The following is a 55,013-nucleotide window of genomic DNA, read 5'->3' as shown; positions in this document are numbered from 1 at the left end:
GCGCCGTCCAGGTGCCGCCGAACGGTTTGCCGGTGGTGTTCTTGGCGGATCATCCGACTACCGGCGGTTATCCGGTGGCGGCCGTGGTGAGACAGGCGTCACTCCCGGCCCTCGCGCAGGCCCGACCCGGAACCCTTCTCCGCTTTCACTCGTCCACGAGGGTGTGGAACAGGTAAAGGTCGACGGTGGCATGGGTGTCATCGACACGAATTCGGTCCCCACCCAACCAGAGCTTCCGCAGTCGCTGCGGATCGCGCTGGCCACCGGTCAGATGCGGCGCCCGCTCGGCGATACGCTCCGCCCGCTTCTCGATCTCTTCGCCGACGGCGAATACCAGGTCGCCGGACCCGAACGGCTGGCCGAGGACCGCTACCTGACCCCGAGCGCCGACTGGCCGCCCGCCGACGTGTCCCGCGTCGGCTACTACCGGACGGCGATCAAGAGCGGGCACCGGCCGGTCGCCATCGTGCTGGAGACCACCGACGCGGCGGTGATCCTCGACGGGCACCACAAGATCGCGGCCTACCGCGAAGAAGCGATCCTGCCGCACCTGCTGATCATCAGCCCGCTCGGCTGATGGACGCCCCGCGGTTCCGCGATCCGCAGACCCGGATCGAGGACTTCGCGGACGAGCCGATCCTCGTCGTCTGCCCGCGCTGCGCCGGCCGTGCCTCGGCCACACCCGATCGGCTGACCTGCGCGGGCTGCGCCCTGGTGCGTGTTCCTCCCGACCCCGACTACCGCGCGTGGAATCGTCCGGTCGACCCGTTCTTCCGCGAGCCCTTATGGCTGCGCGCCGACTGCTGCGGCGGGCACACCCTCTGGGCGTTCCACGCTCGGCACCTCGACCTGATCGAACGGTTCGTCGCGGCGAAGCTGCGCGCGACGCTCAGCTGATCGCGTACTCGCTCTCGTACGCGGCGGCCAGCTCGGCGTGGATCGCGCTGGAGTCGGTGAGCGCGACGCCGTCGAGCGTGTGCACCCTGGTCAGCTTGCGGACCGACGACGCGAGGAACAGCCCTTCGCCCTCGGTGAGATCGGAGACCTTGAGCGGCTCGACCTTGACCGACCAGCCCGCCCGTTCGGCGCCGCGGAACAGCGCCGCCTGCGTCGTCCCCGGCAGGATTCCGATGGTCGCCGGCGGCGTGTAAAGCGTCTTGTCCTTCGCGAGGACGACCGTCGAAGTCGGACCTTCGAAGACCGTGCCGTCGGCGGCGGTGAAAATCACATCGCTCGCGCCACGGCGGCCCGCCTCGCGCAACGCGGCCATGTTGACGCCGTAGGAAATCGACTTCGCGCCCAGCAGCAGCCACGGCGCGCGCTCGGCGAGGTCGGGCTCGAAACCGCGTTCGAGGGTGATCGCCGCGACGCCTTCGACACGGGCCCGCTGGACCTTCTCGTCGATCTCCACACCGAGCGCGAACCCGAACGGCTTCGCCTCCGGATCGCCGTCGATTCCCCTGGTGTACACCAGTTTCAGCGCGATCTCGGCCGGGCCGGACCAGTTGTCGATGACGACCTGCGCGGCGCGCTCCCAGGCGGCGAGGTCCGGCTCCGGCAGGTCGAGCATGGCCGCGGAACGGGCCAGCCGCTCGAGATGCGGGCGGAGCTCGCGGGGCCGTCCGTCGACGACGAGGATCGTCTCGAACACGCCGTCGCCGCGAAGCAGTCCCAGATCGTCCACCCGCAGGTGAGCGGCTTCGGGGTCGGCCAGGGTCCCGTCGAGGAAGGCAAGCACGCGCATGGGGACACGGTACTCACTAGCATGGGTTTCATGCCCTACCGCTCCCCCCTGCTCGACCTTCCCGGACCGATCGCGGCACCCGACGGGCATCCGGAAGAAGGTGTCCCGTGGCATTGGGGAGACCCCTTCGCCGAGCAACGGACGGCCGCGCGCGGCGCGGTCGTGATCGACCGTTCGCATCGCGAAATCCTGGCCGTGACCGGGGAAGAACGGTTGTCCTGGCTGCATTTGGTGATCTCGCAGCACGTCACCGGGCTCGCCGAAGGCACCGGCACCGAAGCGCTCGTGCTCGACAGCCAAGGTCGCGTCGACACGCATATGGTGCTCGCGCACGCGGACGGCACGGTGTGGCTGGACAGCGACAGGGGCGCGGTGGCCACCAGCGCGCTGCCGTCCGGTGGCAAGCAGACTTTGCGCGAGTACCTCGAAGCGATGAAGTTCTGGTCCAAAGTGGACATCCGCGATGTCTCGGACGAGCTGGCGCTGCTGACCGTCCTCGGTCCCGACGCGGACCGCGTGCTGGACTCCGTGGGCGTCTCCGTGGGCTCGGACCCGTACTCGGTCGTGGCGATCCCCGGCGGTTTCGCGCGGCGGATGCCGTGGCCGGGACGCCACAGCGTCGACCTCGCCGTCCCGCGCGCCGAACTCGCCGACTGGTGGCGGCGCCTGACCGACGCGGGCTCGCGACCGGCGGGCAGCTGGACGTTCGACGCGCTGCGGGTCGAGTCGCTGCGGCCGCGGCTGGGCCTCGACACCGACGAGCGCACGATCCCGCACGAAGTGAACTGGGTCGACTCCGCCGCGCACGTGGCGAAGGGCTGCTACCGCGGACAGGAGACCGTCGCGAAGGTCCACAACGTCGGGCGGCCGCCGCGGTACATGGCGCTGCTGCACCTGGACGGTTCGCCGGAGATCACGCCGGAAACCGGCGATCCGGTGGTGCTGGGCGAGCGGACGGTCGGCCGCGTCGGCAGCGTGGTGCAGCACCACGAGCTGGGACCGATCGCGCTGGCGCTGGTCAAACGCTCGACGCAGCCGGGTGCGGAGCTGCTGGTGGGCGCCGAGGACCGCGTGGTGCAGGCGGCCATCGATCCGGACTCGGTGCCTGGTGAGGCGTCGGCGCCCGGGCGGGAAGCGGCTCAGCGGCTGCGGGGGTAGGCGGGGTCCTCTGCGGCTCGGCTCGGCTCGGCTCCGCGCCGTTCCGTGAAGGCCTCCTTGCCTACCTTGAGGGTAGGGAAGGAGGCCTTCACTACCTGCAGGTGGGTCACTTTCGCCTCACTCGTCACAGCGACCTCACTGGCCACGGCGACGACTGCGCGTGAAGGCCCTTCCCTCGACTGAGCGCTGGAAACTCGCCCTTCACTCACGACCCAAGTACATGAAGGCCCCTTCCTTGCGCCTAACGCCATGAAGGGCCTTCAAGTACTTCCATCCCGCCCACCACAGCCATCCACAAGTTGTCCACAACGTTGCCCACCTGTGGACAACTTCGCCGACCAGCACTTTTCCGCCTCCACCCACGGTAGACTGGACCAGGGGCCGCCCCCGGGACGGGTGGGGGGCGCGCTTTGGAAGGAACCGAAAGAGCGGCAGCGGCGGAGGGTGCCGTCGGGGGCGGAGATCCTTGTGGTATCGCTCCCTGCGGAGCATCTTCGCTGGAGCGCGATAAGCTACGCGGGTGATCGAAGTCCGGCCCGGTGGTCGCCGTCGTATCGACCGCGTGCTCGGCCCTGGGTATCTCAGCGACCTCGGCGAGCTGACCCTTTCCGTGCTGCGCGAGCGCCGTGACGAGGCCGCGCAGGAGGAGACCGACCTGTCGTACCTGCGGCGCCTGCTGCACGCGCGGATCGACATCGTGCGGGCCGAGCAGGAGCGCAGGAGTTCGGGCGGCGAGAGCAGCGTCGTCGAGCGGCTGGTCGCGATCCTGGCGGACAACGCGATCGGCCCGGCGACGGGTTCGGGCAGGCACCAGCGGCTGGAGCCGTCGCGCGCGGGTGAGCACCGCCGGTTCGCCGAGGCGCTCATCGGCGACACGGACCTTTCCGACGTCAGCACTCTGTCGGACGAGGAGCTGGTCAACGCCCTCAACCGATACGCCGACGAAGAGGTTTCGGTCTCCTCGTACCGTCGCGAGGTCCAGGGCGTCATGGACACCATCAACGCCGAGATCGCGACCCGCTATCGCAAGGGCACGGCATCGGTCGACGACCTGCTCGACACCGAACGCGGCGGATCCGAGTGACGAACCCGGTCCTGGTCGAGGTCGTTCGATCCGGTTTCGTGGAGAGCGTGCACCGCGGCGCGCTCGTGATCACCGCCCCGGACGGCTCGGTGCGGTTCTCCGCGGGCGACATCGAGCGGCCGGTCTACCCGCGTTCGTCCAACAAGCCCCTGCAAGCCGTCGGGATGCTCCGCGCCGGACTCACGATCGGCGACGAAGAGCTCGCGCTGGGTTGCGGATCGCACAACGGCGAGCCCGGCCATGTCGAGGGCGCCCTCGACATGCTTTCCCGCGCGGGACTGACCGAGGACGCGCTGGCCTGCCCGCCCGCTTTCCCGCTGCACGAGCCCAGCATGCTGGCCGTGGCCTCGGCCGGGAAACGCCGCGCCGCCATGAACTGCTCCGGCAAACACGCCGCGATGCTCATGACCTGCGCGCAGCTCGGCTGGCCGGCCAAGGACTACGAGGCCGAGATCCATCCGCTGCAGAAGATCATCCAGGCCACCGTCGCGGACCTCACCAGCGAGACGATCGAGACGGTCGGCGTCGACGGCTGCGGGGCGCCGTTGTTCGCGTTCTCCCTCACCGGCCTCGCCCGCTCCTTCGGCAGGCTGGTCACGGCCATCGGCGGGCCGGAACGCCGGGTCGCCGACGCCGTCCGCGCGCATCCGTGGCAGGTCGCGGGCACCGGCCGTGAGGACACCGTGCTGATGCGGGCCATCGAGGGCCTGCTTTCGAAGGGCGGTGCCGAGGGAGTGCACGCGTTCGCCCTCCCGGACGGCACCGCGCTGGCACTGAAGAGCGACGACGGCGCGGCCCGTGCCCGGATCCCGCTGCTGCTCGCGACGCTGCGCCACCTCGGCATCGACCCTGGCGACGAGGCCGGCGACCTCGCGCGCGACGCGGTCCTGGGCGGCGGGAAACCGGTCGGCGAGCTGAGGGTCGCCGAAGGTCTCTACGGTTAGTTCGCGCGTTCCCGCGCGGCCAGGTCGCCCCAGAAGTCCCGCAGGTCGGCGAACAGTTCCGCCAGCTCGTCGACATTGCCGGTGCGGAGCGCGTCGAGGATGTCGTGCACCTCTTCGGCGGTCGTGTCGGCCTGGAGGATCGGGTCGGCGAAGAGCTGCACGAGACCGCCGTAGTCGAGCTCGACCGCGGAGCCGGGGTGGAAGCTGTCGAGCCAGCGTCGCGTCTCGAGCAGCACCCGGCCGGGTCCCGAGTCACCGAAGGTCGCTTCGAGCAGGTCCCCGACCTCGCGGGCGCGATGCCGCGCGTCGGCGATGGAAACCCGCCACGACGCCTCGCGTTCGGGGTCGTCACGGCCCTTGCCGAGTTTGACCCGGCGCATCCCGGGGTCGAACAGCACGAACCACGGAAGCGGGACGGTCCACGTCGTCGACAGCGTGTGCGAAGCCGAGGCGGACAGATCGCCGATGGCGGACTTCGCCCGCGAGCGGATCGTGTCGAGTGAAGCGCCGCCGGCGTCGAGCACCGCGTTCTTCAACGCGGGGTGCGCGTCGCCGAGGAAGGTCACCAGCGCCGCGGCCGAGCGTGCGCGGATCTCCATCGGGCAGATCAGCGGCCCTGGGCCGGCGTCGCCGTGCTCACCCTCCGGCACGTCCTCGGGATCCAGGACGAGTACATCGGTGACGAGACTGGGCGCGGCCCTGCCGTCCCCGAGTTCGGCGGGCAGCAACCGCCCCACATGCTGTGACTTGAGCCACAATTCCTGCTCGCGCGTCCCCGCGGCCGAACGATCGAGCCGGGCCGCTTCGACGGCCTCGAGCAGGCGTTCGTCCGGTGGATCCCCCAGCGCGAGCAGGGGCTCATAGACGCGGAGATAAGCCGCGAACGGACGGGGCACACGAGCATCGTGGCACGCCGACCTGCGACTATCGCCACCGACCGGCCGGTAACCGGCGTTCGGTGAACACTGTCGCCACCGGCACACCGTGCCACGTCGCATCCAACCCCCCGGACACGGTACGGTGTCAGCAGGAAAGAATTGTCGAGACGATGCGGGGCCGCCGATTCCCCCGGCCGCCCCGCCCCTGTGCGAGGGGGTCGAGCCATGGGGCGCGGCCGGGCTAAGGCCAAGCAGACGAAGGTGGCGCGCGAGCTCAAGTACAGCTCGCACGAAACCGACTTCGATGCTTTGCAGCGCGAGCTGTCCAGTAGTTCCTCGGAAGACAGGCACGAGGACGACAAGCGGTATGACGACGACCCGTACGACGGGTACGACGAATACCGCCGCTGAGCAACGCGTGACACGCGAGGGTGGATCCGGGCTTGCCCCGGGGACCGCCCTCGCGTGTCGCGTGCTGCCCAAAATATGAGGAGGTGCCATGTCTGACGTAGCGCGAGTAGGTGTCGTCGGGGCCGGGCTCATGGGCTCGGGCATCGCCGAGGTGCACGCGCGGGCCGGGCTGGACGTGATCGTCACCGAGGTCAACCAGCCGGCGCTGGACTCCGGGCGGGCGCGGATCGAGAAGTCGCTGCAACGCGGCGTCAAGAACGGGAAGCTCTCGCGGGAAGACGCCGACGCGGCGCTCGGACGGCTCCGCTTCACCACCGAGATCGGCGAGTTCGCCGACCGCGACCTCGTCATCGAGGCCATCCTGGAACAGGAGCAGGCCAAGGTCGAGGTGTTCCGGTCGTTGGACAAGATCGTCGAGCGTGAGGACGCGGTGTTCGCGTCCAACACCTCGTCGATCCCGATCATGAAGCTCGGGATGGCCACCGGCCGCCCGCAGCAGGTGGTCGGCATCCACTTCTTCAACCCGGTCCCGGTGCTGCCGCTCGTCGAGCTGGTGCCCTCGCTGCTGACCAGTGACGACACCGCCCGCCGTGCCGAGGAGCACGCGACCACGGCGTTGAACAAGACGGTGATCCGGTCGCAGGACCGCGCCGGGTTCATCGTGAACTCGCTGCTCGTGCCGTACCTGCTTTCGGCGATCCGGATGATCGAGTCGGGTTTCGCGTCCGCGGAGGACATCGACCGCGGTATGGAGCTCGGCACCGCGCACCCGATGGGCCCGCTGCGGCTTTCGGACCTGATCGGCCTGGACACCATCAAGGCGATCGCGGACTCGATGTACGCCGAGTTCAAGGAGCCGCTGTACTCCTCGCCGCCGCTGCTGCTGCGCATGGTCGACGCCGGCCTGCTCGGCAAGAAGACCGGCCGCGGGTTCTACAGCTACTCCTGACCTGGTTCCTCCGCGTTCAGTCCTCTGAATGCGGTTCTTGCACGCGCAACTACCGCATTCAGAGGACTGAACGCGAGGGTCCTAGACTCGGGGGCGTGGGACAGGGACAGCTGCGCGCGGGTCTGGTCGGTGCCGGTCCATGGGCGAAGACGGTGCACGCGCCAGGTCTCGCCGATCACCCCGGGATGACGTTGCGCGCGGTCTGGGCCAGGCGTCCCGAGGCCGCGAAGGAGCTGGCCGAGGCGCATGGCGCCCAAGCCGTCGACAGTTTCGACGAGTTGCTCGACCAGGTGGACGCGGTCGCGTTCGCGGTGCCGCCCGCCGTCCAGGCGGAGCTGGCGGTCAAGGCGGCCGAAGCGGGCAAGCATCTGATCCTGGAGAAGCCGATCGCCGCCGACCTCGACGGCGCGCGGCGGCTCGCGGACGCGGTGGAGGCCGCCGGTGTCGCGGCCCTCGTGGTCCTCATCCTGCGGTTTTCGCCGATGACGCGCGAGTGGCTCGACGGTATCAAGGAAGCGGGCGGCTGGCGTGGCGGCGGGGCGCGATGGCTTTCGGGCGCGCTGCTCGGCGGTCAGTACCAGTCGTCGGCGTGGCGGCACGACTCCGGCGCGCTCGCCGACATCGGCCCGCACGCCCTCGATCTGCTGGACGCGGCTCTCGGAGAGATCACCGAGGTGCTCGCCGCGAACCGGACCGATGACGATCTGTGGCAGTTGCTGTTAGCCCACGAGGGTGGCGCGACCAGTACGGCGACCCTGTCGCTGCGGCTGCCGATCCAGCCGACGGTCGTCGAAGTGGCCGTCTACGGCGAGCACGGCTACCGCACCTTGGGCCGCAAGCCGGGCTCGGCGGGCGAGTCGTATACCGCGCTCCTGGACGATTTCGCCGCGATGGCCGCGAGCGGGACGGCCTCGCACCCGTGTGACGTGCGTCGCGGACTGCACCTGCAGAAGCTGCTCGAGCACGCGCGGGAGCTCGCCGGACACGGCAAGTAGTACACAGGTCACCCACAAGGCTTTTCCTTACGCGATAAGGCCTTCTTCCGAAGAGTTCGCGGTCATCCACAGGTTTGTCCACAGGTTCCTTTGTGGACGGTCACCAGCATGGGAAAACCTTTTCCGCCACTGGGAAAGATCACCTCTTAGTGCGTTCGCTCCGCCGTGCCGAGTCGATCTTGTGATGCGAAGGTGATCTTGGGCGCTCCGGAAAGGAAGGCCATGGGTGAGCTGCTCCGCGCTTTCGGCGGGATGATCCCGTTGACGATCATCGCGATTCCGTACGCATTGCTCGGGTGGCCGCTCCTCGCGGCTCATCGACGGCGAAGACGTGCCGACCCCTTCTCCGCGTCGGCGACGGCCGCTGTCGACATGACGCTCGCCCTGGCCTGTTTCCTGGTGTTGTGCCTGGTCACGATGCCGGTGTCCGGCGCGCAGGGCAGCAGGCTGAACTTCGAACCCGGCACCGACCTGCGGCTGGCCCTGTCCGACAGCGCCAATCTCTGGCAGGCGCTGGGCAATGTCCTCATGCTGAGCCCACTCGGCGCCCTGCTCCCGGTGCGGTCCCGCCGCCTGCGGTCGCTGGGCCGGATCGCGCTGGGCGCGCTGGCCGTCTCGGTGCTGGTGGAAGGCACGCAATATCTGATCCAGGCGGGCAGGGTGACCTCGGCCGACGACATCCTGCTGAACACACTGGGCGCCGTGGCGGGCGCCGCGCTGAGCAAACGTCTGTGGCACCGCCTGGACGTCCGGCCGCCGGTGCGGATCCCGGTCCAGGTCCGGCGGGTGTGCGACGCCCCCGTCCGGCTACGGGTGCCGAGATCGGTATGGGACGAGCGGTATTCGAGCATCGCGCATCCGCAGCGGAGGTAAATCGGTTGACCGTCGTGCGAGAGTGATCGCGAAAGCCTGCGTACCAAGAAAGAGGGATGCCTCATGCCTGACGCCTTCGGTGGCGTCGGCACGAGCTAGCCGGCGCATACGCCAGCTCCACCACGCACGCGGATCCTCCCGTGCGTCTCCTTCTTCTGCCCGAAAGGCTTTCCACCAGTGCTTTCCGAGACGATTCGTGCTTTGCAGTCCTACATCCGCCTCACCGCGGCGAAGTTCCGGGAGACCGAGCGGATCGGGCCGTTCCTGGCCACGTACTACCTCGAGGCCGACAGCCCCTTCCTCAACTACGCGATCCCCGATGACGACGCCGTTCCTACGGAGGACGACGTCGCCGCCCTCACCGAGGCGTTCCGCAAGCGCGGGCTCATGCCGCGTCTGGAGTTCCTCACCGAAGCGGTTCCGGCCGCCGAGGCCGTGCTCGTCGAGTGCGGTTACACGCTGGAGCGGCGGGTTCCGCTGATGATCTGCTCCCCGGGGCAGGTCGTCGCGCAACCGGAACCGGCCGGGATCAGCCTGATCACCCCGAAGACCGACGGCGAACTCCGGCAGATGATCCGGGCCCAGAACGTGGCGTTCGAGGAGGACGATCCCGATCGGCACCTCGACCCCTCACCGGATCAGCTGAGCGGCGAGACCCTCTCGGTGATGGCCGTGGCCGAGACCGGCGAGGTCGTCGGGGGCGGGGTCGCGACCCCGATCCTCGACGGCGCGACCGAGATCGCCGGGATCGGGGTGATCGAGGAGTACCGGAGCCGCGGGATCGCCGCGGCGATGACGGAGTACCTGACACATGAAGCCCACGCTCGCGGTGGCCGGTCGGTGTTCTTGACGCCGGGCGCCGGGCAGGCGGAACGCGTCTACGGCCGGGTCGGCTTCAAGACCGCCGCCGAATGTGTGCACCTGTCAATCGTCTGAGTAGCCGCCGCGGCGTGATTTCTTGACCTCGCCGCGGCGCTTCTTCGACGCCAGGCGGCGTTCCTTCGAACCTCGCGAAGGTTTGGTGGGACGCCGCTTGGCTGCCGGGGGCGCCGACGCGTCCAGCAGCAGCGTCACCAGCCGCGCCCGCGCGGCTTCCCGGTTCATCAGCTGGGAGCGGTGTTCGGACGCGGTGATCGTGACGACCCCGTCGACCAGCCGCGACGAAAGCCGGTCCAGCATCCGCGCCCGGAGATGCTCCGGGACGGACGCCGAACCGGCCACGTCGAAGGACAGTTCGACCCGCGAGTCCGTGGTGTTCACGCCCTGCCCACCCGGACCCGACGACCGGGAGAACCGTTCGCTCAATTCGGCACCCGGGATCACGAACCGGGTGCCGACCACCACGTCATCAGCCACGGACCCAGTGTTCCACCAGGGCCAAGAGAATATTCAGAAGCGCGGGTGGTCACCGGAGAGCACGGCACGCGGGCCGTCCGGGTCTTCCGCGGGCTGCACCTCGCCGAGGATCCACGCCGGCACGTGCCGCGCGGTCAGCATCGCCAGCGCCCGGTCGACGTCGTCGGCGCCGACGATCGCGACCATGCCGACGCCCATGTTGAACGTCTTCTCCAGCTCGGCACGCTCGACCTTGCCGCGGTGGCCGATCAGCGCGAACACCGGCGCCGGGGTCCAGGTGCCGCGTTCGAGCCGCGCGACCAGGCCGCGCGGCATGACGCGGGCGAGGTTCTGCTCCAGGCCGCCGCCGGTGATGTGCGCGAACGTGCGGACGTCGGCCTCGGACGCCAGCGCGAGGCAGTCCTTCGCGTAGATCCTGGTCGGCTCCAGCATCTCCTCGCCCAGCGAGCGGCCGAACTCCTCGACGTGCCCGTCGAGCGGCATGCGCGCGATGTCCAGCAGCACATGCCGGGCGAGCGAGTAGCCGTTGGAGTGCAGGCCGGACGAGCCGAGCGCCAGGACGACGTCACCGGGGCGGACCCGCTCCGGGCCGAGCACGTTCGACGCCTCGACGACGCCGATGCCGGTGCCCGAAAGGTCGTAGTCGTGCTCGCCCATCAGGCCGGGGTGCTCCGCGGTCTCGCCGCCGAGCAGCGCGCAACCCGCCTGGACACAGCCCTCGGCGATGCCGCCGACCAGTGCCGCGATCTTCTCCGGGACAACCTTGCCGACGGCGATGTAGTCCTGCATGAACAGCGGCTCGGCGCCCGTGACGACCAGATCGTCGACGACCATCGCGACCAGGTCGATGCCGACCGTGTCGTGCTTGTCGAGTGCCTGCGCGACGGCGATCTTGGTGCCGACCCCGTCGGTCGACGAGGCCAGCACCGGCTCTTTCCACTTGTCCAGCTTCAGGGAGAACAACCCGGCGAAACCGCCGACCCCACCCATCACCTCGGGCCTCGTGGCCCTCTCGGCGTGCGGTTTGAGCAGCTCGACGGCTTTGTCACCGGCGTCGATGCTGACGCCGGCGGCGGCGTACGTGGCGCTCGTGGACTCGCTCACGGAAGCGGACTCCAACTCTGGAAGAGAGGTCTAGGGACGCCGGATGGCGTCCTCAGCACCGTACCCGGCAGGGCTGACGGGCTTCGCCGCGCCATTGACCGAGTCCAGGCTCTCCAGCAGGTGCTTCCCGATCAGCGCGTCTTCGGGCAGCGCGATCGGGTACTCGCCGGAGAAGCACGCGGTGCACAACCGCGACTTCGGCTGCTCCGAAGCCGCGACCAGCCCGTCCAGGGAGATGTAGCCCAAGGTGTCCGCGCCGATGGAGCGGCGGATGCCGTCGAGGTCGACGCCGTTGGCCACCAGTTCGGCACGGGAGGCGAAGTCGATCCCGTAGAAACACGGCCAGCGGACGGGCGGCGACGCGATCCGGACGTGCACCTCGAGCGCGCCCGCCTCCCGCAGCATGCGGACCAGGGCGCGCTGGGTGTTGCCGCGGACGATGGAGTCGTCGACGACGACGAGCCGTTTGCCGCGGATGACGTCGCGCAGCGGGTTCAGCTTGAGGCGGATGCCCAGCTGGCGGATGGTCTGCGACGGCTGGATGAAGGTACGGCCGACGTAGGCGTTCTTCACCAGGCCTGTGCCGTAGGGAATGCCGGAGCCCTGCGCGTAGCCGATGGCGGCCGGGGTGCCGGATTCGGGCACCGGCATGACGAGGTCGGCGTCGGCCGGGTGCTCGGCGGCGAGTTTGCGGCCGATCTCGACGCGGGTGGCGTGCACGCTGCGGCCGGCGATCGAGGTGTCGGGGCGGGCGAGGTACACGTACTCGAAGACGCAGCCCTTGGGCTCCGGGTTCGCGAACCGCGAGGACCGCAGGCCTTCGGCGTCGATCGCGATGAGCTCACCGGGCTCGACCTCGCGGACGAACGACGCGCCGCAGATGTCCAGCGCGGCCGTCTCGCTCGCGACGACCCAGCCGCGTTCGAGCCTGCCGAGCACCAGGGGGTGCACACCGTGCGGGTCGCGCGCGGCGTACAAGGTGGACTCGTCGGCGAAGACCAGGCAGAAGGCGCCCTTGAGGGTGGGCAGCAGTTCCAGCGCGGCGGCTTCGATGCCCTTGTCGGCGGCGTTGGCCGCGAGCAGCCCGCACACCAGGTCGGAGTCGCTGGACGAACCGGTCAGGCCCGCGTGCGGTTTGAGCCCGGCTTCGACCGTGCGATCCCGCAGCTCGGCGGTGTTGACGAGGTTTCCGTTGTGCGCGAAGGACAACCCGCTGCCGGTGGCGGTGGTACGGAAGATCGGCTGCGCGTTCTCCCAGATGGTCGCGCCGGTGGTCGAGTAGCGGCAGTGGCCGACGGCGATATGTCCTTGCAGTGACTGCAGGACCTGCTCGTCGAACACCTGGCTGACCAGGCCGAGATCCTTGAAGACGACGATCTGCGAACCGTCGGAGACCGAGATGCCGGCCGCTTCCTGGCCGCGGTGCTGAAGTGCGTAGAGCCCGTAGTAGGTCAGCTTCGCGACCTCTTCTCCGGGCGCCCAGACACCGAAGACGCCGCATTCCTCGCGGGGTTCCGGATCGGGCTGGTCGGTCACGGGCTGTCCGGCGACGGACGGGTCGGAAACCACCGAGGTGCTCCCAGGGAGAAAGAGGGCAGGCCGCCACCAGTGTAAACGGTGAGCAGGAGATCAACGCGCCGCACGAAGTGGCACTGGACACGCTTCGCGCGATGACCGTGAGTGAACCCGCAGCGGCGATCGACGTCGGCAGGGGCGGGCCGGCCTTCCAAGCCGCGATGGCGGACAGGGCGCCCCTGCTACCTCGATAGGGGGTCTTCGACCGGAGCGGGTTCCTTATGACCGTGAGTGACGGGCGGGTGTCAAGGCCCGGCACTCACGACCCCCGACCAGCCGGCCGCTCCCCCTCGACAGAGGCGGTCGACTGTGCTTAGGAGTGGTCGCGAGTGGCGATTCGGGTTCTCACCCGAATCGCCACTCACGACCACCGGGAGCGAAACGGATCAGCTTGCGGCGAGCCACTTGGACGTGCCGCCACGGCCGGGAACCCAGCAGCCCTTGGCCGCGGTCTCCGGGACGTACAGCGAGCCGGGGGTCCGCTCGTCCGGAAGCGCGAGCAGTGCCGTCAGCACCGTCGCCGCGTCGCCGGCGAACCGCCACAGCCAGACCTCGGGCTCGAGGATGTCCTCCTCGGTCCCGGGCATGCGGGTGGCGACGACGTCGTCCTCGGCGTTGAGCCGGACCACGTCGACCACGTTGTCGTGGACTCGCACGCCGACCACGGCGAGGACCTCGCCGTTCGCGTCGCACGGGTGCACGAACTGGTACCCGCGGTGGATCAGTTCCTGCAGGCCGCTTTCGATATCGGTGATCTCCGCGGTGATGGTGTCACCCGAGGACGTCATCGAATTCGCCGTCCTTGGCACCCGCGAGGAACGCGGCCATCTCGGCCTGGGTGTAGATCAGGGCCGGCCCGGCCGGAAAGCGCGAGTTGCGCATCGCGATCTCGCCGGAAGCGAGCGGCGCCACCTCGACACAGTTGCCGATCGCGTTGCTGTAGCTGGCTTTGCGCCATTGGGCGCCGGTCAGACGATCGGCCGGGATGCCGTTGTCGAACTGTTCAGCCATGGTCCCCACCTTCCCCGACAGAAGACTTCGGGCAATGCATCTGCATGTGCATTTGCCTGTGATCCCAAAGTTAGCACGTGTGGCTGCAGCGGTAAATGCACGTGCAGAAGTTTTTGCAGAATTCGCGGAGGGTGGTGTCTTAGGTCCTCAGCCGTCCCACTAAAGAGTTACGAGCGCAGCCCCTGTTGGGTGAACAACTACCACTTGTGGCCACTTTTTCGAGGACACGCAAGGAAACCTCGGCCGTTCCCGGATACGGCAGGCAGCCCCACAACGGTGAGCGGCTCAGATTTCGGCGCGGCGCTTCATCAGCATCTGGCGGCTGCGGTCCGGCGTCTCCGCGTCGACCGCGAGCATGTCCAGCGCCCGGCTGTACCGCTCGATCTCGTCGCGCTTGTCGATGTAGTGCGCGCCGGTCAGGTACTCGGTGTAGGCGATGTTCGGCAATTCCTCTTCCGCGAACCTGAGCAGCGAGAACGCGCTGTCCGCGGAGTAGCCGCTCCGGTCGTACGGGAGGACCTGCACCGAGATGTTCGGCTGCTGGATCATCTCCAGCAGGTGGTCGATCTGGCCCTTCAGCACCTCGCGGTCGCCGATCGGCCGGTAGAGCACCGACTCGTCGAGCACCAGCCACAACCGCGGCGCGTCCGGCCGCGACAGCATCTTCTGCCGCCGCATCCGCAGCGCGACCCGGCGGTCGACCTGCTCGTTGACCATGTCCTTGCGGCCGTGGCTCATGATCGCCCGCGCGTAGTCCTCGGTCTGCAGCAGACCCGTGACATACAGCGGCTCCCACACCTGGATCCGGGCCGCGGCCTCTTCGAGCCCGACGAGGTCGTTGAACCAGCTCGGCATCAGGTCGCCGTAGCGGCGCCACCAACCCGGCTCGTTCGACTCCTTGACCATGTCGAGGAACTGCTGCCGCTCGCCGGGATCGGTCATCCCGTACATGGTCAGCAGATCGGCGACGTCGCGTTCCTTGAAGCCGACGCGGCCGAGCTCGAGCCTGCTGATCTTCGACTCGGATCCCCGGATGCTGTAGCCGGCCTCCTGGCGTGTGATGCCCGCGTCCTCACGCATCCGGCGGAGCTGAGAGCCGAGGATCATCCGTCGCGCGGTGGGACCCAGGGACTGCTCACCGCCAGGCGGGGTGACCGCGTTCATCGACCGGGGACCTTTCGCACGACGACACTCACAGGGGAACAAGCCGATTACTGAAAGTACACGTTTGGGCCTCGACACGACAGGGATGGCTCGGTTTACCGGTCGCGTACGTGGTTCTACTCTACGTAGAGCCCGAGACTTCCGACACAGTTTTGTGAGGTTCAAGATGCCCGACGCCCCGACCCGGACGGAACGAGTGCCCGTGGGTGTCGACCCGACCCGGGCCAGCATCGCCCGGGTGTACGACGCCTTCCTGCTCGGCAAGGACAACTACGAGATCGACCGGGAGGTGCTGCGCAAGGTCCAGCAGGCCGCCCCCGAAGCGCAGGACCTGGCGACCGAGAACCGCGGCTTCCTGATCCGCGCGTGCCGGTTCCTCGCCAGCCAGACGGGCATCACCCAGTTCCTCGACCTCGGATCCGGCCTGCCCACGGCCGAGAACACGCACCAGGTCGTGCAGCGGATCAACCCGGAGATCAAGGTCGTCTACGTCGACAACGACCCGGTCGTACTCGCCCACGGGCGCGCGCTGCTCGAAGAGAACGAGAACACGCACTTCGTCTCGGACGACATCTTCGAGGCGGAGCGGATCATCGAGAACCCGGACATCCGGCGGCACATCGACTTCACGCAGCCGATCGCGTTGCTGCAGCTCGGGACCCTGCACCACTACAACGGGCCGCACGACGAGCCCGCCAAGATCATGAAGAAGTACATCGACGCGCTGCCGTCGGGTTCGTACGTGGCGATCTCGCACTTCTCCGACCCGGAGGACGAGCTGTCCGAGGTCGCCCGCAAGATGGAGGAGTTCTTCATCCACAGCCCGATGGGCTCGGGCACCTTCCGCACCAAGGCCGAGATCGAGGAGCTGTTCCACGACCTCGAGATGGTCGAGCCCGGCGTCCGGCTGTGCGCCGACTGGTGGCCGGACGGCCCCCGGATCAAGGAGCTGAACGTGGCCCAGCGGACGATCTCGGGTGGCATCGGCCGCAAGGCTTAAAGACCGCCCTTCCGTCGTGCAATGAAAGGTCCTTTCCTTGCAAATTTCGCAAGGAAAGGACCTTTCATTGCACGACGGGGCGGGTTCAGAGGCGGACCAGCGGCAGCCAGCGGGCCAGGTCGGCCCTGCTCCCGGAGGCGGTGACCCGCCCCGACTCGACGGCCTCGGCCCAGCCGAGCAGCCCGGCCGCCAGTTCCAGCCACGTGCGCGGATCCGTTTCGACGACGTTCGGCGGCGTCCCGCGGGTATGGCGCAATCCTTCGACACACTGCACAGCCGCGAACGGCGGCACCCGCACTTCGACACTCTTCCCCGGAGCGTCCCCGGCCAGCGTCCGCAGGCTCAGCCGCACCGCCGCGGCCAGCTCGGGACGGGCCGGTTCCGGACCGGATCCGCTCAACCAGGGGGAAATCGCCGCGATCGCGGCTCGTAACTCAGCGGGGTCGACCGAACGCGAAGAGGCCATGGGAGAACAGTAGAGTGAGCGCGAACAAACCTTCAGGCACCCGGAACGTGGGGATGGCGATGGCGCAGCGGGACGAGGCGGATCGGTTGGCGTCCAGCCCGGCGGGCAAGCGGAAACGGGCCAAGCCGAAGATCACCGAAGAGATGCGCGCCAACGCCAGGGCCAACCCCAACAGCTGGCTTTATGTCATCGACGAGGCCTTCGACCCCGACGGCCCGGTGCCGTCCTGGGCGGTCGTCGGCGCGTACCCGGTGAACGGCGGGGGCGAGATCGTCGAGGACTTCCACCCCAACGATCGCTACCGTCCCTCGCCCAAGGCGCTCGGTTTCCCCGAACCGCGCAACGAACTCGAGCAGCTGCTCCAGCTGGTGCGCACGAACCACCGTCCGGCCGCCGACCTGCCGCGGGTCATCCTCGACTCGACGCTGTTCGTCTACGCCCTTTCGCCGGTGCAGCGCACGGTGATCGGCTTCCACAACACCGACGGCAAGGTGCTGGTTCCCGCGTACACGGCGAAGTCGCTGGTGCCGCGCGAATGGCCGCACGCGAGGGCGGTACTGGGCCGGGACATGGTCCCGCTGCTCGCCGGGCACCCCGTGACGATCAATCCCCACGACCGGCTCACCGCGATCATCCCCTCGGAGCACCTCGACAAAGCCCTTTCGGACGAGCGTCGTTAGGGCCGATTAACCCACTCGGCCCAATTTATTCAGGCCGAACGCCACTCTTTCGAGTGATGTTCGAGTCGCTGATTCCCTTTCCGCGGGGGATCGTGACGACGTGATGAGTCGCAGAGTGTGTTCAAAAGGCTGGGGGGCCGTCCTCGCGGCGGGGGTTTTGCTGCTCGCGCAGACCCCCGCCGTCGCACGGGAAAGCGGGCCTCGTTACGACGGGGCCGAGGAGCACTACGCCGGTTCACAGATCGCGCTGCACGAAGGCGTCAACGTGTCGGTGGGGCCGCTGTACGGCGGCGAAGCGCAGACGCTCGGCCACGACGTCAGTGGTCATCAGGGCGAGGTCGACTGGCCCGCCGCCGCCCGGACCGGCGCGAAGTTCGTCTACGTGAAGGCGACCGAGGGCACCGGCTTCGTCAATCCCCGGTTCGCCCAGCAGTACAACGGTTCCTACGGCGTCGGCCTGATCCGCGGCGCGTATCACTTCGCTCGCCCCGACATCTCGGACGGCGCCGCGCAGGCGCACTACTTCGTCGACCACGGCGGCGGCTGGTCCAAGGACGGCAAGACCCTGCCGGGCGCGCTGGACGTCGAGTACAACCCGTACGGCGAAACCTGTTACGGCAAAACGCCGGCGCAGATGGTCGCGTGGATGGCGTCGTTCGCCGAGACCTACCTGTGGCGGACCGGGCGGCATCCGGCGATCTACACGTCGACGAGCTGGTGGAAGCGCTGCACCGGGAACAGCGCCGTGTTCTGGCAGAACCCGCTGTGGATCGCGCGCTACAACACGGAGATCGGCGAGCTGCCCGCGAGCTGGAAGACCCACACCATCTGGCAGTTCTCGAACAAGGGCAGCCTGCCCGGCGACCAGAACTGGTTCAACGGCACGGTCGATCGCGTGCGCGCGCTTTCGCTCGGCTGAACACTCACCCGAGTGGGCGTTACAAGATCACATAACCAGGACTACTTGGAAATGAAAATCACCCACGTGTAGTACCAATTTCACGGAAGTTAGTGACAAACCCGGCACTCGTCGTCAACAATCGTGCCCGGACGGCTACCACCTGCAAGGTCGCCGTCCTCAGCGAGGGTTATCCGTGAAGGGATTGTCGTAATGCGCACTTCCCGAAGAATCGCCATCGCCGTCGGCTCCGCGCTGCTCCTGCTCAGCAGCACGGTCCAGGCGTCGGCCGCCCCGTCCCCCGAGATCATGTCGATCGAACAGGATCTCCAGCAGAACGACCACACGATCGGATCGCAGATCCGGCGGGTGGAAGGCGACACCTCCACCCCGGACTCCAAGGCCAAGGCCGCCCAGCCGCAGCCCGAGGCCGGCGTGCTCGCGACGGTCGCGGGGATGGACGTGGCCAGCTATCAGGGCAACGTCGACTGGAACTACTGGTGGAACCAGGGCAAGCGCTTCGTGTGGACGAAGGCCACCGAAGGCACGAGCTACAAGAACCCGTACTTCGCCCAGCAGTACAACGGTTCCTACAACAAGGGCTTCATCCGCGGCGCGTACCACTTCGCCCTGCCGAACGTCTCGAGCGGCGCGGCGCAGGCCGACTTCTTCGTCAACAACGGCGGCGGCTGGTCCAAGGACGGCAAGACCCTGCCGGGCGCGCTGGACATGGAGTACAACCCGTACGGCGCCACCTGCTACGGCCTGAGCCAGTCCGCGATGGGGGCGTGGATCCGGGCGTTCCACGACCGCTACAAGGCACGCACCGGCCGCTGGCCCGTCATCTACACCTCGACGAGCTGGTGGAGCACCTGTGTCGGCACGTCGCAGAACTTCGGTGGCACGGTCCCGCTGTGGATCGCGCGGTACGCGTCCACCGTGGGTGCGCTGCCCTACGGCTGGGGCTACTACACCGTGTGGCAGTACACCTCCAGCCCGCTCGACCAGAACACCTTCAACGGCGCTTATGACCGCTTGCAGGCACTGGCCAACGGCTGAGCTGCGCATTCCGTGAACAAGCGGCTCCCGGCCTCGGCCGGGAGCCGCTTTCGCGCGCCGCTTTCAACGCACGGTACCTTCCGAGCAGAATGCCCTGAAATCCCTGGCACGGGCGGATCCGGAACCAGCGCTGACCGCCGGTCGTCTGATCAGAAGCCTCAGGCCCCAGTACGGAAGGCGAGACCGATGACCTACCCACCCCAGCCAGGCCAGCCCTATGGCCAGGACCCCCAGGGACAGCAGCCGCACCAGGGTGGCTGGGACCAGACCCAGCAGTACGGTCAGCCGCAGCAGTACGGACAGCAGCAGGGCTGGGACCAGACGCAGCAGTACCAGCAGCAGCCGCAGCAGGGCTGGGACCAGACCCAGCAGTACCAGCAGCAGCCCCAGCAGGGCTGGGACCCGAACAACCAGGGCTACCAGCAGGGCTTCGGCGGCCCGCCCGCGCCGCCGTCGAAGAGCAAGACCGGTCTGATCATCGGGATCGTGATCGGGCTGGTCGTGCTGATCGCGTTCGGTGTCACCGGGTTCGTCGCGCCGGGCTTCCTGCTCAGCAAGGACGAGGGGAACAACACGGCCGCGCCGCCGCCCGCGCCGTCGTCCGAGCAGGCGCCGACCTCCGCGCCGAAGAGCAGCCCGAAGTCGAGCTCGCCCAAGAGCAGCCCGAAGAGCACCGAAAGCGGTGGCACGGGCTCCGAAGGCAACCCGAAGGGCATCCAGAACCTGAAGGACTTCCTGGCCAAGGTGAGCGCCGGGGACAAGGCCGGCGCGCTGGCGCTGGTGTGCGCGGACATGAAGGCGACCATGGGCGACTCGATCGACATCATGGCCCCGGCGCCGTCGCAGCTGGAGGTCACCTCGACCGCGGGCATCGGCGACGGGTTCATCACCGGTGACATCGAGGGCACGGTCAAGGGCAAGAAGGTGAGCGGCTCGGGGATCTCCTCGGACGACAACCCGGACAAGTCCTTCTGCGTCCGCAACTTCTTCGTATTCTGAGCGGATGAAGCGGTTTCTCCGCTCCCCCCTGCTCTGGACCTTCGTCGTCTCGCTCGTACTGCTGCTCGCGGTCGGCGGCTGGTTGCTGACGGATCCGGCGACCAGCCGCAGCGAGGCGCTGAAGACCGGCGGCATCGCCGGGGGCGCCATCGTCGCGCTGTACGCGTTGTGGCTCAACGACAGGCGGCGCCGGGTCGAGGAGCGACGGCAGGAGGTCGAGCGGCAGCGGCAGGAACTCGAGCTGCGGCGGGCCGACCAGGACCGGGACCGGATCTCGGACGAACGGTTCGCGAAGGCCGTGGAACTGCTCGGCCACGAGGCCGACCAGGTGCGGGTCGGGGCGCTGCACGCGCTGGCGGGGCTGGCTCGCGGCCGTGAGATCTACAAGCAGACCGTGCTGGACATCCTGTGCTCGTACCTGCGGCGGCCGTTCGAACATCCGCGGTACAAGGACACGGCGAAACGGGACGGGAACACCGCGCCGGAAGCGGGCACCGCGGAGCAGGAGCAGGAACTCCAGGTCCGGCAGACCGCGCAACGGCTGATCGGGGAACTGCTCCCGGCCGCGGATTCCGAGGGGAACGCGTACGACCTCGACCTGACCGGCGCGGTACTGGAGTACTTCGATCTCTCGGAGCGGAAGATCGGCAAGCTGCTGCTCCGCTACGCGGGTTTGTACAGCAGCACCAACCTGTCCGGCTGTGTTTTCCGCGGACCGGTCTACCTGACCGGCGCGGGCACCGAAAAGGAGAAGCGCATCGGCTTCTTCCGGTGCAGTGACGCCAAGTTCGAACAGCGGGCGTGGTTCAGCGGGGTCCGGTTCTCCGAGGACGTCGAGTTCCGCGACACCGTGTTCGCGGGCGAGACCTCCTTCAAGGACAGCGTTTTCGCGAAGGACGCCGTCTTCGCCGACGCGGAGTTCAAGGGGACGCTCGATCTGCGTCGCGCCCGGTTCGAGGGCTTCGGGGACCTGAGTTTCCGTAAGCCGCCCGGCACGGTGTCGCTGTACAACACGTCGGTGGAGCCGGCGAGGGATCACGAACTCCCCGCGGGCTGGGCCGTCGAGACCCTGCCGGACGGCCGCGCCCGGCTCACGGTGAAGGACTGATGAGGCGCCTGCTCTCCTCGCCGCTGCTCTGGACGTTGCTGTCCTCGGTCGTGGTGCTCGTCGGGGTCACCGCCTGGCTGCTCACGGATCGCGCGACCAGCCGCGGCGACGCGCTCAAGACCGGCGCGCTGGCGGGCGGGGCGATCGCCGCGCTCTACGGGCTCTGGCTCAACGACCGGCGACGGCGTACCGAAGAGGACCGGCACGAGATCGAGCGCAGCCGGATCTCCGACGAACGCTTCGCCAAGTCGATCGAGCTGCTGGGCAACGAAGCCGATCAGGTCCGGATCGGGGCGATGCATTCGCTCGCCGGGCTCGCCAGGACGCGTCCGGAGTACCGGCAGACGGTGCTCGACGTGTTGTGCGCCTACCTGCGGCGGCCGTTCGAGCATCCGAGTTTCGATCCGGGGCTCGACTGGGACGACAAGGAAAAGCGGGCGGCGGCGGAACGGGAACGGCTGGTCCGGCGTGCGGCCGAGCGGTTGATCCGCGACATCCTTCCCCACGCCGGGACCACCGGGGCGACGCTTTCGCTCAACCTGAGCGACGCCCGGCTCGACAAGCTGGGGCTGCTCGGCAGGCGGGTCGGCTGGTTCGGCGCGGATCGGTGCGAGGTGCTGTCCTATCTCGACCTCACCGACGCTCAGCTTTCCGGGAAGTTCCTGCTCGAGAACGCGACCATCCACGGCGCGTTCGAGCTCACGAGGGCGAGGTTCGAACGGAAGGTGTCGCTGGACAACACGGTCGTCGCGAGACCTGTCGACTTCAGTGTGGCGACCTTCGAAGAACCGCCTTCGCTGGAGGGCGCGAAGTTCCCGGCCGGCTCGGTTCTTCCCGAAGAAGGCTGAAGGGCGCCTTCCCCGCATCACATGCGGTGAAGGCGCCCTTCGCTGCGTCCTATGCGGGGAAAGTCCCCTTCAGCTCAGTCGAACAGGGCCGGGAGCGTCTTCTCCCAGGTCTCCCGGAGCTCGTCCAGCGTGAACTCCGTGATGTCCTGGAGTTCGAGCGAGCCCGACTCCGGGTCCACCACACCGGTCTTGCGCCACGGCAGGCCACGCGCGGTCAGCATCTCGGTGAACCGCAGTTCCTCGGTGCGCGGCACGGCGACCAGCACCCGGCCCGCGGACTCGGAGAACAGCTGCACGAACGGGTCCTGCTCCGCGTCGAGGAAGACGCGGGCACCGCACTGTCCGATGAGGACGGTCTCGACGAGCGTCTGGATCAGGCCGCCGTCGGAGATGTCGTGCGCGGCGGAGATCATGCCGTCACGCGAACCGGCGATGAGGATGTCGGCGAGCAGCTTCTCGCGCGCCAGATCCACGCGGGGCGGGCGGCCGCCGAGGTGGCCGTGCAGTTCGCGCGCCCAGGCGGAACCGTCCAGCTCGTCGTGCGTCTCGCCCAGCAGCAGCAGGGTTTCCCCGGCCTCGGCGCCGATCCCGGTGGGGATGCGGCGGGTGACGTCGTCGATCACGCCGAGCACGCCGACCACCGGGGTCGGCAGGATGGCCGTGTCACCGGTCTGGTTGAAGAAGCTGACGTTGCCGCCGGTGACCGGGATGCCGAGTTCGACACAGCCGTCGGCGAGACCGTGCACGGCCTGCTCGAACTGCCACATCACACCCGGGTCGGTCGGCGCGCCGAAGTTCAGGCAGTCCGACACCGCGACCGGCTTCGCGCCGCTGGTGGCGACGTTGCGGTACGCCTCGGCCAGCGCGAGCTTCGCGCCCTCGTACGGGTCGAGGTAGACGAACTTGCTGTTGCAGTCGGTCGAGACGGCGACCCCGCGGCCGGTGGACTCGTCGATCCGGATGACGCCGGAGTCCGACGGCTGCGCGAGCACGGTGTTGCCGCGCACGTAGCGGTCGTACTGGGAGGTCACCCATTCCTTCGACGCCTGGTTCGGCGACGAGATCAGCTTGAGGATGTCGGCGCGCAGTTCGTCCGAAGTGGACGGACGCGGCAGCTTGGCCGAGGTGTCGGCCTGCAGGGCGTCCTGTGTGGACGGACGCTGGATGGGACGGTCGTACACCGGGCCCTGGTGCGCCACGGTGTGCGCCGGGACGTCGACGACGACCTCGTCGTTCCAGGTGATGACCAGGTGCTCGCCGTCGGTGACCTCGCCGATGTCGGTGGCGATGACGTCCCACTTCTCGCAGACCTTCATGAAGGCCTCGACGTTCTCCGGCGAGACGACCGCGCACATCCGCTCCTGCGACTCGCTGGAGAGCACCTCCGCCGGGGTCATCCCGGTGGCGCGCAACGGAACCCGATCGAGGTAGATGTGCATACCGCCGTCACCGGCGGCGGCCAGCTCCGACGTCGCGCAGGAAAGCCCGGCACCGCCGAGGTCCTGGATGCCGACGACGAGCTTCTGGGCGAACAGTTCGAGGCAGCACTCGATGAGCACCTTCTCGGTGAAGGGGTCGCCGACCTGGACGCTGGGGAGCTTCTTGCGGCCACCCGAGCTTTCGTCACCCGAGAAGGTGTCGCTCGCGAGAACGGACACGCCGCCGATACCGTCGAGGCCGGTGCGCGCGCCGAACAGGATGATCTTGTTGCCCTTGCCCGAGGCGAACGCCAGGTGCAGGTCCTCGACGCGCATCGCGCCGACGCACAGGGCGTTGACCAGCGGGTTACCGGAGTAGCTCGGGTCGAACACCAGCTCGCCGCCGATGTTCGGCAGGCCGAGGCAGTTGCCGTAACCGCCGACGCCGGCGACCACGCCGGGCAGCACGCGCCGGGTGTCGGGGGCGTCCGCCGGGCCGAAGCGCAGCGCGTCCGCCACCGCGAGCGGGCGCGCGCCCATCGCCATGATGTCGCGCACGATGCCGCCGACGCCGGTCGCGGCACCCTGGTACGGCTCCACGTAGGACGGGTGGTTGTGGCTCTCGACCTTGAAGGTGACCGCCCAGCCCTCGCCGATGTCGACGACGCCCGCGTTCTCGCCGATGCCGGCGAGCATCTTCTCCTTCATTTCGGGAGTGGCGGTCTCGCCGAAGTAGCGCAGGTGCTTCTTCGAGGACTTGTACGAGCAGTGCTCGCTCCACATCACCGAATACATCGCCAGTTCGGCGTCGGTCGGACGGCGGCCGAGGATCTCCCGGATCCGGGCGTACTCGTCGTCGGCGAGGCCGAGCTCGACGTACGGCTGGGTCAGTTCGGGGGTCGCCTCGGCGCGTTGAGTGGTGTCAACGGTGCTGGTCACGGTGTCCGCATCAGGGTTCGCCACGGCCTTAAGAGTAGGCGAGCGCATGGGGCCGCTCGCGGTCGCCCACGGATAAATCGGTCGCGCCCGCGACGGTGATCCGCTTACCGTCGGCAATCGTGCTTTCCGCCACATATCCGCTTCCGCGACTGCGCCTGCCCGCCAAGCCGACCGCCTGGCGGTACCTGGTCAGGATGATGCTCGCGCGCCCGGGACTGCTCGCCGTCTCGGCGATCAGCGGTGCGCTGTGGTCGCTGCCGATCGCGCTGCTGCCGGTCGCGATCGGCCGGGGCATCGACGCGATCGGCCGCGGCGACGGCGATTCCGTCTGGCTGTGGGGGCTCGCGGCCGCCGGGTTCGGGATCGCGCAGACGATCGCGGGCACGGTGCAGCACTTCGCGTCCTACGGTTGCTGGATCCACGGCGCCGGGGTGACGCAGCGCCTCGCCACCGAACACGCGGCGAAGCTGGGCGCGAATCTGCGGGATACGACCACCACGGGTGACGTGGTCGCGATCACCACCAGCGACATCAACCCGATCGGTGATTCGTTCGAGGTGCTCGGACGGGCCTTCGGTTCGCTGATCGCGTTCATCGTGTGCGCGACGGCGCTGCTGTCGACGTCCCCGCTGCTCGGCGTGGTCGCGCTGATCGGTGTCCCGCTGGCGGTGGTCGGCATCGGACCGCTGCTGAAGCCGCTGGAGAAGCGTCAGACGAAGCAGCGCGAGGAGAAGACCGACGTCAACGCGCTCGCCGCGGACATCGTCTCCGGCCTGCGGATCCTTCGCGGTGTCGGCGGCGAGAAGCAGTTCCTCGACCGATTCCGCCGCTCCAGCCAGCGGGTCCGGGCGGCCGGTGTCCAGGTCGGGCGAAGCGAGGCGTGGCTCGCGGCGGCCGAGGTCGCGCTGCCGGGCCTGGTCACGGTGGTCATCACCTGGCTGGGCGCGCAGCTGGCGATCAACGGCACCATCGGCGTCGGCGAGCTGATCACGTTCTACGGCGTCTCGGTGTTCCTGGTGATCCCGGTGACGACGGCGACCGAGTTCGCGGGCGTGCTGAGCGCCGCGCTGGTTTCGGCGCGGAAGGTGTGCAAACTGCTGACCACCGAGCGCACGCTCGCCGAGCCGGAGCACCCGGTGCCGCTGCCCGAAGGCCCGCTGGACCTGTACGACGAGACGTCCGGGATCAAGGCCGAGGCCGGGAAGCTGACCGTCATCGACGTCGGGGCCGACGCCGAAGCGGTGGCATCGCGGATGGCGCGGTTCACCGATCCGAGTGAACCTGCCCTCGTCGGCGGGGTTCCGGTGGACCAGGTCTCCCTCGACGAGCTGCGGCGGCGGGTCGTGTTCGCGCACAACCAGGACATCTGGTTCTCCGGCGTGCTGCGCGAGCAGGTCACCCCCGCCGAGCCCGGCGACGTCGAGATCACCGAAGCGCTGTACGCGGCGGACGCCGAGGACATCGTGGACGCGCTGCCCAACGGCGTCGACGAGGTGATCGGCGAACGCGGACGTGAGGTCTCCGGTGGCCAGCGGCAGCGGCTGAACCTGGCCCGCGCGCTGGCGACCGACGCCGACGTCCTGCTGCTCGACGAGCCGACCTCGGCCGTCGACGCGCATACCGAAGCCCGCATAACCGAACGCGTCGCGAAGCTGCGGCGCGGCAAGACCACCGTCGTGTTCAGCCAGAGTCCACTGTGGACACATGTGGCCGATGTGGTCGTGAGTACGAAAGTGGTCGCCTGAAGACGGAGTCGCACCGCGCCGGTGTCGGCCGGAGGCCTCACGAATCCGTTGCCGGGCCGCGGGCCCTGTCCACATCGGGGGGTAAGGAAATGACAGCATGAAGAAGCTGCCGCTGGCAGACAAGAAGGACGTTCGACGGTGGATCAAGGAGACCGCGCGGGCCAACAAGCGCGAGTTCTCCGTGATGCTCGGCCTGTTCTGCGTCGCGACCGCGATCGGGCTGGCCGGACCGAGGCTGCTGGGTGCGCTGGTGGACGAGGTCGTCGAGGGTACGACGACCACCACGATCACCTGGCTCGCGGTCGCGTTCGTGGTGGTGCTGGGCGCACAGGCCTGGTTCAAGGGTCTGGCCCGGCTCCGCGCGCGGGTGTTCGGTGAGCGGATCCTGGCGCGCAACCGCGAGGAGTTCGTCGGGAACGCGCTGAACCTGCCGCTGGGGACGGTCGAGGCCGCGGGCACCGGTGACCTGCTCAGCCGGGCGACCACCGACGTCAGCCGCATCGACCACGCGGTGCGGTTCGGCGCGCCGGAGATCCTGATCGCCGCCGTCACGGTGGTGTTCACGGTGGTGGCGATGGTGATCACGTCGCCGTTCCTGGCGCTGGGCCTGCTGGTCGCGCTGCCGCTGCTGGTGCCGGTGAACCTCTGGTACCAGCGGCGGATCCCCGACGTGATGCGGCGGATGCTCGACAAGTGGTCCGAGCTGCAGTCCACCACGCATGAGACGGCGGAGGGCGCGCGGACGGCGGAGGCGCTGAGCCTGACCGGCCGCCGGATCCGGACCGGGCACGACGGCCTCGACGCGTCGATGCTGGGCGAGCGCAAGATCCGGGCGCTGCAGATGCGGTGGATCCCGTCGCTGGAGATCAGCTACGTGCTGCCGGTGCCGGTGATGCTCGGGCTGGGCCTGCTCGCCTACTCGAACGGCTGGGAAGGGCTCGGCACGATCACCGCGATGCTCCTGTACTCGCAGGTCATGACCGGCCCGCTGAACGAGGCGCTGTTCTGGCTCGCGGACATGCAGGTCGCCGGGGCCTCGCTGCGGCGGCTGCTGGGCGTGCGGCCCGCTCCGTCTCCGGCGACGGCCTCGGAGACTCCGCGCGGCCAGGACATCGAGGTCCGCGACGTGCGCTTCGGCTACAACGCGGACCGCGAAGTGCTGCACGGGATCGACCTGCGGGTGCCCGCCGGTGAACGGCTGGCGATCGTCGGCCCGTCCGGTGCCGGCAAGTCGACCCTGGGACGGCTGCTGGCCGGGATGTCGGCGCCGACGTCGGGCTCGGTGCGGATCGGCGGCGCCGAAGTGTCGACGCTGCCGGACGACGTCCTGCGTGGCGAGGTCCTGCTGCTGACGCAGGAGCAGCACGTCTTCGCGGGGACGCTGCGGGACAACCTCACGCTGCCCGCCGGGGACTGGACCGACGACCGGCTGCTGGCCGCGCTGGCCTCGGTCGGCGCCGCGGAGTGGGTGGCGAGCCTGCCGGACGGGCTGGACACGAAGGTCGGGGCCGGGGCGGTCGCCGTCCCGGCGGCGATGGCGCAGCAGCTGGCGCTGGCGCGGGTGGTGCTGGCCGACCCGCACACGCTGGTACTGGACGAGGCGACGTCGCTGCTGGACACGGGTTCGGCGCGGGAGCTGGAGCGGTCTTTGAGCGCGGTGCTCGAAGGGCGCACGGTGATCGCGATCGCGCACCGGCTGCACACCGCGGCCGCGGCGGACCGGGTCGCCGTCATCGAGGGCGGCCGGGTGACCGAGCTGGGTTCGCACGCGGAGCTGCTGGCCGCCGGTGGCCCCTACTCCGCTCTGGTGGCCGCCGCCTCCTGACGCATTTCGTCCTCTGAATGCGGTGAGCGCATTTAGAGGACGAAATGCGTGGGTGGGTCAGGCGGAGACGAGAGCGTCGACCGCGCTGTAGAACATGCCGAGCCCGTCGTCGGAAGGCCCGGTGAGGGCGTCGATGGCGTGCTCCGGGTGCGGCATGAGCCCGACGACGCGGCCGTTCTCGCTGCGGATCCCGGCGATGTCGTTGCGCGAGCCGTTCGGGTTGCCGCCGACGTAGCGGAACACCACGCGGCCCTCGCCCTCGAGCTCGTCGAGGGTGGCCTGCTCGGCGACGAAGCAGCCGTCGATGTTCTTCATCGGGATGAGGATCTCGGCGTCCTTGTCGTACCGGGTGGTCCACGCGGTGTCGTTGTTCTCGACACGCAGCCACTGGTCACGGCAGATGAAGTGCAGGCCCGCGTTGCGGATCATCGCGCCCGGCAGCAGCCCGGCCTCGCACAGGATCTGGAAGCCGTTGCAGATGCCCAGCACCGGCATGCCCTTGTGGGCGGCCTCGATCACCGACGACATCACCGGCGCGAACCGGGCGATGACGCCGGCGCGCAGGTAGTCGCCGTACGAGAAGCCCCCGGGGACGACGACGGCGTCGACACCCTTCAGGTCCTCGTCCGCGTGCCACAGCGGCACGGCTTCGGCTTCGGCGTAGCGGACCGCGCGGGCCGCGTCACCGTCGTCGAGCGTGCCGGGGAACGTGATGACCCCGATGCGGGCGCTCACGCGTCCACCCGCTTGATGGTCCACTGCTCGATGACGGGGTTCGCGAGGAAACCCTCGGCGATCTTTTCGAGCGTCGCGTCGTCGACGGAGTCGTCGACCTCGATCTCGAAGTGCTTGCCCTGACGGATCTCGGCGATCCCGGTGAAGCCGAGACGGCCGGCGGCGCCGAGCGCGGCTTGGCCCTGCGGGTCGAGGATTTCGGGCTTGGGCATGACGTCGACGACGACTCGGGCCACGGCAGGCTGCTCCTTATTCACGCAGGTCGTGGGTACCGCCAGAGCCTACTTCACTACGGTTGCCGCATGACCTACGGGCAGTACACACCGCCGAAGAAGTCGAAGGCCTGGCTCTGGATCACGCTGGCGCTGGTCTTCGTCCTGATCGCGGGCGGTGTCGCGTTCACCGGCTTCGTGACGCCGGGGTTCTTCAAGGCCAAGGCCGACACCACCTCGCGCGCGACGCCGGAGCAGCTGAGCCAGTCCTTCGCGAACGGCGTCGGCGAAGATCGTGTCAGCTCGCTCTGGTGCCCGATCCGCTCGAAGCGGTCCTACACCTTCGAGCAGGTCATGGCCGTCTCCGAAGGCGCACAAATCAGCACGCCCGCGCGCCAGCGTGCGCCACAGGAGTACTCGGCCGCGCTCACGACCGGCGGCCAGACCGTCGGGATCGCGATGATCCCCGGCGAGGGCGGCTGGTGCGTGCGCGACGCCAAGATCGGCGGCGAGCCCGAGCCCTTGCCGGGCATCGAGACGAAGCCGTCGCCGCGGCCCGACGTCAAGACCGGGGAAGAGGCGGGGAACGAGTTCGTCGACGCGATCAACGCGCGCGACATCCCGGCCGCGTTGTCCGTGCTGTGCGAGAAGGTGCCCGACACGACCCGCGACGGCGTGCAGCAGATCATCCACGGCGAGGCGAGGTACACCGTCGACAACGCCGACGTGCTGACCACCGCGAAGCAGACGATCCTGCACCTCACCGGCGAGGTCGACGGCGTCCGGAACCCCGGCCGGGTCGAGACCGAGGACGATGCCGAGGGCGGCCCCTGCGTGGCTACTTTTTCACCCGACTCGGACTAAGTCCGCACCGATCCTTCGTCTGGGGGAATGCTCGGAGCCGCCACGCTGGGCCAAGATGAGCCTTTTGGCGGGCGTCAAGCCCGGGCGAGCAGCAGGAGGCACCGTGGACGATCAGGATTCCTTCGACTACGTGATCGTCGGCGCGGGCAGCGCGGGATGCGTACTGGCCAACCGGCTGAGTGAGAATCCGTCAGCGCGGGTGCTCCTGCTCGAAGCGGGTGGCGAGGACGACGCCGACGAGATCCACATCCCCGCCGCGTTCCCCCGCCTGTTCAAGACGAAGTGGGACTGGAACTACGAAACGGTCGAGCAGAAGCACACCGGCAAGACGCTGTACTGGCCGCGAGGGAAGGCACTCGGCGGCTGTTCTTCGATCAACGCGATGATCTACATCCGCGGCAACCGCGCGGACTACGACGGCTGGCGTGACGTGCACGGCGCCGAGGGCTGGGGTTTCGACGACGTCCTGCCGTACTTCAAACGGGCGGAGGGGAACCAGCGGCTCGGCGGGCCACTGCACGGCACCGACGGGCCGCTGAACGTCGAGGACCGTCGCTTCACCCACGAGCTGTCCCATGCCTGGGTGGATTCCGCGGTCGCCTGGGGTCTCAACCGCACCGACGACTTCAACGGCGAGTCACAGGAAGGCGCCGGCGTCTACCAAGTGACGTGCAAGAAGGGCCGCCGCTGGTCGACGGCCGACGCCTACCTGCGGCCGGCCTTGTCGCGCCCGAACCTCACGGTCCGGACGCATGCGCAAGCCACCCGCGTCGTCTTCGAAGGCACCCGCGCCGTCGGTGTGTCCTATTTGGACAAAGGCGCCGAGACGACGGTGCGCGCGTCGACCGAGGTCCTGCTGAGCGGCGGTGCGGTGAACTCGCCGCAACTGCTGATGCTTTCCGGGGTCGGCCCTGCGGAACACCTGCGGGAGCACGGGATCGACGTCGTCGCCGCGCTTCCCGGCGTCGGCGGCAACCTGCACGACCACCCTGCCTGCGGGATCATCTGGTCGACCCGCGGCACCACCGACCTGGTGGACGCGGCGACGCCGGGCGGCCTGCTGCGCTACCAGCTCACCAAACGCGGCCCGCTGACTTCGAACATCGGCGAGGCGGGCGCGTTCTTCCCCGCCGCGGACGGTGTCTCGCCGCCGGACATGCAGATCCACGTCGCGCCGACGTTGTTCTACGACAACGGGATGCGTGAGCCGACGGTGTCGGGCTTCACGTCGGCGGCGACCCTCGTGGACGTCGCGAGCCGGGGACGGCTGCGGTTGAAGTCGGGAAATCCGTTGTGGAAGCCCGAAATCGACCCGATGTGCTACGCCGAGTCCGTGGACATGGAGAAGTTGCTCGCCGGGCTGCGCGCCCTGGTGGAGATCGGGAAGTCCGGCCCGCTGGCGCGGTATCTGGACAAGCCGTTCCTGCCGGAGCGGCACGACCTGACCGACGGCGAACTGGCGGACTACGTGCGCGAGAGGACGCAGACGCTGTACCACCCCGTCGGGACCTGCTCGATGGGGACGGGCGAGAACGCCGTGGTCGACCCGTCGCTGAAGGTGCGCGGGGTGGAGGGGCTGCGGGTGGTGGACGCTTCGGTGATGCCCGTGGTGCCTCGCGGGAACACGAACGCGCCAACGATCATGGTGGCGGAGAAGGCCGCGGACCTCATCCGGGGCTCGTGACCGGTCCTTTCACGCCCTCACAAGCGCAATGAAGGGGCCTTTCCTAGCAAAATTTGCTATGAAAGGCCCCTTCATTGCACGGGGGGGGTGACGGACAGCTGGCTCAGCGCTTGCCGTGCAGCACCGTAATGAGCTTCGCCACCAGGGCGTCGGTCTTTTCCTTGCGGGAGAACGAGGTCAGCACGATCGGCGCGGTGAACCGCTGCCGCGCGACGGCCTTCGGCCGGGCGAACTCGCGCAGGCCTTCCGGGCCGTGGATCCGGCCGAAGCCCGAGTCGCCGACGCCGCCGAAGGGCAGCGAAGCGATACCGGCGAAGGAAAGCGGTGCGTTGATCGACGTCATGCCGGTGCGCAGCCGACCGGCCAGTTCGAGGCCGCGCGACTTCGAGAACACCGCCGATCCGAGGCCGTACTTCGTGTCGTTGGCCTTCTCGACGGCCTCGTCCATGTCGCGGACCTTGGCGATGGTGACGGTCGGGCCGAACGTCTCCTCCTGGACCGCCAAGGAGTCCTCGGGCACGTCGACGAGCACCGTCGGCTGCACGTAGCGGTCGCCGACCGCCTCGACGCCGCCGACCAGCGCCTTGCCGCCGCGCTCGATGGCGTCCGCGATGTGGCGCTTGATCACCGAAAGCTGCGAAGGCATCGTCACCGGGCCGTACTGCGCGGCCGCGTCCGAGCCGGCCCGCACGTCCTTCGACTTCTCGACGACCTTCGCGACGAACTCGTCGTGCACGCGCTCGTGGACGTACACGCGCTCGATGCCGATGCAGGTCTGGCCCGAATTGGAGAACGCGCCCCAGACGGTCGCGTCGGCGGCGGCCTCGAGATCGGCGTCCGCGTCGACCAGGACCGCGTCCTTGCCGCCGGCCTCGATGATCACCGGTGTCAGCGTCTCGGCGGCCGCGGCCATGATCTTCTTGCCGGTGGCGGTCGAACCGGTGAAGGCGATCTTGTCGACGCCTCCGCTGACGAGCGAAGCGCCGGTCTCGCCGAAGCCGGTGATCAGCTGCAGCACCGGCCACTCCGGGACAACCTCGTTGAACGCGTCGACCAGCCACTTCCCGACGCCGGGCGTGTACTCGCTGGGCTTGAAGACGACGGTGTTGCCGGCGGCGAGGGCGTAGGCGATGGAGCCGAGCGGCGTGAAGACGGGGTAGTTCCACGGGCCGATCACGCCCACGACGCCGAGCGGCTGGTACTCGACCGTCGCCGCCTGGTTCGACATGACCAGCCCGACGGCGCGGCGCTGCTTGCCGAGGATCTTGCGCGCGTGCTTGCCCGCCCACGCGATGTGCTCGATGGCGAGGACGCTCTCCAGTTGCGCGTCGGCGATCCGCTTCCCGGTCTCGTCGCGCACGACCTGGCAGAGCTGCGGCAGCCTGCGGGTGATGACGCCCTTCCAGCGGCGAAGGCGTTCGGCGCGGCCGTCGTAGCCGAGCCCGGCCCACCATTCGGCGGCGTCCCTCGCGCGGGCGATGGCGGCGCGGACGTCCTCCTTGGTGTGCACCGGGTAGGTGCCCACGACCTCGTCGGTCGCCGGGCTGAGGGAATCGAAGGTCTCCCCCACGCTGTGCGCGGTCGGCTTCGGCTGGACTGCGGTCATCGACTTCTCCCGTGTCTCGGCTCAAAGCCCAGGCTACGACGTTACTGACGGCGTGCCAATAGCTCGCCTGGGGCGTGCCACCAGCATCGCACAGGAGACGACGGCCGCAAGGACACCGAGAAGCGGGGCCATCCAGACCGGCAGTACCCCGATCGCCAGCGAGCCCAGCCCGAAGCCCGACGCCTGCACGGTGAACGCCAGCGAGAACCCCTCCGACCGGCGGCGTTCCGGCAACAGCTTCTGCAGGTTGACCGACGAGACCGCCATCAGCGGACCGGTGCAGAGCCCGATCAGAGCGACCCCGCCGAGCAGCCCGGCCCAGCCGAGGCCCGCCGACACCACGAGCCCGCCGAGCACGAAACCGGCAGGGAACAGCCGCGGATCGCCGAGCTTCCCTCGCGCCGCGTACAGCGCGCTCCCGGCCAGGCTGGCGGCACACAACACGACGATGACGATCGCCGCCGCCGAATCGGGGGCGGCGAGGCGCTGGACGAGTGGCAGCAGCCCGACCTCGATGGTCGACAGCAGGAGCCCGACGGTGAACAGGCCCGCCAGCCAGGGCACGCACGCGGCGACCGGGATCGGCTGCCGCTCGACCGTCCTCTGTGGATCTCGCGGAACGGTCCGCCGCGGCACGAGCAGCGCCGCGAGCAGGGCGACGACGGCCATCGCGAGGACCGGGACGACCGGACCGGACGTCGCCAGGAGCGCCACCAGCAATGGCCCGCCGACGATGACGCCTTCGAGGATCATCGCGTCGATCGAAACGGCCCTCGGCAGTTCCTCTTCGGTCACCGTCCCGGCGAGCAGCGTCCGGAAGCCACCGTTCAAACCGCCCGCGACCAGTCCCGGCGGGATCGCCAGCGCGAGCAGCACCCAGTCCGGCGCTCCGGTCGAAGCGACCGCGGCCAGCAGGAACAGTCCCGCGGCGACCAGCGGAAGCAGCACGACGAGACCGCGTGCGGGTCCGACGCGGTCGAGCAGCCGCCCGGTAGGCACGGCGCCGACCATCTCGGCGGCGACGAACACGGCCATCATGATCCCGCCGAGCCGGTACGAACCGGTCGTCGCGGTGGTCAGCACGGTGAAGGCCAGCGGCGCCATCATGGCGGGCAGCCGGTTCAGCTGGACCCCCGCCGACCAGCGCCAGTACCCGGAATTACGCAGCAACGTCATGCCACGAACACTGCCGAACCCGGCCTGGTCGAACCATTGATTAGGGAATAACCTAATCCGATGATCGAGCTGGTCCTGACCGCGGAGAGCGCCAACCGCGTCCGCTTCGGCATCTCCCCGCTCGACGAGACCATGGGCGCGATGCAGACGCTGCTCGGGCGGCGCGGGCATCCGAGTCACCTGCCGTGGCTGCGCGAGGCCGCCGCGAAACTGCCGGACCTGCCCATCGACGGCTTCGCGAAGGTGATGAGCGCGCGGCACTACATCACCGATTTCCTCAGCCCGCCGCCGAGCGGCCCGGAGACCACCGCGTCCGCCCAGCTCGCCGAAATCCGCCGTACGGCGCCGGAGCAGGTCGCGCGCGAACTGTCCAAAGTAGACACAGACCTGAGCGGATTGCCGGAAGATCCCGCCGAGGCAAGGGATCTGCTGGCGTGCCAGATGGAGATCGCCTGGACCGAACTGGTCGAGCCACATTGGCCCCGGATGCGCCGATTCCTGGTCGCCGACATCGAGGAACGCTCGCGCCGCCTGGCCGCCGGTGGTATCGCGCTGGTCCTCGAGGACATCCACCCGCGTGTGCGGCTCGTCGACGACGTCCTGGTGATCGAAATGAAGGAACGCGGCCGTGTCCACCTCGACCGACGAGGATTGCTGCTGATCCCGGGCGTCTTCGCGTGGCCTTCGGTCGGGGTGATCACGATGGAGCCGTGGCAGCCTTCGCTGCTGTACCCGGCTCGCGGGGTGGCCGAACTCTGGTCGGATCCCGAACGTCCGCCCGACGCGCTCGCCGGAGTGCTCGGCAGGACGAAGGCCGCGCTGCTCACGACGCTCAACGAACCCGCGAGCACCAGCGAACTGGCCCGCAGACTGGGCTTCTCGGCGCCGACGGTCTCGCAGCATCTGACCGCGATGCGCGCGGCGGGCCTGCTCGAAACCCGGCGGCGCGGCCGCGAAGTCCGCTACCGGCGCACCGAACTTGGCGACGCACTGCTCCGGGCATAGGCTGGAATCGAGCTACCGCGAAGGAGAACACCGATGCGTATCGTCCACTTTGGACACGCTTGCACCCTTCTGGAGACCGAGGGCGCGCGGATCCTGATCGACCCCGGCACCTTCTCGGCGGGCTTCGAGGGTGAACGTGAGCTGGACGCCGTCCTGATCACCCACCAGCATTTCGACCACCTCGACATGGACAGGCTCCCCGCGCTGCTGGCGGCGAATCCCGGCGTGCGGCTGATCGTCGATCCGGGTTCCGCCGAAGCGGTGGGGAAGATCGGCGCCGAGTTCCAGATCGCGAACCCCGGTGACGCCTTCGAAATCGGGTCCAGCGGCATCAACGTCGTCGGTGGCGAGCACGCGGTGATCCACGAGGAGATCCCGGTGATCCCGAACGTCGGCTACCTCGTCGACCACGGCGCGTTCTACCACCCCGGCGACTCGTTCTTCGTGCCGGAACAGAAGATCGACGTCCTCGGCCTGCCCACCGGCGCCCCGTGGCTCAAGGCCGGCGAGGCGGTCGACTACCTGCGTGCGGTGTCGCCGCGCCTCGCCGTCCCGATCCACGAAGCCGTCCTCGCGCGGCCGCAGATGCACTACGGCCTGTTCGCCGACCTCGCCCCGGAAGGCACCGAGGTGAAGGTGCTCGACGTCGGAGAGCCGGTAAAGATTTAGCCAGCCAGGCGAAGCCTGCCCGTTGAGGGAGGCGGTGGGGCGTGGTCCGGGTTAGGCCCGGTACGCGAGTTTCCGCACCAGGATCTCCGCCGGTCCCCGATACGACCGGCGGTGCATCAGGTAAGCGACGACGACCGTCAGCAGCCACACGCCGAGCCCGCAGGCGGCCGCGACGAACGTGCTGCCGCCCAGTCCCAGCATGAACGGTGGCGCCAGGATCAGCCACGCCACCGACTGGAACAGGTAGGCGCTCAGCGTGCGCTGGCCGAGCGCGGAGATCGCGGTGACCACGACACCGCGGCGCTTCTTGCCGACCGCCATGCCGACGAGCCCGAACAAACTGACGTAACCGATCGCGCCGAACAGACCGGCGCCTTCGTACATCAGCTTGGCGAGCCCGGCGGTTCCTTCGTCGAAGCCGACGTAGTCACCGGCGAAAAGGCTCATCGGCAGCGCGCCCGCGATCGCGACGCCGAAACCGCCGAACACGCCGAAGAGGAGCAGCTTCCGGTTCGGCTCCTCCAGCACGCGTTTCTTCGCGGCCCAGGCGCCCACCCAGACGAAGAGGATGGACGACAGCAGGACCGCCGTGGTCATCGGCCATTCGACGAGCCGTTCCCGCACGGCGTCGCCGTAGGTCGGCGCCAAGGACGAGGCGCCCTCGATGGACGGGACCGGCGCGCTCCCGGAGTTCCCGGTGAGCACCAGGTACATCAGCACGGCGAGGTAGCAGACACCGAACCCCAGGTACACCACCGGTATCCGATAGAAACCCTTGCCACGCTTCAGAAGCAGCAGGGTGAACACCACGCCGATCACACCGTACGCGCCGAGCACGTCGCCGGAGAAGAACAGCACGCCGTCGACGGCGCCGAAAACCAGGAGCCACGCGTGACGACGGAGCAGGACGCCACGCGTCCGCGGCCATGGCTGCCCCAACGCCTCCTGGCGGTCGGCGAACTGCACCATCCCGTAGCCCAGCATCATGCCGAACAGCGGCAGCGCGCACGCGTGGACGAGCAGGAACAGCAGCACGAAGTACGGCCGTTCCAAGCCTTCCGGCGTCTGATCGACGCCCGGCGTGTTGCCGAGGAAGATGCTCGCGGTATGCGCCAGCGCCACGAGCAGGAGCGCGAAACCCCTGGCCAGGTCCGGGGCGAGCACTCGCTCGCTCGTCGGTGTCGATGTCATGGTTCCCCCTTTAGTATCCAACGTACACTAATTAATGTCCGATGGATACTAAAGGCGGGAGAGGTGCGTTGTCAGCTCGGGTCGACGAGCGCGGCGATGCCGTCGAGCACGACGCCGAGACCGAAGTCGAAGTCGGAGTTCTGTTCGGAGTCACCCAGCCCCGAGGTCAGGAAGCCCGCCGCGTCGGGAAAACGTCCGGGGTCGATCAGCTCGGCGAGGCCTTTGCCGTAGGCCTGCTCCGCCTGCGCCTGACTCAGCCCGCTGTCCTTCCTGCCGTCGGCGAGCTGGATGGCCTGCGCGCACGCGAGGCGGACGTAGCCGCCGACCAGCACCAGGACCCCGCCCTTGGTGCCCCAGTCGAGGCCCGTGTCGCGCAGCGTCCGCAGGATCGCGTCCATCCACGCGACCGCGTGCGGCCCGGCAGGAGGGCCGGCGAGCGGCAGCTCGACCAGCCACGGGTGCTTCATCAGGACATCGCGGTTGGCCTCGGCCAACGTGGTCAGCTCGGCTCGCCAATCACCGGCGGGCTCCACCGTCGGCGGATCGCCGATGGCGAAATCGGCCATCAGCTCCAGCAGCTCCGCCTTCGAACCGATGTGGCGGTACAGGGACATCTTCGTGACGCCCAGGTCCTTCGCCACGCTCGCCAGCGTCACGTTCGCGACGCCTTCGCGATCGGCGAGGTCCACCGCGGCCGCCACGACGCTGTCGATGTCGAGTACGGACGGCCTGCCGCGTGTCGGACGCTCCGCTCGCCGCCAGAGCCGCATCAGCGTCGCCGGTGCGTCCCCCTCGTCGGTCATCCCGACAATTTAACCCGCGTTCGCGAGAGCGAGCCGTAGGTGGTTCCGAATGCGCGGTTCTCCAGCGAGACGTCGACGGCGTCGAGGAACGCCTGCCGCAGCCCCGGCCGGGCGAGGTCCGCGGCGTCGATGCCGAGCCGGACGAGCCCGCCGCGGCGCGCGGCCCTGGCGGCGGCCAGCACGAGCGCGAAACACCGGACGGTCTCCGTCCGGTGCGACGGCCCGCCGAACTCCTGCACCCTGGCGCGCTGGACCTGGCCGGATACCAGATCCCGCACCGAGACCAGGTCCGCGCACAGCGTGAACCCGTGCTCGCGCAGGGCCTGCAGAGTGCCCTCGGACGCGATCCAGCGCGGCGGCGCGAACCCGTCGACGGCCATGCCGTTGGCGTCGAGCGCCGCCTTCGCCGCGATGAGCCGCAGCCGCGCCTCGTGCGCGGGAAGAGCCGCGAACTCGGCGCGTTTACCCAGGCAGACGGCACGATGGGTGGGCGGGACCTGGTGGTCGTAACCGTGCAGGAGGACGGAGTCGCCGTGGGTACGGCGCGTCCGGACCCACTCGGTCACGGGGCCCTCGCCGGTGCGAGCGGCGTAGAGCACCGACAACGGGACCCTGCGCCGGTCGAGCTCGGCCGCGAGATCGGCACAGCGGTGCAACGTCCGGGTGGTCACGCCGGACAGGGAAACCAGCAAACGTGCATCCACCCCGCCAGTGAGCCAGCCCGGGCTTTCGGCGGACTGACGTCGGAGTGAACTCCGCAGGTCAGGCGGGCCAATCCTGCAGCGACCGGCCGGTGATGCGTTCGTACGACTCGATGTACCTCGCCCGCGTGGCGGCGACGATGTCCTCGGGCAGGCGCGGTGACCCCGGTCTGTCCCGGCGATGCCAGCCGGACGCGGGACTGGTGAGCCAGTCCCGCAGGGGCTGCTTGTCGAACGACGGCTGCGGGCGGTCCGGCGCGTATCCACCGGCGGGCCAGTAGCGCGAGGAATCCGGGGTCAGGACCTCGTCTGCGAGCACGAGGTTCCCCTCGCGGTCGATGCCGAATTCGAGCTTCGTGTCCGCGAGCAGGATGCCGCGTTCGGCGGCGAACTCCGCGCCGCGGCGATACACCGCCAGCGTCGCCTCGCGGACCTCCTCGGCCAGTTCGCGGCCGAGTTGCCCGACGACGTCGGAAAAGGCGATGTTCTCGTCGTGCGAGCCGTGGTCGGCCTTCGTCGCGGGAGTGAAGATCGGTTCGGGGAGCCGGGACGACTCGGTCAGGCCCGGGGGAAGTTCGACGCCGCAAACCCTGCCGCACGCGCGATAATCGGCGAGACCGGTACCGGTGAGATACCCGCGGGCGACGGCTTCGAGCGGCAGCATCGCCAGCCGCCGCACCAGCAGCGCGCGGCCGCGGACCTCGGCGGGGATGCGTTCGTCTTCGTAGGAGACCAGGTGGTTGGGGAGGACATCGGAGAGCAGGGAGAACCAGAACACGCTCATCGCGGTGAGCACCCGCCCCTTGTCCGGGATGGGCGTGTCGAAGACGACGTCGTAGGCGGAGATCCGATCCGAAGTGACGAGCAGCAGATGCTCGTCATCGACGGCGTAGAGCTCACGGACCTTGCCGGCGGCGATCTTCGGGTATTCGAGCGTCGTCACGGCTGCACCCTAGCGATCAAGGATGATGGCTGATCATGCCGATCCACTGCGTTTCGTTCACGACCGACTACGGGCTGAGAGACGGTTTCGTGGCCGCGTGCCACGGCGTGATCGCGCGGATCGCGCCGTCCGTACGGGTGATCGACGTGAGCCACGAGATCCCTCCGCAGCAGGTCAGGACCGGCGCCGAGGTCCTCGCCCAGACCGTGCCGTATCTGCCGGAGTCGGTCCATCTCGCCGTCGTGGACCCCGGCGTCGGCACGGCGCGGCGCGGTGTCGTGGTGGTCACCGAGCGCGGAATGCTCGTCGGCCCGGACAACGGACTTCTCATTCCCGCCGCCGAAACACTCAGCGGGGTGATAGCGGCGTACGAACTCGCGGCCCCGGAGTACCGCCTTCCGGTGACTTCGTCGACGTTCCACGGACGCGACGTCTTCGCCCCCGCGGCGGCGCATCTCGCGCTCGGCGTCGCCCCGGAGGAGTTCGGGCCACGCGTCGGCGATCTCGTGCGCCTGCCGGACCCGTTCGTCGCGGTGTTCCCCGGCAAGCTGGTGGCCGAGGTGCTCACGGTCGACCACTTCGGCAACGTCCAGCTCGCCGCGAGCCCCGCCGACCTCGAACTGGCCGGGCTGTCCGGCACGGTCTCCGTCAGCAGCGAACACGTTCTGGTGAAAGCGCTGGTCGGCGACACCTTCGGCACGGTGCCGCCGGGCCGGAACGTGCTCTACACCGATTCCGCTGGACGGCTCGCGGTCGCCGTGAACGGCGGCTCGGCGTCGGACGTGCTCGGGCTGGGGCCTGCCCAGGAGTGCACGATCACCTCGTCGCCGACGGACACCTGACCCGGGCCGGTCACCGCCATCTTGATCCCGAACGAGACGCCGCCCTCGGGCTCGCGGCGGTAGTCGGCGAGCGAACGGATCGGTTCCGGACCGGCCTTCTCGCCGGTCCCCTGGTCGACCATCGGCACCGTGCAGCGGACGCAGACCTTGGCGTACCCCAGTTCGAGGCCGCCGGCGGTGAGCGAACGGACGTCGTCCTCGCGGTGCGGTTCCGGCCAGCCCGAGACGACGATGTTGGGCCGGAAGCGGTCCATCGGCACGGCCTCGGCGCCGCGCGACGCGATACGCTCGTTCAGACCGTCCAAAGAGGACTCGGAGGTCAGCAGGATCGCGTGCGCGTCGGCGAAGGCCGCGGTGCCGGGGATCTCGCCGTTGGTGACGCGCTCGTGCTCCGGCGCGAGCCCGACGAACACCGACGGCAGGCCGAGGACGGTGGAGAACCACTCGGCGGCCTCGTCACCCTGGCGGACGCCCTTGCCCTGCCAGGTGAACGTCGCCGCGGGATGCTGCGGTCCGTCCGTGACCGTCTCGACCAGGAGATCTTCGACGCCGGGAGCGGCGAGCCGCAGACGGGCGCCGTCGTCCAGGACCTCGGCCCGGATCGCGGCCATCACCGGATGCTTCCGCTGGCTGCGGAACTCACCCTCCGGGGAGACGACCATCCAGGCACGATCGAACCGCAGGCCCGCCCGGGTGACGTCGGCCGTTTCGACCGCCGTCCCGGCGCAGCCCTTGACCGGGTAATAGACCAGCTTCGCCACTCTCGCCATAGCCGCAGGTTAACGACTCAGGCCTCGTGAGTGGTAAGGACGGTTAGAACCGTCCTTACCACTCACGAGACGTGCCCCACCACGCCACCGCCGCCCTTGCTCGCCGGCTCCCTACAACACCTGCGACAGGAACCGCTGCAAACGCTCGCTCCGCGGAGCGTCGAAAATCGCCTCCGGAGCACCCTGTTCGACGATCTTCCCGTCGTCCATGAACGCGACCTCGTCGGCGACGCCACGCGCGAAACCCATCTCGTGGGTGACCACGAGCAGCGTCAGGCCGCGCTCGGCCAGCCCCGCCATCAAGGTGAGGACGCCCTTGACCAGCTCCGGGTCCAGCGCGCTGGTCGCCTCGTCGAACAGCATGACCTCGGGCTCCATGGCGAGCGCCCGCGCGATCGCGACCCGCTGCTGCTGCCCGCCCGAGAGCGCACTCGGCCGGTACGGCGCCTTGTCGGCGAGGCCGACCTCGGCGAGACGGGCCTGCGCGATCTCCGCCGCCTCCTCCTTGCCGAGCTTGCGGACGCTGCGCAGCGGCAGCGTGATGTTGTCCAGAACGCTGCGGTGCCCGAACAGGTTGAAGTGCTGGAACACCATGCCGACCCGCTGCCGCAGCGCGTCCGGGTCGGACGAGATGACGCTCTCGCCGCCCAGCAGCAGGTCGCCCGAGTCGGGCTCCTGAAGGCGGTTCACGCAGCGCAGCAGCGTCGACTTACCGGAGCCGGACGGGCCGATGATGCAGGTCGTGCGGCCCTTCTCGACCTTAAGGTTCACACCCTTCAGCACTTCGAGGGTGCCGAAGGAGACGTGGATGTCGCGGAGCTCGACGCTGGAGGAACGTACGGCGGACGTCATGGCATCGGCACCTTTCCGGTGTTCAGGAGTTCCGGCTCGCCGCCCTCGTCGTCGACCCGGATCTTCTTGCCGGTGCGCAGCTTCTTGTCGATGTAGTTGACCAGATGCGTCAGCGGCACGGTGATCACCAGGTACACCGCACCCGCCGCGACCAGCGGCGACAGGTTTCCGGTGTTCGCCGCGAGGTCCTGCCCGATGCGGAACAGGTCGCGCTGCTCGGCGAGGAAGCCCAGGAAGTACACCAGGCTGGAGTCCTTGACCAGCGCGATGAACTGGTTCACCAGCGCGGGCAGCACCCGCCGCACGCCCTGCGGGATGACGACGAGCGTCATCGCCTTGGTGTAGCTCATGCCCAGCGCGCGGCTGGCCTCCATCTGTCCTTTTTCGACACTCTGGATACCGGCGCGGAAGATCTCGCCGATGTACGCGGCGGCGATCAGGCTGAGCGCGAGAATGCCCAGCGGGTACGGGTTCCGCGACAACGACGGGATGAGGATCCCGCCGCCCTGTCCGATCACCAGGATGGTCAGGATCGCGGGCAGACCGCGGAAGATGTCCGTGTACACCCTGGCCGGCCAGCGCAGCCACGCCTTGCTGGAGAGGCCCATCGTGGCCAGCAGCATGCCGAGCACGGTGCCGATCAGCGCCGAGAACACCGACAGGATCAGCGTGTTCAGCAGACCGGTCCCGAGGAGGTCCGGGAAGACCTCCCAGATGTACTCCCAGTTCAGAAAGCTGTTGAGGAAATCGTCCACTTACTTCTGCCCGGCCTTGAACTCCGCGGGCACCGGCGCGTTCGGCTCGAAGCGCTGGTGCACCTTTTCCCAGGTGCCGTCGGCGATGACCGCCTTGAGCCCGGCGTTGATCTTGCCCGCCAGCTCGGTGTTGCCCTTCTTGACCGCGAACCCGTGCGGGATGGTCGTGGTGATCGCCTTGACCACCTTGAGCTTCGCGTCCGGGTTCTTCGCCGCGTAGTCCTCGGCGGTCGCCTGGTCGAAGATCGCACCGTCGATCGCGCCCGATTTGAGCGCGGCGAGGGCGGCGGCGTCCTGCGGGAACCTGACGGCCTGCGCGGTGGGCGCGTTGGCCGCCAGCCAGCTGTCCGACACCGTGCCCTGCACGACCCCGATCCGCTTACCGGCCAAGGAGTTCTCGTCGGTGATACCGGCGCCTTCGCGGGCCTCGATACCGAGAGACTGGTAGTTGTACGGCGCCGAGAAGTCGACGGTCTTGCGGCGTTCGTCGGTCTGCGAGATCCCCGAGCTGCCGATGTCGAACTTGCCGTTCGCGACCTGGCTCAGCAGGGTCGAGAACTCCGTGGAGACGAACTCGAGTTTCAGGTTCTGGTGCGCGGCGATGGCCTTCAGCAGCTCGTTGTCGAACCCGGTGAACACGCCGTTTTCCTGATAGGCGTTGGGTTTCGAGTCGCTGAGCGTGCCGACGCGCACCGTGCCGGCACTGGCGCTTTCACCGCCGCCGCACGCCGCCAGCACCGCCACCAGGGCGGCACCGACGACGGCGGCGAGTGACTTCTTCATCGTGATCCTCACGCCTTGAACTGGTCCGGGACCGGGGCCGTCGGCAGGAACTTCTCGTGCAGCTTGACCCAGGTGCCGTCGGCGATGACCTGCTTCAGGCCCTCGTTGATCTTGGTGAGCAGCTCGGCGTTGCCCTTCTTCACCGCGAAGCCGTGGGGCACGTCGGTGGTGAAGGACTTGACGACCTTGAGCTTCACGTCGGCGCTCTCCTTGACGTTCGTCTCGGCGATCGCCTGGTCGAGGATGTAGGCGTCGACGGCGCCGCTCTTGAGCGCGGCCAGCGCCGGGGCGTATCCCGGGAAGCGCACGGCCTGCGCGTCGGGCACCGTCGAGGTGAGCCACTTGTCGCCGACGGTCGCCTGGATGACCGCGACCCGCTTGCCGGACAGGCCCTTCTCCTCGGTGATCGGCGAGCCGTCCTTGGTCTGGATGCTCATGACCTCGAAGTTGTACGGGCTGGAGAAGTCGACGTTCTTCTTGCGCTCGTCGGTCTGCGCGATGGCCGAGCTGCCGATGTCGAACTGGTTGTTCGCGACCTGGCCCAGCAGCGACGAGAAGTCGGTCGAGGCGAACTCGAGCTTCAGGTTCTGCTTGGCGGCGATGGCCTTCAGCAGCTCGTTGTCGAAACCGGTGTAGTTGCCGTTCTCGACGTAGATGTTCGGCGGCGCGTCGCTCAGTGTCCCGACGCGCAGGGTCTTCTCGGTGGCGGACTCGCCGCCACCACAGGCGGCGAGCACGGCGACGAGGCCCGCTGCCAGCGTGGCGAGCAAGGTTTTCTTCATGGTTTTCAGACCCCCGCGTTCTGGACGGGCAGGCCGGGGCCGCCCTGTTCGAGTTCCTTGGGCAGCGGCTCGGTCTTGAAGAACTGAGCGTGCAGGCGGGCGACGGTGCCATCCGCCACGGCCTTCGCGAGGCCGTCGTTGAGCTTCTTCAGCAGTTCCTTGTTGTCCTTGCGGACGGCGAACGCGGACGGCGTGTCCTTGGTCTCGACGGTGTAGCCGAACTCCAGCGGCACATCCGGGTTCTGGTCGATGTACTTCTGCCCGATGTCCTTCGGCACGACCCAGCCGTCGAGGCTGCCCGCCTTGAGCTGCGCGAAACCGGCGTTGTAGTCGGGGAAGCGGACGACGTTGGCGCCCGGGACCTTGCCGCTGGCGAAGTCGTCCTGCACCGACGCCTGCACGACGCCGAGCCGCTTGCCGTCGAAAGCGCCGACGTCCTTGAGGGACGCGCCCTTCTTGGTGAGGATCGTGGTGAACCCGGTGCTGTAGCCGTTGCTGAACGCGACGGTCTTCTTGCGGGCCTCGGTGGTGGAGATCGTGGAGCTGCCGATGTCGAACTTGTTGGAGGCGACGGCGGCGAGCAGGCCGGCGAACTCGGTACCGACGAACTCGACCTCGAAGCCCTCGCGCTTCGCGATGTCGCGCAGCAGCTCGTTGTCGTAGCCGGTGAAGGTGCCGTTCTCCAGGTAGATGGACGGCGGCGCGTCGGTCAGGGTGCCGACCCGCAGCTTCCGGTCGCTCGCGTCACCGGAGCCACAGGCGGCGAGGGCGAGGGTGGCCGCTCCGGCCGTGACGACGGCGACGAATTTCGACAGCGTGGATCTCATCGCTTCTTCCGTGGGTTTCGGCGCGCAAGGCGCGATACAAACACGCCAGGCCGCCTCATGGGCGGCCTGGCGCTCCGGGTTCAGCGATCGAGATTAGGCATTTCGCCCGATCGAGTAACTTCGTCTCACTCTGTGAACGCCCCGTGGTGGGGCTGCTCACACGTCAGAGGATCGGTGCCGGCGAGTAGCCCGCAGCCTTCGGGAAACGCTCCAGAATGCCTGCGACGCGCGACGCGATCGCGGCCACCTGACGGGGCGCGACACCGGTGAACGAGATCCGGTCCGCGAGGAGTTTGTCCAGCTCACCGCGGTCGAGCGGGATACGCTCGTCGGCGGCGAGCCGGTCGAGGAGGTCGTTCTCCGCCAGCCCCTGCTCCCGCATCGCGAGCGCGACGCCGACGGCGTTCTCCTTGATCGCCTCGTGAGCGGTTTCACGCCCGACACCCGCGCGGACCGAGGCCATGAGCACCTTGGTGGTCGCGAGGAACGGCAGATAGCGATCGAGCTCACGTCCGATGACCGCCGGGAAGGCGCCGAATTCGGCCAGCACCGTGAGGAAGGTCTCCAGCAGGCCGTCGAGCGCGAAGAACGCGTCGGGCAGCGCGACCCGGCGGACGACGGAGTCGGACACGTCGCCTTCGTTCCACTGGTCGCCGGCGAGTTCGCCGATCATCGACAGGTAGCCGCGCAGGACCACGGCGAGCCCGTTGACGCGCTCACACGAACGGGTGTTCATCTTGTGCGGCATGGCCGACGAGCCGACCTGCCCGGGCTTGAAGCCCTCGGTGACCAGCTCGTGGCCCGCCATCAGGCGGATCGTCTTCGCGAGGCTCGACGGGGCGGCCGCGAGCTGGACGACGGTGGACAGCACGTCGAAGTCGAGCGAGCGCGGGTACACCTGGCCGACGCTGGTGAACACGTTCTCGAAACCGAGGTGGGCCGCGACCCGCGACTCCAGTTCGTCCAAAGTGGACTCGTCGCCGAGCAGGTCGAGCATGTCCTGCGCGGTGCCGACCGGGCCCTTGATCCCGCGCAGCGGGTAGCGGCCGATGAGGTTTTCGAGCCGGTCGAAGGCGACCAGCAGTTCGTCCGCGGCGGTGGCGAAGCGCTTGCCCAGCGTCGTCGCCTGCGCTGCGACGTTGTGCGAACGACCTGCCATCACCGTGTCGGCGTGCTCGACCGCGATCGCGGCCAGCCGGGCCAGCACCGCCCCGACGCGGCCGCGCACCAGCTCCAGCGAACGCAGCACCTGCAGCTGCTCGACGTTCTCGGTCAGGTCGCGCGACGTCATGCCCTTGTGGACGTGCTCGTGCCCGGCGAGCGCGTTGAACTCCTCGATGCGGGCCTTCACGTCGTGCCGGGTGACCCGCTCGCGCGCGGCGATCGAGTCGAGGTCGACCTGCTCCAGCACGCGTTCGTAGTCGGCGACGACACCGTCCGGCACCTCGACGCCGAGGTCGGCCTGCGCGCGGAGCACGGCGAGCCAGAGCTCACGCTCCAGCACGACCTTGCGTTCCGGGGACCACAGTTCGACCAGCTCAGGCGAGGCGTAGCGGCCGGCGAGCACGTTGGGGATGCGGGGCTTGTCCGTCACGCGGCCAGACTAACCCGCCCCGCGTTTCGTCCTCTGAACGCGGTAGTTGGCGTCACGAACCACCGCATTCAGAGGACGAAACGCGGGAGTTCAGGCGAGGGCGGCCTGCAGCATCCGGGCGGCGGCGGCCCGAGGCTCCGGGTCGACCTCGATCAGCGCATTGACCACGGCACCGTCGACGAGGGCGACGAGCCGCTCCAGCTCGGTGGAGTCCACAGGCGTGCCGGAGCGCGCGAAGATCTCGTGGAGCAGCTCGTACAGCTGCGCGGACAGCGTCCGCATCAGCGGGCGGAGGTACGGGCGGCGGCCTGTCCCGACGAGGCGTTCGTAGCGCAGGAGGACCGCTTCGGCGTCGGCCTCGCGATCCGGGCGGAGCGGACCGAGGAGCATGTCCAGCACCAGGTCGACGGTGGCCTCGACACCGCGGTTGCGGGTCGCCAGCTCGTCGAGACGTCGCCGTCCGGTCTCCAATTCCACCTTCGCGTGATGTTCCACCGCGGCGGTGACCAGCTCTTCGAGCGAATCGAAGTAGTACGTCGTCGAAGCCAGCGGCAACCCCGCGCGTTCGGCGACCGCACGATGCCGCACGGCGTCGAAACCGCCCTCGGCCAGCAGCGACGCGGCGGCCTCGATGAGTTCGGCACGGCGTCGCTCACCCTTTGGCGTGGTCGCTGCGGCGGTCATGGCGGGCTATTTTGCCAGCTCGGTCAGTAGCGGGCGGCGAGCACGCCGACCAGCCTGTCGACGTCGGACTCGGGGAAGGCGGGCCTGCCCGAGCCGTCGCCGAGGCTCACCACGACCACAAGAGAGCCCTTGGGGGTGGTCCGCCGCGCCTCGGCCGCTCCGGTGGGCATCACCGGGACGGACGAGCCCGCCGGGTAAACCGCGGCGGAGACCGTGCCGCCCGGCACCTGGAACCCCGCGGACCTGGCTCCCGTCGTACAGAGGTCGCCGGGCGTCGACTTGGCGACATCCACGGGGACCGGGAGCTCGCCAGCGAGGGCGGTGGCGAGCTCCCGGTCCACCTGGTCGCACCCGTAGGTGCCTTCGGCCGTCTTCTGGCCGGTCCTCTCTGGCCCGCCGCCCCCCTGCTGAGGCGGCGGGTTCGAGAAGTTCGAGGGGTCCCCGCTATCAAGAGGACGTGCGGACTGCGCCCCGGGTTGCTCCGCGGAAGCCGCTTCGTTGTCGGATTTGACCGCGCTCCCCGTCTGGAGCTCGGTTCCGCCGAGCACGCCGGACATGCCCACTCCGGCCAAGGCCAAAACCACCGCACTACAGGCCACCGCGATACCGTTTCGGCGTCGAGCGGTGGCGCGTTTGGAGGCGCGGACCACGTCGGCGGTATCGAAGGTCGGCGACGGCGCTTCGCCGGGGGCGTCACGGAACAACGCCTTCAGGTCATTCTCGTCCATCCCGTGCCACCTCCTCCTTCTCCATGACCTGCCTGAGGTTCGCCAGCCCGCGCGCGGTCTGGCTCTTCACGTTTCCTTCGCTGCAGCCGAGCGCCTTCGCCGCCGCACCGACGTCCAGCCCCTCGAAGAACCTGAGCACCAGCACGGCCCGTTGCTTCGGGGGCACTTCGCGCAACGCGGCCAGCAGGTCTTCCCTGGTGACGACCTGTTCGCCGAGGTCGAAGCCGTCCTGCGGCGGCTCGGGCAGCTCCTCGGTCTGCCACTCCCGCCGCCACGGCCGCCTCGACTCGTCGATGGCCGCCCTGACCAGCGTCTTCCGTACGTAGGCGTCGGTCGCCGCCCGTTCTCTGATCTTCTTCCACCTCCGGTGCAGCGCGACGAACGCCGTCTGCGCGAGGTCGTCCGCACGATGCCAGTCACCGCAGAGCATGTACGCGGTCCTGCGCACGGAGTCCCGCTTCGCGGCGAAGTACTCCGCGAACTCTTGTTCGTCGCGCTGGTTCACGCGGTTTTTGTCTCCGCTCTTGCCTCGTCGGTGGGTAGGACGGAACCGGGGGCGTCCACGGTTGCATGAGCGGGCGTGGCGGACCAGCCGGGGAGGAGATTCATGGCGGGCCCGTCGATGTGATGTGATCGTACCGTGACCTCGCGCTCTCTCCCGCAGATCGATTTCCGCTCCGACACCGTGACCCGGCCGGACGACGTCATGCGCCAGGCCATGGCGAAGGCCGAGGTCGGCGACAATGTCCTCGACGGCGACCCGACCGTCGGCGCGTTGGAACAGCGCGCCGCGAAACTGCTCGGCATGCCCGCCGCGCTCTGGACACCGACCGGGACCATGGCGAACCTGATCGCGCTGAGCAGCCATCTCCAGCGCGGCGACCGGTTCCTCGCGCCGCGCGGCGCGCACGTGATCACCGACGAACTCGGGTCCGCCGCCTGGCTCGCGGGTGGTATGCCGGAGCCGCTGGAACACGACGCCGGACCGGGCCGTCCGACGCCGGAGACGCTTTCGGCCGCGATCGGCGTCCCGCGCGGGCCGTACTACGCGATGCGCACGCCGCTGCTGTGCCTGGAGAACACGCACAACACGGCCGGTGGCGCGGTCACCCCGCCCGACGAACACGCCCAGCTGGTCGCGGTGGCGAAGGAGGCCGGGCTGACCGTGCACCTCGACGGCGCCCGCATCTGGCACGCGTCGGTCGCGCTGGGGATCCCGCCCGCGGCGCTCACGGTCGGCGTCGACACCGTTTCCGCTTGCTTCTCCAAGGGACTCGGCGCGCCCGTCGGCTCGGTGGTGGCGGGCAGCACGGAGTTCGTCGAGAAGGCACGGCGGATGCGCCAGATGCTCGGCGGCGGCATCCGCCAGGGCGGCGTGCTGGCCGCGGCCTGCATGGTCGCGCTGGATCGCATCGGCGACCTCGCCGAGACGCACGAGAACGCGACACGGCTCGCGACCGGGCTCGCGGAGCACGGCTGGGAGGTCAACACTCCCGAAACCAATATCGTGCAAGTGACCGCTCCCGACCTCGAAGGCAGGCTGGCGTGGCTGGCCGGGCTCGGGATCCGGACGCTGCCCAGCTCGGGCCGGATCCGGTTCGTGGCGCACCGGGACCTTTCGGCGGCGGACATCGAGGAAACCCTTCAACGCATCAAGACCGGGGGCTGAACGTGAACTGGATCGTCTTCGACTACGGCGACGTCATCAGCGCGCACACCGACGCGCTGCCGACCCTGGCCAAGGCCTTCGGCCTAGAAGTCGCCGACTTCGAACCGCACTACTGGGCCGAACGGGTCCGGTACGACTCCGGCGGCACGGACCTCGAGTACTGGCAGAGCATCGGCCGCGCGCTGGACGTCCCGGTCGACAAGGCGTTCTCCGACGAACTGACCGCCATCGACGTCACCGGCTGGACGCACGTCGAGCCCGACGTGCTCGAACTGCTGGAAGGACTGCACGAGGCGGGCGCGGCGCTCGCGCTGCTCTCGAACGCGTCGTCCACCTTCGGCCGCTGGGTGCGCGAGCAGGAGTGGGCGAAGCTGTTCCGCGTGAAGCTCTTTTCGGGTGACCTCGGCTGCATGAAGCCCGACGCGAAGATCTACCGGATCCTGCTCGCCGAACTCGGCGCCGAACCGGCCGACTGCCTGTTCTTCGACGACCGACAGTCCAATGTGGACGGTGCGCGGGCGGTCGGGATGCGGGCGGAACGCTGGGTCGGCGTGACCACGGCGAAATCCGGCTTCGGCTCTTCGGAGGAATAATTCACCCTCGCCGCTCATCCGCTTACGCGCGGTGAAGCGGATGACCTACGCTGAACTCGTCCGAACCGATTCACCCCCGGTAGGTGCCCATGTCCGCGGATCAACGCCCGTTCGTGCCCGTCGATTTCGACCGGCCGAGCATCGCGCGGGTCTTCGACGCACTGATGGGCGGCCAGGACAACTACGAGGCCGACCGGGTGGTGCTGCGCCAGATCCTGGAGCTCGCGCCGGAATCCCAGGCGATGGCCAAGGAGGTCCGGCACTGGCTGGTCCGGACCGTGCGGTACCTGACCGACCGGGAAGGCATCGACCAGTTCCTCGACCTCGGTTCCGGCTTCCCGACCGTGGAGAACACGCACCAGGTCGCGCAGCGGTACAACCCCGAGGCGCAGGTCGTCTACGTCGATCACGATCCGGTGGTCCAGGCGCACGGCCGCGCGCTGCTGGCGGCGAACGACTTCGCGCATATGACGGCCGCCGACCTCACCGAACCGGCCGAGGTCATCGAGGAGCTCGCCCGCACCCACCGGCTGGAGTTCGACCGGCCGATCGGGCTGATCCTGTGCGCGATCGTCCACCACATCCCGGATCTCGACGAGGCGCGGAAGATCGTCCGCGCCTACGTCGACGCGCTGGCGCCGGGCTCGTTCGTCGCGCTGCTGCACCAGCACAATCCCGCCGACGGCTCCGAAGCGGCCGACATCGCGACGTCACTCGAGAAACGCTTCGACGGCACAGGGCTGGACACGCTGTACCGGACGCGCGAGGAGATCGAGTCCTTCTTCGAGGGACTCGATCTCATGGAGCCCGGCCTGACCTATCCGCACCTGTGGTGGCCGGACGGGCCGCGCTTCACCCCGCTTTCGCCCGTGAACTTCACGTCGCTCGGCGGGGTGGCGCGTAAGCCCTAACGGCGGAGTTGCTTCGGGGTGCCCTTCCCCTTGATGGCGCCGTACGCGGCCGTGCCGAGGAAGACCGCGCCGCCGATGACGGCGATCCAAAAGACGGCCTTCACGAGGAAACCGAGCACGGATCCGAGCACCATGAAGGCCACCCAAGCCAGGATCAGCCCGCCGACGATCTTCCAGAACATGGCATCCTCCGATTGCCTCACCGTGCCCGTGCGGGCCCGGTGAGTCCAGGTTGTCAGGCGGAGCTCGCGAGCGCCTTCGTTCTGCCTAACGTTCAGGGTGAATTCCGGGTTCCCCCTGAGCGAGCCAGTCGCCGAGCCTGCGGACGCCCTCGTCGATGTCCTCGCGCGAGCCCGCGAAGGAGAACCGCACGAACCGGCCGCCGTCGCTCACGTCGAAGTCGATCCCGGGAGCGATCGCGACACCGGTGTCGGCGAGGAGCCGCTGGCACCAGCTGAGGCTGTCGTTCGTGTACGCGGAGACGTCGGCGTAGGCGTAGAAGGCGCCTTCGGCCGGCGCGAGTTTGTCGATGCCGATGCCTTTGAGGCCGGCGAAGAGCACGTCGCGGTTGGCCCGGTAGCGCTCGACGTGGCCGTTGGCCTCCGCGTACGCCTCCGGGGTGAACGCGGCGACCGCGGCGTGCTGGGAGACCGCGGGCGGGCAGATGGTGAAGTTGCCGGTCAGGACGTCGATCGCGCGATGCAGCCGCTGGGGCGCGAGCATCCAGCCGAGCCGCCAGCCGGTCATGGCGAAGTACTTGGAGAACGAGCCGAGGACGAGCGCCTCGTCGCCGTACTGCCAGGCGCAATCGAGTCCGGCGCCGTAGGAGATCCCGTGGTAGATCTCGTCGCTGATCAGCTGCACGCCGTGTGACGCGCACCAGCCGCTGATCGCCGCCAGTTCACCCGGCGGCAGGACGGTGCCGGTTGGATTGCTCGGGCTGGCCACGATCAGCCCCTTGATCGGCCCCAGTTCGTCGAGCAGCGCGACGGTCGGCTGGAAGTTCGTCTCGGCCCCGGTGGCGAACTCGACGACCTCGCAACCGAGCACCTTCAACAGGTTCCGGTAGGCCGGATAGCCGGGACGCGCCATCGCGACCCGGTCGCCCGCCTCGAAGGCGCTGAGGAACGAGAGCAGGAAGCCGCCGGAGGAACCGGTCGTCATGATGACGTCCTGCGGGCTCACGTCGACCGGGTAGGTGCGGTTGTAGTGCTCCGCGACGGCCTCACGCAGTTCCGGGATGCCGAGTTGCTCAGTGTAGCCGAGGTTGTGGTCCTTCAGCGCCCGCTGCGCCGCTTCGAGCACGGGCCGCGGCGCCGGCGCGGACGGCTGCCCCGCGAGCAGTGGGACCAGGTCCCCGTGGCTGCGCTGCCGCGCCTGCGCGGCCGAAAGGACGTCCATGACGTGGAACGGCGGGACGGCGGAACGTGCGGCAGGGCCAGGGAAGGACATGCGGGTGAGGCTAACTTGCCTGCGAGGAGAACCCATCGAGGGCGTGGGTGGCCCAGTCGGCGTGGCGGCCAGCCCCTCCGTCGGTCGTGAGTGGCGTTTCGGGTTCTAGCCCGAAACGCCACTCATGACCCCCTCGCCAAACCGGGCAAATCACCCAAGTCGGACACTGTCACCGCGGAAAAAGTCCGTAATGAACAGTTGGAAAGGTGCCTGGTCGGCGAGTCCCGCCCCTACCGCCAACTCCGGCACGCCACGTTTGCCTTACCCTCTATAACCCGAAACGACACTCACGAGGTCGCTAGTAGCCCTGGTACCCGCCGCCGCCGGCCATGGACTTCAGCCCCGGGTGCCCCTCGAAGCCGCCGTATCGCGAGAACGTGTACCGGACGCCCGCGATGATGTTGTCCACCGGGTTGTAGATGTCGTCGTGCCCGGGAAGCTTGTGCGCGTTGAAGGTCGGGTCGATGCACTGCATCAACCCCTTGGACGGCGTGCCCTTCGCCGCGTTGGAGTCCCAGTTGTTGATGGCGTTGGGGTTACCGCCGGACTCCTTCTCGATGATCGTCCAGATCTTCTGGATATCCGCCTCGGTCACCGGGATCCCGTTGGCCTGCAGGATCTTGATGGCCTCCTGGATCCACTGCTGGACGTTGCCCGGCGGCGTCGTCGACGGCGGGCCACCGCTCGGCCCGAGGCCGCCGCCCCCACCGCCACCGCCGCCTCCTCCACCGCCGCCACCGCCTCCGGCGTGGAGACCGCCGGTGCGCTTGGGGACGCTGCCGTCCTTGCCGGGCATCGGGACCTTCGAGTAGCCGCCCTCGATGTCCTTCTTCATCAGCTCTTGGGACTTCTGGATCATCTGGTTGGCCTGGTCGAGCAGGCCCTTGACCCGGGTGTCGGCGTCGCCGGCGATCTTGTTGATGTCGGTCTTGGCCTTCTGGATGATCTCGTCGGCCGAAGGGCTCGGCGCCGGCTTGTGATCCTTCTCGGCCTGCGCGGCGGCCTGGATCGCCGCGTTCTTGTCCGTCTCCGCCTGGGTGTTCCGCTTGTTGATCGCTTCCTCGGCGCCCTTGTAGGCGTCGGCGACCTGGGTCTTGATGTTGCCGAGATCGGCGTGGACACGGTCGAGGTCGTCGACGACCTTGCCCAGCTGCTCTTCGACGTTCTTCCCGGCCTTGGTGATCGACTTGACGTACTCGAAGAAGGCGTCCGCGGCGGGCCCGGCCCAGACCCCGCCGTTCAACGCTTGGGTCGAGTTGGACAACGCCGCGCTGTGGTCGCCCGCGTTGTCAGCGGCCGTCTTGAACTGCTTCGAGGCATTCTGAATGGCGGCCAGGTTCACCTTTTCGATCTGCTCGGCCTTCTTGACCAGTTCGCCCCAGCCGTCCGGCACCCCGGCGCCGACACCGTTCAAACCCACTGCTCAAGCCCCCTTGTTCTCCGGCCCCCGGCCTGGCGAATCGTCACAGGTCTCCGTGCACCTTCAGGTTGTCCACGTGGACCGCTTCGGTCTCCTTGATCAGCCCCGCCGCCTTTCGCAGCACGAAGGCGGTGGCCTCCATCAGCTGACCGGCCGAATCGAATTCGTTGTGGACTCCCTGTTTGAACTTGCCGACCGCGCCCTGCGCGTCGCCGTGCTCGTCCACTCCGCCGAAGGGGCTTTCCTTCTCGTCATCCATCCCGGTGACGCCTTTTTTGGTCTTCTCGAACTCGTCCTTGAGCTTCTCCACCTGACCGGCGGCGATCCCCATGGATTCCGGGTCGTACACAGGCACGGTTCGTCATCCCCTTCACGGAAAAACTCGTATCCGCCCGATCAGACGCGCGGCCGATCAGGACGGTTCCCGCGCATACTTTAAGACCTCGGCAGTAAGGCGTGCGCGTATCCACGCCAACTTCCACCCCGCCGATATCGGCTTCGCGAAACAGCCGAATCGGGCAAGTCAGAAAT

At 68.8% G+C, this 55,013-nt stretch carries 61 protein-coding genes (2 of these 61 only partly in view); 28 read left to right on the top strand and 33 right to left on the bottom strand.

The annotated features are described in order from the left end of the window. The 3 genes in view from AC0685_RS04395 to AC0685_RS04385 are tightly spaced (each overlapping or abutting the next) and all read left to right on the top strand, a layout consistent with a single transcriptional unit that may run on beyond the window. On the top strand, nt 1-176 hold the 3' end of the coding sequence (locus AC0685_RS04395; protein WP_478224248.1) for a 5-oxoprolinase subunit C family protein. 697 nt of this gene lie to the left of the window's left edge; 176 of the gene's 873 nt are visible here — the last part of the coding sequence; the start codon falls outside the window, past its left edge; its stop codon occupies nt 174-176. Further along, nucleotides 164-577 carry a hypothetical protein gene (locus AC0685_RS04390; RefSeq protein WP_478224247.1) on the top strand — a complete coding sequence of 138 codons (414 nt, stop codon included), beginning with the start codon at nt 164-166 and terminating at the stop codon, nt 575-577. The genes AC0685_RS04395 and AC0685_RS04390 overlap by 13 nt, the downstream gene beginning before the upstream one ends. Continuing rightward, entirely contained in the window at nt 577-897 is a 321-nt protein-coding gene (locus AC0685_RS04385; protein WP_478224246.1) for a TFIIB-type zinc ribbon-containing protein, read from the top strand. Before AC0685_RS04390 ends, AC0685_RS04385 begins: the two co-directional genes overlap by 1 nt. Here the strand turns inward: AC0685_RS04385 and AC0685_RS04380 are convergent. Further along, nucleotides 890-1,744 carry an aminodeoxychorismate lyase gene (locus AC0685_RS04380; RefSeq protein ID WP_478224245.1) on the bottom strand — a complete coding sequence of 285 codons (855 nt, stop codon included), beginning with the start codon at nt 1,742-1,744 and terminating at the stop codon, nt 890-892. The two genes, AC0685_RS04385 and AC0685_RS04380, sit on opposite strands and share 8 nt — an antisense overlap. A 30-nt stretch (nt 1,745-1,774) precedes the next feature. On the opposite strand from AC0685_RS04380, the gene ygfZ reads away from it, so the two are divergent. The 3 genes from ygfZ to AC0685_RS04365 all read left to right on the top strand — a co-directional run bounded on the left by ygfZ (nt 1,775) and on the right by AC0685_RS04365 (nt 4,930). Further along, the gene (ygfZ, locus tag AC0685_RS04375) at nt 1,775-2,902 is read left to right on the top strand and encodes a CAF17-like 4Fe-4S cluster assembly/insertion protein YgfZ (RefSeq protein ID WP_478224244.1); all 1,128 of its coding nucleotides are present in this window, start codon (nt 1,775-1,777) and stop codon (nt 2,900-2,902) included. 520 nt (nt 2,903-3,422) lie between these two features. Beyond that, entirely contained in the window at nt 3,423-3,986 is a 564-nt protein-coding gene (locus AC0685_RS04370) for an RsiG family protein (RefSeq protein ID WP_478224243.1), read from the top strand. Then, nucleotides 3,983-4,930 (top strand): asparaginase, encoded by a 948-nt coding sequence (locus tag AC0685_RS04365; protein ID WP_478224242.1) that lies wholly within the window; start codon nt 3,983-3,985, stop codon nt 4,928-4,930. The genes AC0685_RS04370 and AC0685_RS04365 overlap by 4 nt, the downstream gene beginning before the upstream one ends. Here the strand turns inward: AC0685_RS04365 and AC0685_RS04360 are convergent. Beyond that, nucleotides 4,927-5,826, bottom strand: a complete 900-nt coding sequence (locus AC0685_RS04360; protein ID WP_478224241.1) for a DUF8083 family protein — start codon at nt 5,824-5,826, stop codon at nt 4,927-4,929. The genes AC0685_RS04365 and AC0685_RS04360 overlap by 4 nt on opposite strands. A 207-nt stretch (nt 5,827-6,033) precedes the next feature. On the opposite strand from AC0685_RS04360, the gene AC0685_RS04355 reads away from it, so the two are divergent. The 5 genes from AC0685_RS04355 (at nt 6,034) to AC0685_RS04335 (ending at nt 9,972) form a co-directional block, all read left to right on the top strand. Further along, the gene (locus tag AC0685_RS04355; protein ID WP_007032561.1) at nt 6,034-6,219 is read left to right on the top strand and encodes a DUF3073 domain-containing protein; all 186 of its coding nucleotides are present in this window, start codon (nt 6,034-6,036) and stop codon (nt 6,217-6,219) included. An 88-nt stretch (nt 6,220-6,307) separates the two neighbouring features. Further along, the gene (locus AC0685_RS04350; protein ID WP_478224240.1) at nt 6,308-7,168 is read left to right on the top strand and encodes a 3-hydroxybutyryl-CoA dehydrogenase; all 861 of its coding nucleotides are present in this window, start codon (nt 6,308-6,310) and stop codon (nt 7,166-7,168) included. Between the two features lie 95 nt (nt 7,169-7,263). Further along, nucleotides 7,264-8,163: a Gfo/Idh/MocA family protein gene (locus AC0685_RS04345; RefSeq protein ID WP_478224239.1), complete on the top strand. Its 900-nt coding sequence runs from the start codon at nt 7,264-7,266 to the stop codon at nt 8,161-8,163. A gap of 222 nt (nt 8,164-8,385) precedes the next feature. Then, nucleotides 8,386-9,036: a VanZ family protein gene (locus AC0685_RS04340; RefSeq protein ID WP_478224238.1), complete on the top strand. Its 651-nt coding sequence runs from the start codon at nt 8,386-8,388 to the stop codon at nt 9,034-9,036. A 177-nt stretch (nt 9,037-9,213) separates the two neighbouring features. Then, the gene (locus tag AC0685_RS04335) at nt 9,214-9,972 is read left to right on the top strand and encodes a GNAT family N-acetyltransferase (RefSeq protein WP_478224237.1); all 759 of its coding nucleotides are present in this window, start codon (nt 9,214-9,216) and stop codon (nt 9,970-9,972) included. Here AC0685_RS04335 and arfB read toward each other — a convergent pair. From arfB to AC0685_RS04305, 6 genes are all read right to left on the bottom strand, one after another. Beyond that, on the bottom strand, nt 9,961-10,392 hold the full coding sequence (gene arfB / locus AC0685_RS04330) for an alternative ribosome rescue aminoacyl-tRNA hydrolase ArfB (protein ID WP_340686267.1): 432 nt from the start codon (nt 10,390-10,392) through the stop codon (nt 9,961-9,963). The two genes, AC0685_RS04335 and arfB, sit on opposite strands and share 12 nt — an antisense overlap. A gap of 33 nt (nt 10,393-10,425) precedes the next feature. Next, nucleotides 10,426-11,496, bottom strand: coding sequence for a phosphoribosylformylglycinamidine cyclo-ligase (gene purM, locus AC0685_RS04325; protein ID WP_478224236.1), 1,071 nt, complete (start codon nt 11,494-11,496; stop codon nt 10,426-10,428). A gap of 30 nt (nt 11,497-11,526) precedes the next feature. Beyond that, nucleotides 11,527-13,065 (bottom strand): amidophosphoribosyltransferase, encoded by a 1,539-nt coding sequence (gene purF, locus AC0685_RS04320; protein WP_378440581.1) that lies wholly within the window; start codon nt 13,063-13,065, stop codon nt 11,527-11,529. Between the two features lie 392 nt (nt 13,066-13,457). Continuing rightward, a complete protein-coding gene (locus tag AC0685_RS04315; RefSeq protein ID WP_478224235.1) occupies nt 13,458-13,859 on the bottom strand; it encodes a hypothetical protein in 402 nt (133 codons plus the stop codon). After that, a complete protein-coding gene (locus tag AC0685_RS04310) occupies nt 13,843-14,082 on the bottom strand; it encodes a DUF397 domain-containing protein (RefSeq protein WP_340686265.1) in 240 nt (79 codons plus the stop codon). Before AC0685_RS04310 ends, AC0685_RS04315 begins: the two co-directional genes overlap by 17 nt. A gap of 285 nt (nt 14,083-14,367) precedes the next feature. Further along, a complete protein-coding gene (locus AC0685_RS04305) occupies nt 14,368-15,246 on the bottom strand; it encodes a helix-turn-helix domain-containing protein (protein WP_340686264.1) in 879 nt (292 codons plus the stop codon). Nucleotides 15,247-15,448: 202 nt separating this feature from the next. Between AC0685_RS04305 and AC0685_RS04300 the strand changes: the two genes are divergently transcribed. Beyond that, complete coding sequence (locus AC0685_RS04300; protein WP_478224462.1) at nt 15,449-16,246, top strand: SAM-dependent methyltransferase; 798 nt, start codon at nt 15,449-15,451, stop codon at nt 16,244-16,246. A gap of 85 nt (nt 16,247-16,331) precedes the next feature. Here the strand turns inward: AC0685_RS04300 and AC0685_RS04295 are convergent, their stop codons facing one another. Beyond that, a complete protein-coding gene (locus tag AC0685_RS04295; RefSeq protein ID WP_478224234.1) occupies nt 16,332-16,712 on the bottom strand; it encodes a sterol carrier family protein in 381 nt (126 codons plus the stop codon). A 53-nt stretch (nt 16,713-16,765) separates the two neighbouring features. Between AC0685_RS04295 and AC0685_RS04290 the strand changes: the two genes are divergently transcribed. The 6 genes from AC0685_RS04290 (at nt 16,766) to AC0685_RS04265 (ending at nt 22,304) form a co-directional block, all read left to right on the top strand. Next, nucleotides 16,766-17,392: a type VII secretion system-associated protein gene (locus AC0685_RS04290; RefSeq protein ID WP_478224461.1), complete on the top strand. Its 627-nt coding sequence runs from the start codon at nt 16,766-16,768 to the stop codon at nt 17,390-17,392. A gap of 103 nt (nt 17,393-17,495) precedes the next feature. After that, on the top strand, nt 17,496-18,311 hold the full coding sequence (locus tag AC0685_RS04285; RefSeq protein WP_478224460.1) for a lysozyme: 816 nt from the start codon (nt 17,496-17,498) through the stop codon (nt 18,309-18,311). Nucleotides 18,312-18,503: 192 nt separating this feature from the next. Beyond that, on the top strand, nt 18,504-19,349 hold the full coding sequence (locus AC0685_RS04280) for a lysozyme (RefSeq protein WP_478224233.1): 846 nt from the start codon (nt 18,504-18,506) through the stop codon (nt 19,347-19,349). Between the two features lie 186 nt (nt 19,350-19,535). Continuing rightward, nucleotides 19,536-20,348 carry a Twin-arginine translocation protein TatA gene (locus AC0685_RS04275; protein WP_478224232.1) on the top strand — a complete coding sequence of 271 codons (813 nt, stop codon included), beginning with the start codon at nt 19,536-19,538 and terminating at the stop codon, nt 20,346-20,348. A gap of 4 nt (nt 20,349-20,352) precedes the next feature. Continuing rightward, nucleotides 20,353-21,456, top strand: a complete 1,104-nt coding sequence (locus AC0685_RS04270; protein ID WP_478224231.1) for a pentapeptide repeat-containing protein — start codon at nt 20,353-20,355, stop codon at nt 21,454-21,456. Then, nucleotides 21,456-22,304 (top strand): hypothetical protein, encoded by an 849-nt coding sequence (locus tag AC0685_RS04265; protein WP_478224230.1) that lies wholly within the window; start codon nt 21,456-21,458, stop codon nt 22,302-22,304. Before AC0685_RS04270 ends, AC0685_RS04265 begins: the two co-directional genes overlap by 1 nt. Nucleotides 22,305-22,378: 74 nt before the next feature. Here AC0685_RS04265 and purL read toward each other — a convergent pair whose 3' ends face one another. Continuing rightward, nucleotides 22,379-24,709 carry a phosphoribosylformylglycinamidine synthase subunit PurL gene (gene purL, locus AC0685_RS04260; RefSeq protein ID WP_478224229.1) on the bottom strand — a complete coding sequence of 777 codons (2,331 nt, stop codon included), beginning with the start codon at nt 24,707-24,709 and terminating at the stop codon, nt 22,379-22,381. A 71-nt stretch (nt 24,710-24,780) separates the two neighbouring features. On the opposite strand from purL, the gene AC0685_RS04255 reads away from it, so the two are divergent. After that, the gene (locus tag AC0685_RS04255) at nt 24,781-26,406 is read left to right on the top strand and encodes an ABC transporter ATP-binding protein (RefSeq protein ID WP_478224228.1); all 1,626 of its coding nucleotides are present in this window, start codon (nt 24,781-24,783) and stop codon (nt 26,404-26,406) included. Nucleotides 26,407-26,503: 97 nt separating this feature from the next. Continuing rightward, nucleotides 26,504-28,231 carry an ABC transporter ATP-binding protein gene (locus AC0685_RS04250; RefSeq protein ID WP_478224227.1) on the top strand — a complete coding sequence of 576 codons (1,728 nt, stop codon included), beginning with the start codon at nt 26,504-26,506 and terminating at the stop codon, nt 28,229-28,231. A gap of 57 nt (nt 28,232-28,288) precedes the next feature. Here AC0685_RS04250 and purQ read toward each other — a convergent pair whose 3' ends face one another. Both purQ and purS read right to left on the bottom strand, forming a co-directional pair. After that, nucleotides 28,289-28,966 carry a phosphoribosylformylglycinamidine synthase subunit PurQ gene (gene purQ / locus AC0685_RS04245; protein ID WP_478224226.1) on the bottom strand — a complete coding sequence of 226 codons (678 nt, stop codon included), beginning with the start codon at nt 28,964-28,966 and terminating at the stop codon, nt 28,289-28,291. Continuing rightward, nucleotides 28,963-29,202 carry a phosphoribosylformylglycinamidine synthase subunit PurS gene (gene purS / locus AC0685_RS04240; protein WP_007032538.1) on the bottom strand — a complete coding sequence of 80 codons (240 nt, stop codon included), beginning with the start codon at nt 29,200-29,202 and terminating at the stop codon, nt 28,963-28,965. The genes purQ and purS overlap by 4 nt, the downstream gene beginning before the upstream one ends. Before the next feature lie 66 nt (nt 29,203-29,268). Between purS and AC0685_RS04235 the strand changes: the two genes are divergently transcribed. Together AC0685_RS04235 and AC0685_RS04230 are read left to right on the top strand one after the other, a co-directional pair. Further along, a complete protein-coding gene (locus AC0685_RS04235; protein ID WP_478224225.1) occupies nt 29,269-30,042 on the top strand; it encodes a hypothetical protein in 774 nt (257 codons plus the stop codon). A 103-nt stretch (nt 30,043-30,145) separates the two neighbouring features. Next, on the top strand, nt 30,146-31,726 hold the full coding sequence (locus AC0685_RS04230; protein WP_478224224.1) for a GMC family oxidoreductase: 1,581 nt from the start codon (nt 30,146-30,148) through the stop codon (nt 31,724-31,726). 103 nt (nt 31,727-31,829) lie between these two features. Here the strand turns inward: AC0685_RS04230 and AC0685_RS04225 are convergent, their stop codons facing one another. Together AC0685_RS04225 and AC0685_RS04220 are read right to left on the bottom strand one after the other, a co-directional pair. After that, complete coding sequence (locus AC0685_RS04225) at nt 31,830-33,332, bottom strand: aldehyde dehydrogenase family protein (protein ID WP_478224223.1); 1,503 nt, start codon at nt 33,330-33,332, stop codon at nt 31,830-31,832. Between the two features lie 33 nt (nt 33,333-33,365). Continuing rightward, nucleotides 33,366-34,508 carry an MFS transporter gene (locus AC0685_RS04220; RefSeq protein ID WP_478224222.1) on the bottom strand — a complete coding sequence of 381 codons (1,143 nt, stop codon included), beginning with the start codon at nt 34,506-34,508 and terminating at the stop codon, nt 33,366-33,368. A 60-nt stretch (nt 34,509-34,568) separates the two neighbouring features. Here AC0685_RS04220 and AC0685_RS04215 point away from each other — a divergent pair, with 60 nt between their 5' ends. Together AC0685_RS04215 and AC0685_RS04210 are read left to right on the top strand one after the other, a co-directional pair. Continuing rightward, complete coding sequence (locus AC0685_RS04215; protein ID WP_478224221.1) at nt 34,569-35,513, top strand: ArsR/SmtB family transcription factor; 945 nt, start codon at nt 34,569-34,571, stop codon at nt 35,511-35,513. A 33-nt stretch (nt 35,514-35,546) separates the two neighbouring features. Further along, nucleotides 35,547-36,182, top strand: a complete 636-nt coding sequence (locus AC0685_RS04210) for an MBL fold metallo-hydrolase (protein ID WP_478224220.1) — start codon at nt 35,547-35,549, stop codon at nt 36,180-36,182. Between the two features lie 51 nt (nt 36,183-36,233). On the opposite strand, the gene AC0685_RS04205 is transcribed toward AC0685_RS04210, so the two are convergent. The 4 genes from AC0685_RS04205 to AC0685_RS04190 form a co-directional block, all read right to left on the bottom strand. Beyond that, nucleotides 36,234-37,373, bottom strand: a complete 1,140-nt coding sequence (locus AC0685_RS04205; protein WP_478224219.1) for a DUF418 domain-containing protein — start codon at nt 37,371-37,373, stop codon at nt 36,234-36,236. A gap of 71 nt (nt 37,374-37,444) precedes the next feature. Continuing rightward, on the bottom strand, nt 37,445-38,176 hold the full coding sequence (locus tag AC0685_RS04200) for a TetR/AcrR family transcriptional regulator (RefSeq protein ID WP_478224218.1): 732 nt from the start codon (nt 38,174-38,176) through the stop codon (nt 37,445-37,447). Further along, nucleotides 38,173-38,880: a DUF2334 domain-containing protein gene (locus AC0685_RS04195; RefSeq protein ID WP_478224217.1), complete on the bottom strand. Its 708-nt coding sequence runs from the start codon at nt 38,878-38,880 to the stop codon at nt 38,173-38,175. Before AC0685_RS04195 ends, AC0685_RS04200 begins: the two co-directional genes overlap by 4 nt. Nucleotides 38,881-38,938: 58 nt before the next feature. Further along, entirely contained in the window at nt 38,939-39,820 is an 882-nt protein-coding gene (locus tag AC0685_RS04190; protein WP_478224216.1) for a phosphoribosylaminoimidazolesuccinocarboxamide synthase, read from the bottom strand. Nucleotides 39,821-39,855: 35 nt separating this feature from the next. On the opposite strand from AC0685_RS04190, the gene AC0685_RS04185 reads away from it, so the two are divergent. Next, nucleotides 39,856-40,662, top strand: a complete 807-nt coding sequence (locus AC0685_RS04185) for an SAM hydrolase/SAM-dependent halogenase family protein (protein ID WP_478224215.1) — start codon at nt 39,856-39,858, stop codon at nt 40,660-40,662. Here AC0685_RS04185 and AC0685_RS04180 read toward each other — a convergent pair. The 10 genes from AC0685_RS04180 to AC0685_RS04135 all read right to left on the bottom strand — a co-directional run bounded on the left by AC0685_RS04180 (nt 40,545) and on the right by AC0685_RS04135 (nt 48,942). Continuing rightward, complete coding sequence (locus AC0685_RS04180; protein ID WP_478224214.1) at nt 40,545-41,432, bottom strand: MOSC domain-containing protein; 888 nt, start codon at nt 41,430-41,432, stop codon at nt 40,545-40,547. The two genes, AC0685_RS04185 and AC0685_RS04180, sit on opposite strands and share 118 nt — an antisense overlap. 111 nt (nt 41,433-41,543) lie before the next feature. Beyond that, nucleotides 41,544-42,284 (bottom strand): amino acid ABC transporter ATP-binding protein, encoded by a 741-nt coding sequence (locus AC0685_RS04175; RefSeq protein ID WP_478224213.1) that lies wholly within the window; start codon nt 42,282-42,284, stop codon nt 41,544-41,546. Next, on the bottom strand, nt 42,281-43,039 hold the full coding sequence (locus AC0685_RS04170; protein WP_478224212.1) for an amino acid ABC transporter permease: 759 nt from the start codon (nt 43,037-43,039) through the stop codon (nt 42,281-42,283). Before AC0685_RS04170 ends, AC0685_RS04175 begins: the two co-directional genes overlap by 4 nt. Beyond that, entirely contained in the window at nt 43,040-43,822 is a 783-nt protein-coding gene (locus AC0685_RS04165) for an ABC transporter substrate-binding protein (RefSeq protein WP_478224211.1), read from the bottom strand. Between the two features lie 8 nt (nt 43,823-43,830). Next, entirely contained in the window at nt 43,831-44,604 is a 774-nt protein-coding gene (locus AC0685_RS04160; RefSeq protein WP_478224210.1) for an ABC transporter substrate-binding protein, read from the bottom strand. Nucleotides 44,605-44,609: 5 nt separating this feature from the next. Then, nucleotides 44,610-45,431, bottom strand: a complete 822-nt coding sequence (locus AC0685_RS04155; protein WP_478224209.1) for a substrate-binding periplasmic protein — start codon at nt 45,429-45,431, stop codon at nt 44,610-44,612. A gap of 163 nt (nt 45,432-45,594) precedes the next feature. Beyond that, a complete protein-coding gene (gene purB, locus AC0685_RS04150) occupies nt 45,595-47,025 on the bottom strand; it encodes an adenylosuccinate lyase (protein ID WP_478224208.1) in 1,431 nt (476 codons plus the stop codon). A gap of 90 nt (nt 47,026-47,115) precedes the next feature. After that, nucleotides 47,116-47,709, bottom strand: a complete 594-nt coding sequence (locus AC0685_RS04145) for a TetR/AcrR family transcriptional regulator (RefSeq protein WP_126736253.1) — start codon at nt 47,707-47,709, stop codon at nt 47,116-47,118. Between the two features lie 23 nt (nt 47,710-47,732). After that, the gene (locus AC0685_RS04140) at nt 47,733-48,437 is read right to left on the bottom strand and encodes a hypothetical protein (RefSeq protein WP_478224207.1); all 705 of its coding nucleotides are present in this window, start codon (nt 48,435-48,437) and stop codon (nt 47,733-47,735) included. Then, complete coding sequence (locus AC0685_RS04135; protein ID WP_005152531.1) at nt 48,424-48,942, bottom strand: SigE family RNA polymerase sigma factor; 519 nt, start codon at nt 48,940-48,942, stop codon at nt 48,424-48,426. The genes AC0685_RS04140 and AC0685_RS04135 overlap by 14 nt, the downstream gene beginning before the upstream one ends. A gap of 135 nt (nt 48,943-49,077) precedes the next feature. On the opposite strand from AC0685_RS04135, the gene AC0685_RS04130 reads away from it, so the two are divergent. From AC0685_RS04130 to AC0685_RS04120, 3 genes are all read left to right on the top strand, one after another. After that, a complete protein-coding gene (locus tag AC0685_RS04130; RefSeq protein ID WP_478224206.1) occupies nt 49,078-50,106 on the top strand; it encodes a threonine aldolase family protein in 1,029 nt (342 codons plus the stop codon). A 2-nt stretch (nt 50,107-50,108) separates the two neighbouring features. Further along, nucleotides 50,109-50,699 carry an HAD family hydrolase gene (locus AC0685_RS04125; RefSeq protein WP_125679605.1) on the top strand — a complete coding sequence of 197 codons (591 nt, stop codon included), beginning with the start codon at nt 50,109-50,111 and terminating at the stop codon, nt 50,697-50,699. Between the two features lie 89 nt (nt 50,700-50,788). Continuing rightward, entirely contained in the window at nt 50,789-51,610 is an 822-nt protein-coding gene (locus tag AC0685_RS04120) for an SAM-dependent methyltransferase (RefSeq protein WP_478224205.1), read from the top strand. Here AC0685_RS04120 and AC0685_RS04115 read toward each other — a convergent pair. From AC0685_RS04115 to AC0685_RS04095, 5 genes are all read right to left on the bottom strand, one after another. Beyond that, complete coding sequence (locus AC0685_RS04115; RefSeq protein WP_007032516.1) at nt 51,607-51,792, bottom strand: hypothetical protein; 186 nt, start codon at nt 51,790-51,792, stop codon at nt 51,607-51,609. The genes AC0685_RS04120 and AC0685_RS04115 overlap by 4 nt on opposite strands. A gap of 85 nt (nt 51,793-51,877) precedes the next feature. Next, the gene (locus AC0685_RS04110; RefSeq protein WP_478224204.1) at nt 51,878-53,062 is read right to left on the bottom strand and encodes a pyridoxal phosphate-dependent aminotransferase; all 1,185 of its coding nucleotides are present in this window, start codon (nt 53,060-53,062) and stop codon (nt 51,878-51,880) included. A 298-nt stretch (nt 53,063-53,360) separates the two neighbouring features. Then, entirely contained in the window at nt 53,361-54,482 is a 1,122-nt protein-coding gene (locus AC0685_RS04105) for a transglycosylase SLT domain-containing protein (protein ID WP_478224203.1), read from the bottom strand. 43 nt (nt 54,483-54,525) lie between these two features. Next, nucleotides 54,526-54,837, bottom strand: coding sequence for a hypothetical protein (locus AC0685_RS04100; protein ID WP_340686231.1), 312 nt, complete (start codon nt 54,835-54,837; stop codon nt 54,526-54,528). A 168-nt stretch (nt 54,838-55,005) separates the two neighbouring features. Then, a protein-coding gene (locus AC0685_RS04095; protein WP_340686230.1) for an ESX secretion-associated protein EspG crosses the window boundary here: on the bottom strand, nt 55,006-55,013 show its 3' portion. Its footprint extends 763 nt past the window's final position; 8 of the gene's 771 nt are visible here — the last part of the coding sequence; its start codon lies beyond the right edge, outside the window; it ends in the stop codon at nt 55,006-55,008.

Source organism: Amycolatopsis sp. NPDC043889, from assembly GCF_056435645.1.
Note: the sequence above shows the minus strand (reverse complement) of the source record. Positions and strands in the feature narration are given on the sequence as shown.

What these genes read in the sequence shown, in the direction of transcription:
- AC0685_RS04120 (WP_478224205.1), top strand. Translation starts at nt 50,789, where the DNA reads ATGTCCGCGGATCAACGCCCGTTCGTGCCCGTCGATTTCGACCGGCCG.
- AC0685_RS04165 (WP_478224211.1), bottom strand. Translation starts at nt 43,822, where the DNA reads ATGAAGAAGTCACTCGCCGCCGTCGTCGGTGCCGCCCTGGTGGCGGTG.
- AC0685_RS04210 (WP_478224220.1), top strand. Translation starts at nt 35,547, where the DNA reads ATGCGTATCGTCCACTTTGGACACGCTTGCACCCTTCTGGAGACCGAG.
- AC0685_RS04175 (WP_478224213.1), bottom strand. Translation starts at nt 42,284, where the DNA reads ATGACGTCCGCCGTACGTTCCTCCAGCGTCGAGCTCCGCGACATCCAC.
- AC0685_RS04315 (WP_478224235.1), bottom strand. Translation starts at nt 13,859, where the DNA reads ATGACGTCCTCGGGTGACACCATCACCGCGGAGATCACCGATATCGAA.
- AC0685_RS04185 (WP_478224215.1), top strand. Translation starts at nt 39,856, where the DNA reads ATGCCGATCCACTGCGTTTCGTTCACGACCGACTACGGGCTGAGAGAC.
- AC0685_RS04305 (WP_340686264.1), bottom strand. Translation starts at nt 15,246, where the DNA reads ATGAACGCGGTCACCCCGCCTGGCGGTGAGCAGTCCCTGGGTCCCACC.
- AC0685_RS04115 (WP_007032516.1), bottom strand. Translation starts at nt 51,792, where the DNA reads ATGTTCTGGAAGATCGTCGGCGGGCTGATCCTGGCTTGGGTGGCCTTC.
- AC0685_RS04225 (WP_478224223.1), bottom strand. Translation starts at nt 33,332, where the DNA reads ATGACCGCAGTCCAGCCGAAGCCGACCGCGCACAGCGTGGGGGAGACC.
- AC0685_RS04265 (WP_478224230.1), top strand. Translation starts at nt 21,456, where the DNA reads ATGAGGCGCCTGCTCTCCTCGCCGCTGCTCTGGACGTTGCTGTCCTCG.
- AC0685_RS04280 (WP_478224233.1), top strand. Translation starts at nt 18,504, where the DNA reads ATGCGCACTTCCCGAAGAATCGCCATCGCCGTCGGCTCCGCGCTGCTC.
- AC0685_RS04310 (WP_340686265.1), bottom strand. Translation starts at nt 14,082, where the DNA reads ATGGCTGAACAGTTCGACAACGGCATCCCGGCCGATCGTCTGACCGGC.
- AC0685_RS04275 (WP_478224232.1), top strand. Translation starts at nt 19,536, where the DNA reads ATGACCTACCCACCCCAGCCAGGCCAGCCCTATGGCCAGGACCCCCAG.
- AC0685_RS04160 (WP_478224210.1), bottom strand. Translation starts at nt 44,604, where the DNA reads ATGAAGAAAACCTTGCTCGCCACGCTGGCAGCGGGCCTCGTCGCCGTG.
- AC0685_RS04220 (WP_478224222.1), bottom strand. Translation starts at nt 34,508, where the DNA reads ATGACGTTGCTGCGTAATTCCGGGTACTGGCGCTGGTCGGCGGGGGTC.
- AC0685_RS04380 (WP_478224245.1), bottom strand. Translation starts at nt 1,744, where the DNA reads ATGCGCGTGCTTGCCTTCCTCGACGGGACCCTGGCCGACCCCGAAGCC.
- AC0685_RS04140 (WP_478224207.1), bottom strand. Translation starts at nt 48,437, where the DNA reads ATGGACGAGAATGACCTGAAGGCGTTGTTCCGTGACGCCCCCGGCGAA.
- purL (WP_478224229.1), bottom strand. Translation starts at nt 24,709, where the DNA reads ATGCGCTCGCCTACTCTTAAGGCCGTGGCGAACCCTGATGCGGACACC.
- AC0685_RS04205 (WP_478224219.1), bottom strand. Translation starts at nt 37,373, where the DNA reads ATGACATCGACACCGACGAGCGAGCGAGTGCTCGCCCCGGACCTGGCC.
- AC0685_RS04295 (WP_478224234.1), bottom strand. Translation starts at nt 16,712, where the DNA reads ATGGCCTCTTCGCGTTCGGTCGACCCCGCTGAGTTACGAGCCGCGATC.
- AC0685_RS04200 (WP_478224218.1), bottom strand. Translation starts at nt 38,176, where the DNA reads ATGACCGACGAGGGGGACGCACCGGCGACGCTGATGCGGCTCTGGCGG.
- AC0685_RS04385 (WP_478224246.1), top strand. Translation starts at nt 577, where the DNA reads ATGGACGCCCCGCGGTTCCGCGATCCGCAGACCCGGATCGAGGACTTC.
- AC0685_RS04235 (WP_478224225.1), top strand. Translation starts at nt 29,269, where the DNA reads ATGACCTACGGGCAGTACACACCGCCGAAGAAGTCGAAGGCCTGGCTC.
- AC0685_RS04350 (WP_478224240.1), top strand. Translation starts at nt 6,308, where the DNA reads ATGTCTGACGTAGCGCGAGTAGGTGTCGTCGGGGCCGGGCTCATGGGC.
- AC0685_RS04145 (WP_126736253.1), bottom strand. Translation starts at nt 47,709, where the DNA reads ATGACCGCCGCAGCGACCACGCCAAAGGGTGAGCGACGCCGTGCCGAA.
- ygfZ (WP_478224244.1), top strand. Translation starts at nt 1,775, where the DNA reads ATGCCCTACCGCTCCCCCCTGCTCGACCTTCCCGGACCGATCGCGGCA.
- AC0685_RS04110 (WP_478224204.1), bottom strand. Translation starts at nt 53,062, where the DNA reads ATGTCCTTCCCTGGCCCTGCCGCACGTTCCGCCGTCCCGCCGTTCCAC.
- AC0685_RS04340 (WP_478224238.1), top strand. Translation starts at nt 8,386, where the DNA reads ATGGGTGAGCTGCTCCGCGCTTTCGGCGGGATGATCCCGTTGACGATC.
- AC0685_RS04250 (WP_478224227.1), top strand. Translation starts at nt 26,504, where the DNA reads ATGAAGAAGCTGCCGCTGGCAGACAAGAAGGACGTTCGACGGTGGATC.
- AC0685_RS04285 (WP_478224460.1), top strand. Translation starts at nt 17,496, where the DNA reads ATGAGTCGCAGAGTGTGTTCAAAAGGCTGGGGGGCCGTCCTCGCGGCG.
- AC0685_RS04290 (WP_478224461.1), top strand. Translation starts at nt 16,766, where the DNA reads ATGGCGATGGCGCAGCGGGACGAGGCGGATCGGTTGGCGTCCAGCCCG.
- AC0685_RS04270 (WP_478224231.1), top strand. Translation starts at nt 20,353, where the DNA reads ATGAAGCGGTTTCTCCGCTCCCCCCTGCTCTGGACCTTCGTCGTCTCG.
- AC0685_RS04180 (WP_478224214.1), bottom strand. Translation starts at nt 41,432, where the DNA reads ATGGCGAGAGTGGCGAAGCTGGTCTATTACCCGGTCAAGGGCTGCGCC.
- AC0685_RS04155 (WP_478224209.1), bottom strand. Translation starts at nt 45,431, where the DNA reads ATGAGATCCACGCTGTCGAAATTCGTCGCCGTCGTCACGGCCGGAGCG.
- AC0685_RS04355 (WP_007032561.1), top strand. Translation starts at nt 6,034, where the DNA reads ATGGGGCGCGGCCGGGCTAAGGCCAAGCAGACGAAGGTGGCGCGCGAG.
- AC0685_RS04215 (WP_478224221.1), top strand. Translation starts at nt 34,569, where the DNA reads ATGATCGAGCTGGTCCTGACCGCGGAGAGCGCCAACCGCGTCCGCTTC.